The sequence below is a fragment of the uncultured Pseudoflavonifractor sp. genome, assembly GCF_944387275.1.
Taxonomy (GTDB): domain Bacteria; phylum Bacillota; class Clostridia; order Oscillospirales; family Oscillospiraceae; genus Pseudoflavonifractor; species Pseudoflavonifractor intestinihominis.
In genome coordinates this window covers 1-43,355 of sequence record NZ_CALXEG010000026.1, presented here as the reverse complement: position 1 = coordinate 43,355, position 43,355 = coordinate 1, and the positions used below count along the sequence as shown (strand labels likewise).

The 43,355-nt window shown below is 63.4% G+C and carries 42 protein-coding genes; 18 read left to right on the top strand and 24 right to left on the bottom strand.

Going from position 1 to position 43,355, the window contains the following annotated elements:
* Positions 1–70: 70 nt before the first annotated feature.
* Positions 71–487 (bottom strand): PaaI family thioesterase, encoded by a 417-nt coding sequence (locus Q0K23_RS08040; protein WP_294520425.1) that lies wholly within the window; start codon positions 485–487, stop codon positions 71–73.
* A 230-nt stretch (positions 488–717) separates the two neighbouring features.
* Between Q0K23_RS08040 and Q0K23_RS08035 the strand changes: the two genes are divergently transcribed.
* On the top strand, positions 718–1,800 hold the full coding sequence (locus Q0K23_RS08035) for a helix-turn-helix transcriptional regulator (protein ID WP_294520422.1): 1,083 nt from the start codon (positions 718–720) through the stop codon (positions 1,798–1,800).
* Positions 1,801–1,842: 42 nt separating this feature from the next.
* Here Q0K23_RS08035 and Q0K23_RS08030 read toward each other — a convergent pair whose 3' ends face one another.
* From Q0K23_RS08030 to Q0K23_RS07990, 9 genes are all read right to left on the bottom strand, one after another.
* Complete coding sequence (locus tag Q0K23_RS08030; protein WP_294520420.1) at positions 1,843–2,049, bottom strand: hypothetical protein; 207 nt, start codon at positions 2,047–2,049, stop codon at positions 1,843–1,845.
* Between the two features lie 6 nt (positions 2,050–2,055).
* A complete protein-coding gene (locus Q0K23_RS08025; RefSeq protein WP_294520417.1) occupies positions 2,056–3,066 on the bottom strand; it encodes an ABC transporter ATP-binding protein in 1,011 nt (336 codons plus the stop codon).
* The gene (locus Q0K23_RS08020) at positions 3,056–4,051 is read right to left on the bottom strand and encodes an ABC transporter ATP-binding protein (RefSeq protein ID WP_294520413.1); all 996 of its coding nucleotides are present in this window, start codon (positions 4,049–4,051) and stop codon (positions 3,056–3,058) included. The genes Q0K23_RS08025 and Q0K23_RS08020 overlap by 11 nt, the downstream gene beginning before the upstream one ends.
* A gap of 7 nt (positions 4,052–4,058) precedes the next feature.
* Positions 4,059–5,873, bottom strand: a complete 1,815-nt coding sequence (locus Q0K23_RS08015; RefSeq protein WP_294520410.1) for an ABC transporter permease subunit — start codon at positions 5,871–5,873, stop codon at positions 4,059–4,061.
* A 13-nt stretch (positions 5,874–5,886) separates the two neighbouring features.
* Positions 5,887–6,879 carry an ABC transporter permease gene (locus Q0K23_RS08010; RefSeq protein ID WP_294520407.1) on the bottom strand — a complete coding sequence of 331 codons (993 nt, stop codon included), beginning with the start codon at positions 6,877–6,879 and terminating at the stop codon, positions 5,887–5,889.
* A gap of 193 nt (positions 6,880–7,072) precedes the next feature.
* A complete protein-coding gene (locus tag Q0K23_RS08005) occupies positions 7,073–8,974 on the bottom strand; it encodes an ABC transporter substrate-binding protein (RefSeq protein ID WP_294520403.1) in 1,902 nt (633 codons plus the stop codon).
* A gap of 247 nt (positions 8,975–9,221) precedes the next feature.
* Positions 9,222–11,024, bottom strand: a complete 1,803-nt coding sequence (pepF, locus tag Q0K23_RS08000) for an oligoendopeptidase F (RefSeq protein WP_294520400.1) — start codon at positions 11,022–11,024, stop codon at positions 9,222–9,224.
* 264 nt (positions 11,025–11,288) lie between these two features.
* Complete coding sequence (locus Q0K23_RS07995) at positions 11,289–11,885, bottom strand: TetR/AcrR family transcriptional regulator (RefSeq protein WP_294520397.1); 597 nt, start codon at positions 11,883–11,885, stop codon at positions 11,289–11,291.
* 143 nt (positions 11,886–12,028) lie between these two features.
* On the bottom strand, positions 12,029–13,900 hold the full coding sequence (locus Q0K23_RS07990; RefSeq protein ID WP_294520394.1) for an FAD-dependent oxidoreductase: 1,872 nt from the start codon (positions 13,898–13,900) through the stop codon (positions 12,029–12,031).
* 299 nt (positions 13,901–14,199) lie between these two features.
* Here Q0K23_RS07990 and Q0K23_RS07985 point away from each other — a divergent pair, with 299 nt between their 5' ends.
* The 13 genes from Q0K23_RS07985 to Q0K23_RS07925 all read left to right on the top strand — a co-directional run bounded on the left by Q0K23_RS07985 (position 14,200) and on the right by Q0K23_RS07925 (position 26,282).
* The gene (locus tag Q0K23_RS07985; protein WP_294520391.1) at positions 14,200–14,748 is read left to right on the top strand and encodes a DUF1836 domain-containing protein; all 549 of its coding nucleotides are present in this window, start codon (positions 14,200–14,202) and stop codon (positions 14,746–14,748) included.
* 48 nt (positions 14,749–14,796) lie between these two features.
* On the top strand, positions 14,797–15,669 hold the full coding sequence (locus Q0K23_RS07980) for a DegV family protein (protein ID WP_294520389.1): 873 nt from the start codon (positions 14,797–14,799) through the stop codon (positions 15,667–15,669).
* A 135-nt stretch (positions 15,670–15,804) separates the two neighbouring features.
* The gene (gene prmA / locus Q0K23_RS07975; RefSeq protein ID WP_294520384.1) at positions 15,805–16,782 is read left to right on the top strand and encodes a 50S ribosomal protein L11 methyltransferase; all 978 of its coding nucleotides are present in this window, start codon (positions 15,805–15,807) and stop codon (positions 16,780–16,782) included.
* Positions 16,783–16,931: 149 nt separating this feature from the next.
* The gene (bilQ, locus tag Q0K23_RS07970; RefSeq protein WP_294520381.1) at positions 16,932–17,390 is read left to right on the top strand and encodes a bilirubin utilization transcriptional regulator BilQ; all 459 of its coding nucleotides are present in this window, start codon (positions 16,932–16,934) and stop codon (positions 17,388–17,390) included.
* A 46-nt stretch (positions 17,391–17,436) separates the two neighbouring features.
* A complete protein-coding gene (gene bilR, locus Q0K23_RS07965) occupies positions 17,437–18,540 on the top strand; it encodes a bilirubin reductase (RefSeq protein ID WP_294520379.1) in 1,104 nt (367 codons plus the stop codon).
* Between the two features lie 50 nt (positions 18,541–18,590).
* Positions 18,591–18,920, top strand: a complete 330-nt coding sequence (locus Q0K23_RS07960) for a hypothetical protein (RefSeq protein WP_294520376.1) — start codon at positions 18,591–18,593, stop codon at positions 18,918–18,920.
* Positions 18,921–19,027: 107 nt separating this feature from the next.
* Positions 19,028–20,149, top strand: a complete 1,122-nt coding sequence (locus tag Q0K23_RS07955; RefSeq protein WP_294520373.1) for a metallophosphoesterase — start codon at positions 19,028–19,030, stop codon at positions 20,147–20,149.
* A gap of 147 nt (positions 20,150–20,296) precedes the next feature.
* Entirely contained in the window at positions 20,297–20,608 is a 312-nt protein-coding gene (gene rplU / locus Q0K23_RS07950) for a 50S ribosomal protein L21 (protein WP_294520369.1), read from the top strand.
* Positions 20,608–20,940, top strand: a complete 333-nt coding sequence (locus Q0K23_RS07945; protein WP_294520366.1) for a ribosomal-processing cysteine protease Prp — start codon at positions 20,608–20,610, stop codon at positions 20,938–20,940. Before rplU ends, Q0K23_RS07945 begins: the two co-directional genes overlap by 1 nt.
* Before the next feature lie 52 nt (positions 20,941–20,992).
* Positions 20,993–21,277 carry a 50S ribosomal protein L27 gene (gene rpmA / locus Q0K23_RS07940; protein WP_294520363.1) on the top strand — a complete coding sequence of 95 codons (285 nt, stop codon included), beginning with the start codon at positions 20,993–20,995 and terminating at the stop codon, positions 21,275–21,277.
* A gap of 76 nt (positions 21,278–21,353) precedes the next feature.
* Positions 21,354–22,631, top strand: a complete 1,278-nt coding sequence (gene obgE / locus Q0K23_RS07935; RefSeq protein WP_294520361.1) for a GTPase ObgE — start codon at positions 21,354–21,356, stop codon at positions 22,629–22,631.
* 290 nt (positions 22,632–22,921) lie between these two features.
* The gene (locus Q0K23_RS07930; RefSeq protein ID WP_294520358.1) at positions 22,922–23,806 is read left to right on the top strand and encodes a LysR family transcriptional regulator; all 885 of its coding nucleotides are present in this window, start codon (positions 22,922–22,924) and stop codon (positions 23,804–23,806) included.
* A 103-nt stretch (positions 23,807–23,909) separates the two neighbouring features.
* Entirely contained in the window at positions 23,910–26,282 is a 2,373-nt protein-coding gene (locus Q0K23_RS07925) for an FAD-dependent oxidoreductase (protein ID WP_294520355.1), read from the top strand.
* 101 nt (positions 26,283–26,383) lie between these two features.
* Here Q0K23_RS07925 and Q0K23_RS07920 read toward each other — a convergent pair whose 3' ends face one another.
* From Q0K23_RS07920 to rlmD, 12 genes are all read right to left on the bottom strand, one after another.
* Complete coding sequence (locus tag Q0K23_RS07920; RefSeq protein ID WP_294520351.1) at positions 26,384–27,247, bottom strand: DUF3298 and DUF4163 domain-containing protein; 864 nt, start codon at positions 27,245–27,247, stop codon at positions 26,384–26,386.
* The gene (locus tag Q0K23_RS07915; protein ID WP_294520348.1) at positions 27,240–27,743 is read right to left on the bottom strand and encodes a sigma-70 family RNA polymerase sigma factor; all 504 of its coding nucleotides are present in this window, start codon (positions 27,741–27,743) and stop codon (positions 27,240–27,242) included. Before Q0K23_RS07915 ends, Q0K23_RS07920 begins: the two co-directional genes overlap by 8 nt.
* Positions 27,744–27,852: 109 nt before the next feature.
* Positions 27,853–28,332 carry a DUF4358 domain-containing protein gene (locus tag Q0K23_RS07910; protein WP_294520344.1) on the bottom strand — a complete coding sequence of 160 codons (480 nt, stop codon included), beginning with the start codon at positions 28,330–28,332 and terminating at the stop codon, positions 27,853–27,855.
* Between the two features lie 5 nt (positions 28,333–28,337).
* Positions 28,338–29,387, bottom strand: a complete 1,050-nt coding sequence (locus Q0K23_RS07905) for a GDSL-type esterase/lipase family protein (protein WP_294520340.1) — start codon at positions 29,385–29,387, stop codon at positions 28,338–28,340.
* A gap of 44 nt (positions 29,388–29,431) precedes the next feature.
* Positions 29,432–30,130: a YjjG family noncanonical pyrimidine nucleotidase gene (locus tag Q0K23_RS07900; RefSeq protein WP_294520337.1), complete on the bottom strand. Its 699-nt coding sequence runs from the start codon at positions 30,128–30,130 to the stop codon at positions 29,432–29,434.
* A gap of 4 nt (positions 30,131–30,134) precedes the next feature.
* Positions 30,135–30,605 (bottom strand): threonine/serine exporter family protein, encoded by a 471-nt coding sequence (locus Q0K23_RS07895; RefSeq protein ID WP_294520334.1) that lies wholly within the window; start codon positions 30,603–30,605, stop codon positions 30,135–30,137.
* Complete coding sequence (locus tag Q0K23_RS07890; RefSeq protein WP_294520331.1) at positions 30,605–31,378, bottom strand: threonine/serine exporter family protein; 774 nt, start codon at positions 31,376–31,378, stop codon at positions 30,605–30,607. Before Q0K23_RS07890 ends, Q0K23_RS07895 begins: the two co-directional genes overlap by 1 nt.
* Before the next feature lie 108 nt (positions 31,379–31,486).
* The gene (locus Q0K23_RS07885) at positions 31,487–31,768 is read right to left on the bottom strand and encodes a DUF3783 domain-containing protein (RefSeq protein ID WP_294520328.1); all 282 of its coding nucleotides are present in this window, start codon (positions 31,766–31,768) and stop codon (positions 31,487–31,489) included.
* Complete coding sequence (locus Q0K23_RS07880) at positions 31,747–32,835, bottom strand: nuclear transport factor 2 family protein (protein ID WP_294520325.1); 1,089 nt, start codon at positions 32,833–32,835, stop codon at positions 31,747–31,749. The genes Q0K23_RS07885 and Q0K23_RS07880 overlap by 22 nt, the downstream gene beginning before the upstream one ends.
* 41 nt (positions 32,836–32,876) lie before the next feature.
* Positions 32,877–34,193, bottom strand: coding sequence for a S41 family peptidase (locus Q0K23_RS07875; protein WP_294520322.1), 1,317 nt, complete (start codon positions 34,191–34,193; stop codon positions 32,877–32,879).
* Positions 34,194–34,224: 31 nt separating this feature from the next.
* Positions 34,225–35,331 carry a glycosyltransferase family A protein gene (locus Q0K23_RS07870; RefSeq protein ID WP_294520319.1) on the bottom strand — a complete coding sequence of 369 codons (1,107 nt, stop codon included), beginning with the start codon at positions 35,329–35,331 and terminating at the stop codon, positions 34,225–34,227.
* Between the two features lie 91 nt (positions 35,332–35,422).
* A complete protein-coding gene (rlmD, locus tag Q0K23_RS07865) occupies positions 35,423–36,604 on the bottom strand; it encodes a 23S rRNA (uracil(1939)-C(5))-methyltransferase RlmD (RefSeq protein ID WP_294520316.1) in 1,182 nt (393 codons plus the stop codon).
* Between the two features lie 202 nt (positions 36,605–36,806).
* Between rlmD and Q0K23_RS07860 the strand changes: the two genes are divergently transcribed.
* The 4 genes from Q0K23_RS07860 (at position 36,807) to Q0K23_RS07845 (ending at position 41,506) form a co-directional block, all read left to right on the top strand.
* Entirely contained in the window at positions 36,807–37,349 is a 543-nt protein-coding gene (locus tag Q0K23_RS07860) for an RNA polymerase sigma factor (RefSeq protein ID WP_294520312.1), read from the top strand.
* On the top strand, positions 37,336–38,847 hold the full coding sequence (locus Q0K23_RS07855; protein WP_294520308.1) for a hypothetical protein: 1,512 nt from the start codon (positions 37,336–37,338) through the stop codon (positions 38,845–38,847). Before Q0K23_RS07860 ends, Q0K23_RS07855 begins: the two co-directional genes overlap by 14 nt.
* 222 nt (positions 38,848–39,069) lie before the next feature.
* Positions 39,070–39,288: a hypothetical protein gene (locus Q0K23_RS07850; protein ID WP_294520305.1), complete on the top strand. Its 219-nt coding sequence runs from the start codon at positions 39,070–39,072 to the stop codon at positions 39,286–39,288.
* A gap of 286 nt (positions 39,289–39,574) precedes the next feature.
* Positions 39,575–41,506 carry an S-layer homology domain-containing protein gene (locus tag Q0K23_RS07845; protein ID WP_294520301.1) on the top strand — a complete coding sequence of 644 codons (1,932 nt, stop codon included), beginning with the start codon at positions 39,575–39,577 and terminating at the stop codon, positions 41,504–41,506.
* Between the two features lie 56 nt (positions 41,507–41,562).
* Here Q0K23_RS07845 and Q0K23_RS07840 read toward each other — a convergent pair whose 3' ends face one another.
* On the bottom strand, positions 41,563–42,030 hold the full coding sequence (locus tag Q0K23_RS07840) for a GNAT family N-acetyltransferase (RefSeq protein WP_294520298.1): 468 nt from the start codon (positions 42,028–42,030) through the stop codon (positions 41,563–41,565).
* 19 nt (positions 42,031–42,049) lie between these two features.
* Positions 42,050–43,355, bottom strand: a 1,306-nt coding sequence (locus Q0K23_RS07835) for an ABC transporter ATP-binding protein (protein ID WP_294520295.1), incomplete at its 5' end; no start/stop codon positions are given.

Below are 43,355 nucleotides of genomic sequence, written 5' to 3'. Positions count from 1 at the left end.
GACACCTCCATTGCTGGCTGATTTCATTCACGCCAGAGTCTGTAAACCAAAGTGCGAAAAATTCTTGACACTACCCGCCCTTGGGGGGCTTGTCCACCGTGTAGCCGTTGACGGTGAGATGGGCAACCTGGGCGCCCAAGTCGTCGGTGACGTCTACGGCGTACAGGCAGGTGGTGCGGCCCGCCTTCAGGCACTTGGCCTCCGCGATGAGGGTCTTGCCCCGGGAGGGAGAGAGAAAAGTGACGGATACCTGCTGGGTGACCGTGATGCGCTGGCTGTGGCCGTTGGCGGCCACGGCAAAGGTGAAGTCCGCCAGGGTGAAGATGGTGCCCCCCATAGGGACGGAGTTGGCGTTGAGGTGGATGGGGCGGATGGGCATGGAACAGACGGCGTGGCCGGGTTCGGCAAGGTCGATGATCACGCCGGCGGCCTCCGTGGCAAAGCGGTCGCCGGAAAAGCAGGCGCGGATCTGGTCGAGGGTGGGCATGGAGAGCACCCCTTTCTGAAGAATTTTGCACAGGTGTGGTCTGTGCGGTGGATAAATTATAGCAAGTACAGCAGAGAAGCACAACCGGTTTTTGCGGCTCCAGGCCGCCTGTGTCCCACACGTATTTTCCTGACAGGAAATATTTTTCCATCTCAACAAGAAAAATACCGCCTTCAATCCGGAGAAAAAGGGCGGTATACTGAGGGCACAAACAAGAGAGGAGTGAGCACATGAAAGTGTGTCTGGCGGAGAACATCCGCATGCTGAGAAAAGAGCGGGGACTGACCCAGGAGCAGCTGGCCGAGGCCATGGGGATCACGGTGGGGACGGTGTCCAAATGGGAGACGGGCAGCTGTATCCCGGACGTGTCCCTGATGATGGAGCTGGCGGAGTTTTTTGAGACCAGCGTGGATGTGCTTCTGGGGTATGAGCGGCAGAGCACGGCCCTGGAGGACAGGCTGGAGCGGCTGAAGACCCTGCGCAGGGGCAAACATTACGATGAGGCCCTTCGGGAGGGGGAGAAAGCCCTGCAGAAGTACCCCAACAGCTTCCGGGTGGTGTACGAGTGCGCCCAGCTCTGCCAGGTGGCGGGGATAGAGCTGGGGGACGGCCAGATGCTCCGGCGCTGCCGTGAACTCTTCCGGCGGAGCCTGGGCCTGCTGGACCAGAACCGGGACCCGGAAATCGGGGAAATCTCCATCCGTAACGACATTGCGGCAGCCTACCTGAGCCAGGGGGAGCGGGAGAAGGGGATTGCCCTGCTGAAGGAGAACAACACAGCGGGCATCAACAACATGGCGATTGGAAACGAGCTGGCCATGGACGAGGCCACCAGTGAGGAGGCCCTGACCTACCTGTCCAAGGCGCTGATGGACGCCGGCAGCCAGCTGGTCCGATTCGCCATTGGCTACAGCAACGCCTGTCTCCACCTGGGCAGAGCGGGGGATGCCCTTGCCTTCACCCGGCTGCTGCTCCAATTCCAGGAGGGGCTGAAGAAGCCGGGCAAGATCTCCTATCTGGACAAGGTCAGCGTCATGCTCCTGACGCTGTGCGCCTTCTCCAGCCTGGATATGGGGGATGGAGAACAGGCGGAGGAATATCTCCGGCAGGCCAGGGATCAGGCCGCCCGCTTTGACGCAGCGCCCGACTGCACACTGGAGAATGTGCGCTTCATCGTCCCCAGCCAGAGCGCCGCCTATGACGACTTCGGCGCCACAGCGGCGGACGGCGTCCGGCAGCTGCTGGAGGAGAACCGGGAGGAGTACCCGAGTCTGCTGAAGCAGTGGGAAAAGCTGAACCGGGAGGGAGAATGACGCAGAAAGGCCGGGTCCCTGAGCGGGACCCGGCCTTTTGAATCAGAGGAAACGGAAGAAGAACAAGTAGAGCACCAGCAGGAACACGGCGAGCACGCCGATGAGCACCGGGATGAACACAGCCAGCGCGGCCAGGATCATGGCCAGACGGTCTTTTTTCTCCAGGGGCAGCTCTTCCCGCTCCTTATCAAACCGCTCCTCGGCCTCTTTGACGTTCACGACCCGGTTAATTTTTTTCCCAAAGAGCACGGGAACTCATCCTTCCTTTTTGTGCAGGGGGAAGTGGCAGGCCACATAGTGGTCGTTGCCCACGTTGGTCCACTCAGGGACCTCCTCCTTGCACTTCTGCTGGCAGTAGCGGCAGCGGGTGTGGAACTTGCAGCCGGAGGGGGGATTGACGGGGCTGGGGATGTCGCCCTCCAGCAGGATGCGCTCCCGCTTGTCCTCCTCGTCCACCACGGGAATGGCGGAGAGCAGGGCCTCGGTGTAGGGGTGCAGGGTGTTGGCGAACAGCTCCTCCGTGGGGGCCAGCTCCACCATGTTGCCCAGGTACATGACGCCGATGCGGTCGCTGATATACTTCACCACGCTCAGGTCGTGGGTGATGAACAGGTAGGTGAGGTTCTGCTTCTCCTTCAGGTCGGACAGCAGGTTGAGGATCTGGGACTGGATGGACACGTCCAGAGCGGACACGGCCTCGTCGCACACCACAAAGGCGGGGTTGAGGGCCAGGCTGCGGGCGATGCCGATACGCTGCCGCTGGCCGCCGGAGAACTGGTGGGGGTAACGGCCGAACATATAGGTGTCCAGGCCGCAGTTCTCCATGACCTTGAAGATATAGTCCCGCATGGCGGGGTCGCCACGCTTGAAGATACCGTGGGACACCAGGCCCTCACCGATGATCTGGCCCACCGTCATACGGGGGTTCAGGGAGGAGTAGGGGTCCTGGAAGATGAGCTGCAGGTCCTTGCGCAGCACCCGCATCTCCTCCTTGGGCAGCTTCTTCAGGTCAATGTCCTTGCCGTCCTTGTGGTAGATGACGTCGCCGTGGGTCTGGGGATAGAGCTGCAGCAGGGTGCGCCCGAAGGTGGACTTGCCGCAGCCCGACTCGCCCACCAGGCCCAGGGTCTCGCCGGCGTAGATATCCAGCGAGATGCCGTCGTTGGCGCGGACGTAGCGCTGCTTCTCCCGCAGCTTGGTCTTTTTTACCGGGAAATACTGCTTCACGTCCCGGACGGTCAGCAGCACTTTTTTCTCATTCTCCATGTTCTGTCCTCCCCGCCTTCTCCGGGTAGAAACACCGGACTAGATGATTGGGCGCGACCTCCACCAGCTCGGGCTCGGCCTGCCTGCACTTCTCCGTGCAGTACTTGCAGCGGGGGCCGAACTTGCAGCCCTTGGGCAGGTACAGGGGGTTGGGCACCGCGCCGGGGATGGCCTCCAGCCGCTTGCCCTTGGGGGTGTTGAGCCGGGGGATGGAGGTCATCAGACCCTCGGTGTAGGGGTGGGAGTGGACTCCCTTGTGGAAAATGGTGTACGCGTCGGCCTTCTCCACGATCTGGCCGCAGTACATGACGGCCACCTCGTCGGCCATCTCATGGATGACGCCCAGGTCGTGGGTGATGAACAGGATGGAGGAACCCGTCTGCTGCTTGAGCTCGTTCATCAGCTTGAGGATCTGGGCCTGGATGGTCACGTCCAGGGCGGTGGTGGGCTCGTCGGCGATGAGGAGCTTGGGCCGGCAGGCCAGGGCCATGGCGATCATGACGCGCTGGCGCATGCCGCCGGACAGCTGGAAGGGGTACTGCTTGGCCACCCGCTCCGGGTTGGGGATCTTCACGTCGGAGAGCAGGGAGACGGCCTTGGCGTGGGCCTCCTTCTTGTTCATGTGCTGGTGGAGCACCAGGACCTCGCCGATCTGCCGCTCAATGGTGAACACCGGGTTGAGGGAGGTCATGGGCTCCTGGAAGATCACGGAGATCTCGTTGCCCCGGATGTGGTGCAGGTCCTTGTCGGACGCGGCCATGATATCCTGGCCGTCAAAGGTGATGCTGCCGCTCTCGATATAGCCGTTTCCGTCCAGCAGACGGATGATGCTCATGGCGGAAACGCTCTTGCCGGAACCGGACTCACCCACGATGCCCAGGGTCTTGCCGGCCTCCAGGCTGTAGGTCACGTCGTTGACCGCCTTCACGATACCTTTCTTGGTGGTGAAGTAGGTGTGCAGATTTTTTACTTCAAGCAGACTCATATCCGGTTCACCTCTCTTTCGACTTGGGATCGATGGCGTCCCGCAGGCCGTCGCCGATGCAGTTGATGCTGATGGTGCAGATGCCCAGCATCAGGGCCGGGAACACCCAGCGCCACCAGTAGTTCTCGATGACCTGACCGTTCTGGGCGCCGGTGAGCATGTTGCCCCAGGTGGCGTTGGGCTCGTTGACGCCGAAGCCGATGAAGGACAGGGAGGACTCCGTCAGCATACAGGTGGCGAAGTTCAGGGTGGCGTTGACAATGATGACAGTGATGATATTGGGCAGGATGTGCCGGAAGATGATGCCGGACTCCTTGACGCCAAGGGACTTGGCGGCGGTGACGAACTCCTGCTCACGCTCGGCCAGCACGCTGCCGCGGACCAGACGGGCGATACCGGGCCAGGACAGCAGGCCCAGGATACACATGATCAGGATGATGCGCTGGGTCTCGCTGATGCTGTTGCCCAGAATGGACGACAGGATGATACAGAAGGGGAGGAAGGGGATGGAGGAGACGATCTCGGTCAGACGCATGAGCAGGTTGTCCACCTTACCGCCCTTGTAGCCGGACACGCCGCCCACAATGATGCCGATGATGGTGGAGATGATGACGGAGATGGCGCCCACGGTCATGGTCATACGGCCGCCCACCAGAATACGGCGGAACAGGTCACGGCCAAAGGCGTCGGTGCCCATCAGGTAGCCCTTCAGGCCCCAGGACACCACGTTGCCGTCCTCCTGGATGGCGTAGTTGGCGTAGTAGCCGGCGTCCACGGAGACCACGGAGGTGGCGCTGCTGGGCGCGGAGGCCTGGCCGTGGGTGTTGTCGCCCCAGCTGACCACGCTGCCGTCCTTGAGGATGGCGGTGTAGTGATAACGGCCGGCGGAGATGGAGGCCACCTGGCCCTGGATCTCCTCGGGCACGTTGAGGGACTTCTTGATGTTGTTGCCCCAGGTGTACACCCGGCCGTCGGAGGTGACGGCGGCGGCGCTCTCGTCGGTGATGGCCAGGTCGATCACGTTGCCCTGGATCTCCTCGGGGATGTTGGTGTAGGCGGAGGCCTTGGTGGTCAGGGGCACCACCTCGCCGTCCTTGGTCAGCACCATGACGATGTTGGTGCTGGCGGCGAACTTGTCGATGTTGCCCTGGACGCCCTCGGGGTAGGTGATGCGCAGCAGGTACTCGCTGCCCCAGTTGTACATCTTGCCCTCTTCGGTGAGAGCCAGAGAGATCTGGTAGCCGGCCAGGATCTGCTTGATGTTGTTGCCGCCGGTGCGCAGGTCCATGGGGATGTTGCTCAGACCCATGCGGTCGTTGCCCCAGGTGAAGACCTGGCCGTCCTCATTCACGGCCACCACGTGGTCCAGACCGGCGGAGATCTGCACCAGCTTGCCGGTCTCGCTGGAGCTGGGGATGTTCTTCAGCTTGTCGTTGGGGAAGGTGCCCCACTCGTAGACGTTGCCGTCCTTATCCACGCCCACGGAGAAGGAGCTGCCCACGGACATGTCCTGGGCGTTGCCCTGGAGGCCGTTGGGCACGGTGATCATGCCGAAGCCGGGGGCCACGTTGGACTGGGTCACGTCCTGATAGTACAGGTCGATGGGGAAAAAGTAGGGCAGGATCACGCAGCACAGGAAGATAAAGACGAACAGGATTACGCCGGCCATGGCGATCTTATCCCGGACAAAGGAGTGGAGCACCATCTGCATGGGGCTCTGAAGGACCTCGTCCTCCTCCTGAGGGAGACTGCCCACCACCATGCGCTGGGCCGCCATGGAGGCGGTGGAGCGGCGGGTGGATTTTTTCTTTTGATTTCGCATTGTCTTCCCTCCTTTAATTCTCGAGTCGGACACGGGGATCCACGATGGTGTAGGCCACGTCCATGATCACGTTGCCGGCCAGGGACAGCACCACGTAGAACATCTGCATGGTGAGCACCACGGCGAAGTCACGCTGGAGCAGGCCGTCGATGAGCATCTTGCCCAGGCCGGGCCACAGGAACACGGACTCGATGACGATGGAGCCGCCGAACAGGCCGATGACCCACCAGGTGGTGATGGTAACAATGGGGATCAGGGCGTTGCGGAAGGCATGGATATAGATGACGGTCTTTTCCCGCAGGCCCTTGGCGCGGGCAGTCTTGATATAGTCCATACGCAGCACGTCGATCATGGCGGCGCGGACATAGCGGGTGATGCCGCCTACGCCGGACACGGCCATGACCAGCACGGGCAGGACCATGTGCCACGCCATATCCAGGAACGCGCTCAGGCCTGTGGCGTCCAATCCGGCGGATTTAACGCCGCTGATGGGGAATATGGGGAACTTGACGGCCAGCAGGAAGATGGCCAGCAGGGCTACAATGAACTGGGGCAGGCTGTAGCCCACGATGGTGAGCACCTGGACGGCCTTATCGAAGACACCGTTCTTCCGCACTGCGGTCACAATGCCCAGCGGGATGGCGATGATGAACACCACGATCATGGTCAGCACGTTGAGCAGCACCGTGTTGGCCATGGGGGCGCCGATGATGTTGATGACCGCCTGCTTGTACTGGGTGGAGTAGCCGAAGTTGCCGGTCAGCATGTTGCCCATCCAGGCCAGATACTGGATCGGCAGGGGCTTGTCCAGACCCAGATTGGCCACTGTCTTGTCGTACAGGGCCTGGTAGGCGTCCGGCTTCATGGTGGTCTTGCTGTCGCCCAGCATGATGTCCACCGGGTTGCCGGGCATGGACTTATAGATCGCGAACATCAGGATGGAAATGATAAAAAATACAAAAACGATATACACCAATCGTTTCAGTAAATATCTTCCTTTTCCCATTCACCTTTCCTCCGTTTCAAATTTATGGGATCGGGGCTCCCGTTTACCGTGGGATATGGCTTGTCTGTATTGTGTCCATTCCCAGGGAAATGCGGCATGAAAAGGGGTATGCGACATTTCCCCGGGAATGCCCAAATACCGGAAAACCGGCGGAACCCGCGCGAATGTGCGGGGTTCCGCCGGATATTTCGGCTTAGGCCTCTACCCAGGCATCCAGGACAGCGCGGGACCACTCCCAAACGGAGGTGGAGTACCAGTCGTGGAGCTTATTGGAGTAGAAATCGTAATACTCGTCGGAATACAGGGGGATATCAGGCAGCTTGTCGTTCCAAACCGCGATGAAGTTCTGCCAGGCGGACAGCCAGGCCTCGTTATCGTCATAGGGGATGGTCTTCAGAGCCTCAGCGGCGGCAGCCAGCTCTTCGTCGGCGATCCAGTTGCTATTGTAACCGCCCTGCATCCACACGGGATCGGTGGAGTAGTAGTACCAGGGGGAGCTGGCCAGAGCAAAGCCGGTGGCCAGGTTGTACATGTTGTAGATCTCACCGGAGTGGTCGACACCGGCCAGCATGGTGGGGAAGTCGGTGGTGGTAGCCTTCAGCTCCATACCGGCCTCGGTCATGGCCTCGGGCAGCATGGTGGCCAGCAGCTCGGACACGGGGTTGTTGCTGGTGTTGCACCACTGGATGACCAGGGGCTTCAGCTCGCCGTTGACGTCCTTGTAGCGGGTGCCGGTGCCGGAGTAAGCGCTGCCGTCAGCGTTCAGGGTCCAGCCGTCCTCCTCAAGGAGCTTCTTGGCCTCGTCAATGTTCTTCTCATAGGTGTTCAGGTTGGCGTCGATCCAGTCCTGAGACTCCTGGTACTCCCACTGAGCCAGGCCGTAGTAGGAGTGGACCACGGAGGCGTAGCCGCCGCTGTACTGATAGGCGAACTGGTTGCGGTCCAGGCAGTAGGCAATGGCCTTACGGACGTTCTCGGAGTCGGTGGGGAACTGGCTGCAGTCGAACTGCACCTTGCCGTAGCCGTTGCGGAAGAAGGTGTTGTCCTGAGCCTCGCCGGCCTCCACCAGATTCAGACCGGCGTCGATGGTGTCGGCGCCGGAGCACTGGAACAGCAGATCAACGGAGCCGGAAGCCAGCTCGTTCATCATGGTGTCGTTCTTGACGGTCTTGATGATGATCTTCTCGATCATGGGCTTCACGCCGCGGTAGTCACCGGCGTAGTTGGGGTTGACAACCACAACGCCCTGACGGCTGGAGATGTCATAGGAGTCGAACAGGTAGGGGCCGCAGGTGACGGTGGGGTTGTACCGGTAGCCGGTGGTGGGGTCGTTGATGGTCTTCAGGAGCAGATCAGAGGTGAAGTCACCGGTGATCATAGCGCCCTCGGGGGCATCCACCACGTCGCAGCCCGGGGCAATGACATGCATGGGGCGGGGAGCGGCGGAGGCGTAGGTAATGTCGTAGTGGTAGGGCAGCTCGGAGGCGCTGACAGTGACGGAGTAGGTCATGTCGTCCACCAGGTGGACGCCGGCGAAGTTCTTGGTGTTGCCGTCAAAGTAGTCCTGATAGCCCACCAGGGGATAACCGGCCTGGCTGGGATAGCCGTCCACAGCGTTCATCTCGGGGCTGCTCTCCAGCAGCAGCTGGAAGACATAGTCCTTGGCGGTGATGGGAGTGCCGTCGCTCCACACCAGGCCGTCGTTGATGGTGACGGTGTAGGTCTTGGTGCCGTCCTCGTTCTCCACTTCCTCGTGGCTGGCCACCACGGTGGGATCGTAGATCCACTCGCCGTCGATGTCGGAGGTGATGGTGCCGTAGCCGTGGATCAGGTCGTACAGCTTGTAGTTGGTGGCGTTGTTGTTGAAGCTGGTATCGTAGAAGTCGTTCTCCAGGTCGGTGGTGGTGCCGATGATCAGCTGGCCAGTGGGCTCGGTGGGCTTGGTGGCCGTCTCATCGGCAGTCTGGCTCTGAGAGGGCGAAGCGGGGGGATTGCTGGCAGAGGGGTTGGTGGTCACCGTCTGCTGGCCGCAGGCAGCGAGCGAGAGAACCGTGGCGCCTGCCAGCAGGAGGGACAGCAGCTTTTTCTTTTGCATTTTTCCGTCTTCCTTTCCTGTCTGATTAGGAGCTAGCGCTTGTTACGGAGGTCCGCGGCCGGCGGAAGGCTCCGCCGGGCCGCGGGATGCTCCAATAAAAGCTTGTCTATTTTATCAAAAAACCACCGGATAATCAAGAGGAACTGAAATATTTGCGAAAAAAGTATCAAGCGGGGTTAAAAAGCAGCAAGATTTTGATATCTCGAACTTAGAAGAAATATCTCTGTATGGTGGAATAATGTCCGCATTACAGCTGCATAAGCTGCTCCATCTCCCCGATAAGGGTGTCAAAAAGTTTCAAAGCGTCGGCGATGGGAGCGGGGGAGGAGATGTCCACGCCGGCGCCCTTGAGCAGGGACACGGGGTCGGTGGAACAGCCGCCGCTGAGGAAGTGGAGGTAGTCCTCCACCGCCGGGCGGCCCTCCCTGAGGATGCGCTGGGACAGGGCGATGGCGGAGGCGAAGCCGGTGGCGTACTGATAGACGTAGAAGTTGTAGTAGAAGTGGGGGATGCGGGCCCACTCCAGGGCGATCTCGGGGTCGGCCTCGATGTCCTCGCCGTAGTAGAGGCGGTTGAGCTGGGCGTACTTCTCGTTGAGGGCCTCGGCGGTGAGGGGCTGGCCCTTGCCGGTCTGCTCGCTGCACCACAGCTCGAACTCGGCGAACATGGTCTGGCGGTAGAGGGTGCCGCGGAACTGCTCCAGGAAGTGGTTGAGCAGGTAGGCCCGGCGCTTGGGCTCGGTGGTCTTGCTCAGCAGGTGCTGCATCAGCAGGGCCTCGTTGCAGGTGGAGGCCACCTCGGCCACAAAGATCTTGTACCCGGCGTAGGTGACGCTCTGGGTGTGGTTGGACAGATAGGAGTGGAGGGCGTGGCCCATCTCGTGGACCAGGGTGAACACGTCGTCCAGGGTGTCGGTGTAGTTGAGCAGCACGTAGGGGTGCACGCCGTACACGCCCGCGGAGTAGGCGCCGGAGCGCTTGCCCTGGTTCTCGTACACGTCGATCCAGCGGTTGTCAAAGCCCTCGTTGATGACCTTCAGGTAGTCCTCGCCCAGGGGGGCCAGGGCCTCGCGGGCCATGTCCTTGCCCTGCTCGAAGGGGATGCGGGCGTCCTCGTCGGCTACGATGGGGGTGTAGAGGTCGTAGTAGTGAAGCTTGTCCACGCCCAGCAGCTTCTTGCGCAGGCGCACGTAGCGGTGCATGGCCCCCAGGTTGTCGTGGACGGTCTGGATCAGGTTGTGGTAGATCTGGGGGTCCACCTCAGTCTCGGCCAGGGCGGCGTGGAGAGCGGAGGGGTAGCGGCGGGCGTCGGCAAAGAACTGCAGCTGCTTCATCTGGGCGCTCAGGATGGCGGCGCAGGTGTTGCGGAACTGGCCGTACACGCTGTAAAGGGACTGGAAGGCGGACTTGCGCAGGGTCCGGTCGGCGGACTGGAGCAGGGAGACATAGTTGCCGTGGGTGACCGGGTGGGTCTCGCCCTTGCTGTCCACCGCGTCGGGGTAGGTCATGTCGGCGTCGTTGAGCAGGGAGAAGATGTCGTCGGGGGCCTGGCCCATCCGCTCGGCGGAGGCCAGCAGGGCCTCGCACTCGGGGGAGAGGGTGTGGTCCTTCTTGCTGCGGATGCGCTTGAGCATGAGCCGGTAGTGGGCCAGGGCGGGCTCCTGGGCGTAGAAGGACTCCAGGGTGGCGTCGTCAATGGCCAGCAGCTCGGGGGTCTGGAAGGAGAGGGCCTGGCTCAGCTCCACCAGAAGGTTCTGGCACTGGGCGCTCATCTCCTGGTAGACGGCGTTGCGGGTGTCCTCGTCGCTCTTGCGGAAGGCGTAGGAGATGACCCGGTCGCCCTGGAGATCGATCTCGTCCTGGAGCTTGAGGAAGGCCAGAAGGGTGGCGGCGCTCTCCGCCAGACGGCCCTGATATCCGGACAGGCCGCTCACCAGGCCGCGGAGGCTGTCGTAGGCCTCACGCCAGGCCTGGTCGCTGGGGTACAGGTCGGTGATGGCCCAGGTGTTGGCAGGGTCCACCTGACTGCGGGTGGGAAGGGTATGTGCCATAGCTGATGACTCCTTTGCTATTAAAATATAAGGGGATGCGCGCCTGTCTTACGGGCGCAGCATGGAATAGTATACCACACAATGGCTTGTCCTGCCATGGCGTCAAGACATACAAAACAGGAAAAGCGGAAAAAAGCAATATATGTAATAAGGTATAAAAAAGTGGGGAATAAGTCGGGGAAATACCATAAAAAGGAGAAAAAAGAAAAAGAAAGGCGCACACACCGCCATATACGGTGTGCGCGCCTCAGAGACGGGGAGAGATCATTGCGCCCCGTGGGGGCAGTCAGGCGGGGGCAGCAGGCCGGGCAGCTCATCCCGCATGCGCAGCAGGTCGCCGGAGTCCTGCTTGATCCAGCAGGAGATCAGCGCGCCGTGGACCAGGGTGAAGAGCACCAGGCTGCACCGCTCGGCCAGAGCGGGGGAGTACCCGCAGGCCATCAGCTTGTCCCGGTAGAGCTGCTGCCACTCCTCATACACCTGCCTGGCCTGCCGGGCCACCTCCTCGCTGATGTACACCGACTCCAGCCCCATGAAGGTGATGACCAGGGACTCGAAGCGGTGCTCCCTGCTGAACAGGGAGGCCAGCCGCTCCAGCATGGCGCGGAAGACGGTGAGCGCGTCGTCGGAGACCGAAAAGATGTGGGTCTGGATACCGGCGGCCATCTGGTCGTAGGCGAAGCGGATGACCTGGGCGGCCAGTTGTTCCTTGCCGCCGGGGAAATAGTAGTAGAAGGAGCCCTTTGGGATGCCGCACGCGGCCACGATCTCGGCGATACCGGTGCCCGAGTAGCCGTTGTGGGAGAAGAGCTCGGCGGCGGCCCGGAGAATGCGCGTCTTCTTATCTGTACTGCGGTCCAAGGGGCAGACCTCCTCTGTGTGTGGATTCACATTAGGTTAACACGGCGGGGGTCGGGTGTCAATGACAGAGGAAAAGAGAAAAGGCGCCCCGGAGCGGATGGCTCCGGGGCGCCTGGGACTGTGGATGATGCGGGGGAAGGGGCTCAGCCCTCGAACACGGTGTTGCCGGTGACGGCCAGACCGGCGTTGTGGCCGCTGGTCATGGCCCAGCCGAAGAGGGAGCCGGTGGCGTAGATGTCGCCCACCACGCCGCCGACCACCTCACCGGCGGCGTACAGGCCCTGGATGGGCTGCCCGTCGGTGTCCAGCACCTGCATGCTGTTGTTGATACGCAGGCCGCCCAGGGTGGCGTAGTAGCGCAGGTTCATCTCCACGGCGTAGTAGGGGCCGTCGCCCATGGCGGTGGTGACCTTGCGGCCGAAGTCGGCGTCCTCACCGGCGGCCACAAAGCCGTTGTACCGCTCCACCGTGTCGGTCAGGGCGCCGGCGGGGATATTCACGATGGCGGCCAGGTCCTCCAGGGTGTCGGCGTGGGCGAACACGGGGGTGGAGGTGCCGTTGGCCTCCAGCCACTCATCCAGCTGCTCCTGGGTGAAGTTGTGGGAGGCGATGCAGGTCTGGGCGTAGGTCTCAAAGGAGGCCGCGTCCATGATCAGGTAGGAGTGCTGGTTCTGCTCCATGCCGGCCTTGATGTCGTTGGCGCTGCCCTGCTCGTTGACAAAGCGGACGCCCTGGTCGGACACCAGGATGGAGCCGGTCTTGTTGTACATGGCCAGGCAGCCCTGGAAGGTGTGCTGGCCGCGGCCGTCGGGCAGGACGATGCTGTGGGGCTGGATGTTCACCTTGTCCAGGTTGAAGGAGTCGGCGCCGATGGCGGTGGCCATGTTCAGGCCGTCGCCGGTGGCGGATACAGCGCCGGCGTAGGGCAGGCTGGTGACCGACTCGGGCAGCATGTCAGTGTTGGCGCCGTAGCCGCCGGTGGCCAGGATGACGCTGTTGGCGGCGATCTCATAGGGGGTGCCGTCGGCGGCCAGGGCCTTCACGCCGGTGACAGTGCCGTCGGTGACCATCAGCTCCTGGGCGGGGGTCTCCGTCATGATCTCCACGCCCAGGCCGGCCAGCTTCTCCTGGAGGGCGCTGATCACGCCGGCGCCGCCGCCGTCGGGGGAGAAGGTGCGGCCGTAGGAGTGCTCGGCGGAGGGGGAGGGCTCGGTGTTCTTGTAGGGCAGGGCCGCGCCGTCCTCGGCCACCAGCCAGTCAAAGGCCGCGCCCTGGGTGTTGGCGTACAGCCAGAGGGTGCGGGCGTCGCTGAAGAAGTGGCCGTTCTTCATGATGTCCATGAAGTAGGCCTCGGGGCTGTCCTCAATGCCGTAAGACTGCTGCCACTGGCTGCCGGTGGCGTTGGTGCCGCCGCCGGCCATGGCGGACGCGCCGCCCACCATGGCCATCTTCTCCAGCACCACCACGTCGGCGCCGTTCTGGACGGCGGTGAGGGCGGCGGTCAGGCCGGCGCCGCCGGCGCCCACCACCACCACGTCGGTGCTCATGGTCACGGTGTCCTTGGTCTCGCTCTCACCGGTCTGGCCCTGGCCCAGGGAATCGGGGTCGGCGCCGGAGGCGGTGATGGCCTCCCGCACGGCGGTGAGGAAGCCGTCGCTGGTGTAGGTGGCGCCGCTGACGCCGTCGATGTTCACGCTCTGGGCGCTGAGCACCTTGTCCACCAGGGTGGGCAGGGCCGCGCCGCCCACGCTCTCGGTCTCGGACTGCTCCACCACCTCAATGTCGGTGATGGCGGTCTCGTCCACGGTGACGGAGACCTTGATGTCGCCGCCGTAGCCCTTGCCGGTGCCCTCGTAGGTGCCGGGGGTAAACACAGCGGTGACGGAGCCGGTCTCGCTGGGCTCGGGGGAGGCGCTGCCGCTGGGCTGGCCAGAGGCCTCCGGCTGGGCGGTGCAGCCGCTCAGCAGCAGGGCGGCAGTCAGCGCGCCCGCCAATAAGGTGCGAATGTGCTTCATTTCATGTATCCTCCTCTATATTTTTTGTGGCCATAAGTTATATAGACGAACGGTCAACTAGTAATATAGCAGATTGTGATTGATTTGTCAATATCCCGGAAGGGCCGGGAGACAAAAAATGGAGGCGCAGCAAAACAGACATAATTGTGTTATGCGACACAAAAGCGGGATTTTCAGGCCCTGTTGCCCTTTACTTTGACAGAAGGTATGTGATACAATGGCGAAGAATCCACATAACCTTGGTTTTAATATGCTGTCATGTCGTTTTTAAAACGACCAGTTTACAGGGAGGACCGCACATGGAAGAGATAGCAGAACTGAAGCGGCGCCTGGCCGAGGAACGGCCCCAGGAGTGGGACGCCTTCCCGGATATCGGTCTGTACATGGACCAGATCATCTCCTATATGCCCCGTCAGCTCATCCACTTCGGCGACGAGGACAGCCTGACCTCCGCCATGGTGAACAACTATATCAAGGACGGCATGCTGCCCCGGGCGGAGGGCAAGCGGTACAACCGGACCCACCTGGCCTACCTGACCGCCATCTGCGCCCTCAAGCAGGTGCTCTCGGTGCGGGACGCCAGCCGCCTCATCGGCTCTGGGGTGGAGTTCCCCGAGAAGGACACCAGAGACCTGTACGAGTATTTCCGCCGGGAGCTGGACCGGGCCCTCACCGAGACGGCGGAGAGCCTGGACGAGAACCTGACCGAGGACCGGCTGCCCGCCCTTGCCCTGGGCCTGGCCCTGCGGAGCTACGCCGACAAGCTGGCCTGCCAGCGGGTGCTGGACATCATCCAGTCCAAGCACCCCCAGGAGGAGGCCAAGGGCAAGGAAAAGAGCAAAAAGTAAATACAGGGAGAAATATCTGCCCTGTGTTATTACAGGAGGTATCAACCTATGAGCGAATATGTGATCGTCACCGACTCCTCCGCAGACCTGAGCGCCGACCTGGTGCGGGAGCTGGGGGTGGAGGTGCTGCCCCTGTCCTTCACCGTAAAGGGACGGACCTACCACAACTACCCCGACAACCGGGACATGGACCCCAAAGAGTTCTACCGCATGCTGCGGGGGGGAGAGATGGCCACCACCGCCGCGGTGAACATGGCCGACTATACCTCCGCCCTGGAGCCCATTCTGGTCAGCGGGAAGGACGTGCTGGTGCTGGCCTTCTCCTCCGGCCTGTCCGCCACCTACCACTCCTCGGTCACGGCGGTGAACGAGCTGCGGGAGCAGTTCCCCCAGCGGAAGATCTTCACCGTGGACACCCTGTGCGCCTCCATGGGCCAGGGCCTGCTGGTGTATCTGGCCGCCAAGAAGAAGCAGGCCGGCGCCACCATTGAGGAGGTGCGGGACTGGACCGAGGAGAACAAGCTGAACCTGTGCCACTGGTTCACCGTGGACGACCTCCACTTCCTCAAGCGGGGCGGCCGCATCTCCGCCGCCACCGCTGTGCTGGGCTCCATGCTCCAGATCAAGCCCGTGCTCCACGTGGACGACGAGGGCCACCTCATCAACATGGGCAAGGCCAGGGGCAGAGGGGCCTCCCTCACCGCCCTGGTGGACCACATGCAGGAGACCGCCATTGACCCGGTCGATCAGGTGGTGTTCATCAGCCACGGCGACTGCCTGGCCGACGCGGAGAAGGTGGCCGACGACGTGAAGAAGCGCTTTGGCGTGAAAGAGGTCGTCATCAACTACGTGGGTCCGGTCATCGGCGCCCACTCCGGCCCGGGCACTCTGGCCCTCTTCTTCCTGGGCACCAAGCGGTAACGGTCACAATCAGAACACACATGCGCCGGACAGGCCCTGTTTCTCTTGCAATCCCGGGGGATTTCTGAGAAAATGGGCTTGTCCGGCGATGATTTATGCCCGGCGGAGGCCGCCGGGGGAAAAGGAGCGAATACAATGGATGACAGATGGCTGGAGGTGTCCATCGACACCACCGACGCTGGTATGGACGACCTGGCCGCCTACCTGACCGCCTTTGATCTGGGCGGCCTGGTGCTGGAGGACGAGGCCGAGTTCCAGGCCTTCCTGGAGCAGAACAGGCAGTACTGGGACTATGTGGACGAGGACCTGATGGAGCGGATGAAGGGCGTGGCCCGGGTGAAGTTCTACGTCACCGACGATTCCCACGGCCATGAGAAGCTCTCCCGCATCACCGAGGGCCTGGCCGCCCTGCGGGAGCGCTGCGGCGAGGAGCTGGGCACGCTGGCCGTGCGCACCGCCGGACTGCGGGAGGAGGACTGGGCCAACAACTGGAAGCAGTTCTACAAGCCCCTCACCGTGGGAGAGCGGCTGTATATCGTCCCCGAGTGGGAGAAGGGGGAGACGGCCATCCCCGAGGGCCGCACCGCCCTGTACCTGAACCCGGGCCTCATCTTCGGCACCGGCACCCACGCCTCCACCCAGCTGTGCCTGGGGGGCGTGGAGGAGTTCGTGAAGGCGGGGGACCGGGTGCTGGACCTGGGCTGCGGCAGCGGCATATTGTCCATCGCCGCCCTGTGCCTGGGGGCGGAGTACGCCTTCGGCGTGGACATCGACCCCAAGGCGGTGGGCGTGGCCTACGAGAACGCCGCCATGAACGGCATCGGACAGGACATCTACACCGTCCGGGCGGGCAACGTGCTCTCCGACAGGGCCCTGTGCGCCGAGCTGGCGGAGCGGAAGTGGAACCTGGTGCTGGCCAACATCGTGGCCGACGTGATCATCCCCCTGTCCGCCCAGGTGCCCGGCCTGCTGGCCGAGGGCGGCGTGTTCCTCTGCTCGGGCATCATCGACACCCGGGCCGACGAGGTCCAGGCCGCCATCCAGAGCCGGGGCATGAAGATCATCCGCAGATGGGAGAAGAACGGCTGGGTGGCCCTGGCCGCTGCCATGTAAAAAACAGATACCAAGGCGCACGGCGGAAAAAATTCCGCCGTGCGCCTTTTTACGCCATTTTCCAGGGGCAAAATTCCAGATAAAAATTACTTGACAAAGTCATATAACCGGAATATACTTGACCAAGTCAAGTAAAGGAGGACGACCACATGATGCAGTCGCTGGCATTTCACGTATCCGTCCTGCGGAAGGACTTTTCCAACTACTGCGGCGAGAAGCTGGGGGAGATGGGCCTGACCCCCGGCCTGCTCTACTTTGTCACCTACGTGGCCCGGCACCCGGGGTGCAGCCCCAAGGAGCTGGCCCGGGCCCTGAAGATGGACAACGGCCACACCGCCCGGTCCATCACCAAGCTGGCGGAGGGGGGCTTCCTGGTGCAGGAGCCCAACCCCAAGGACAGGCGGGCCCACGTGCTGAAGCTCACCCCCAAGGGGGAGGAGGCGGCCCGGAAGAGCCGGGAGCTGTTCTACCGCTGGGACGAGGAAGTGACGGCTGTGCTCACCCCGGAGCAGCGGGAACAGCTCATGGCCCTGATGGCGGCTCTGTCCGCCAGCCGGGGCGGGAACGCGCTGACCATCCCCGGCGAGGGGAAGGACAGCCAGACCTGACCCACAGGCCGGGACAGCACCCGGCCCATCCATGGAGGAAATGAAAATGTACGAGACTATGTTCCAACCCATCACCATCGGGGGCCTGACGCTCAAGAACCGCATCGTCTTTGCCCCCACCACCCTGGGCCTCTCCGAGGAGGAGTACCGGGAGAAGATCAGGGCCATCGCCGCGGGCGGCTGCGCCATGGTCATCATCGGCGACGTGCCCGTGGGCCGTCACGGCCCCATGTCCCTCTACAGCCGCAAGGGCTTTGCCCACTACCAGGCCCTGTGCCGGCTGGTCCACCAGCAGGGCTGCCTCATCTGCGCCCAGCTCCACCAGTCGGACAGCGATTTCAAGGCCATGATCAAGTATATCCCCGGCATCCTCACCAAGCGCATCTCCATGGAGGACCTGCGCCCCCTGCTCAACCAGCAGGCCTCCAAGCTGGTGACCGAGATGTCCGCCGACAGGGCGGCGGAGATCGCCGCCTCCTTCGGGCCGGCGGCGGTCCGTGCGGCGGAGGCCGGGTTCGACATGGTCCAGGTCCACGGGGACCGGATGTGCGGCAGCTTCTCCTCCGCCCTGATGAACCACCGCACCGACAAGTACGGCGGCAGCCCCCAGAACCGGGCCAGATTCGCCGTGGAGGCGGTGACCGCCGTGCGGAAGGCGGCCCCAGGCATGGCCATTGACTACAAGCTGCCCGTCCGGCAGGAGAACCCCCACTACGGCAACGCCGGCGTGCTGGTAGAGGAGCTGCCCGTCTTTGTCCCCCTGCTGGAGCGGGCGGGGGCGGACAGCTTCCACGTGACCCTGGCCAACCACGCCAAGCTCACCGACACCATCCCGCCCAAGAACCACCCGGAATTCTCCGCCGAGGGCTGCTTCCTGCGGTACTGCGACCAGGTGCGGCAGTACACCGCCCTGCCCCTGTGCGGCGTGGGCGGCCTGACCGACCCGGACTTTGTGGAGGAGCAGCTCGCCTCCGGGCGCATTCAACTGGCTGCCATGAGCCGCCAGCTCATCGCCGACCCCCAGTGGCCCAACAAGGTGGAGGCGGGGCGGCTCAAGGAGCTGCACCGCTGCGTGCGCTGCAACAAGGCCTGCCTGGGCGGCATGCAGCAGCACAAGGGCGTCCACTGCATCTACGACAAGAAAAACTGACCTGACCCGGCACATGGAACCGGGAAAATAACCAAAAGGAGTAATTTTACATGAATAAGAGTACAAAGATCTGGCTCTGGGTGGCGCTGGTCCTCTGCGCCGCCACCACCGTCATGAACGCCTTCTACGGCCGCGCCCTGTCCGTGGTCATCGCCGTGGTGTCCCTGGCGGGACTGTGCATACTGCTCTTCGCCCGGAAGAAGGCGGGCTATGTGCTGATGTGCGTCTGCTACGTCCTGTCCTTCCTGGTGGGCGTGTCCCAGGGCCTGACCGGTGCGGCCAACGTGGCGGCCGCGATTATCATGTCCTTCATCGGCGCCGTGCTGGTGCCCGGCATCACCTGGCTGTTCCTCCGCCGGGACTGGGCCGCCCTCAACTGAATCAAAGGGATCACAGACCACCGCCGGAGGATTTTCCCTCCGGCGGTGGTTTTTTGCCCGGAGCTGTGGTAGAATGAATGGGAATTGCGAGATTGGAGGGTGAGGCAGTGCTCATCAAGGCAAAGGTTGTGGACATGACCCTGCCGGAGTCGGGGCGGATCTTCGCTGTCAGCGACATTCACGGCGCGGGGGACCTGCTGAAGCGGGCCCTGGAGCAGGTGGCCTTCGGGCCGGAGGACACCCTCTTTGTGCTGGGGGACATCGTGGAGAAGCGGGCGGGGGGACTGGCCGCCCTGCGGTACGTCATGGACCTGAAGCGCCGGTACCGGGTGCATGTGATCTGCGGCAACTGCGACGACCTGGTGCCCGGGTTCCTGGACGGCCGGGGCGAGCTGGACCGGGAATTCTACGACCACTATTTCCGCTTCTTCAAGGACCGCAGCGTGCTGGTGGAGATGGGCATGTCCCTGGGTCTGACCCTGGAGGACTGCCTGGACCAGCCCAGACTCCGCGCCGCCATCGCTGAGCCCTTCCGGGCGGAGATGGACTTTATCCGCAGCCTGCCCACCGCCATCCGCACGCCGGAGTTCGTCTTTGTCCACGGCGGCGTGCCCTCCGCCCAGGGCATTGAGGACATGGAGGCCTGGCGGTGCATGAAAAACGACAATTTCCTGGGCCAGGACAACCGGCTGGACCGCTGGTGTGTGGTGGGACACTGGCCCACCACCCTGTACCGGCCCCATATCCCCTGCTTCAACCCCATTGTGGACAGGGAGAAGCGGGCCATCAGCATTGACGGCGGCACCTCCATCAAGGAGGACGGCCAGCTGAACCTGGTGGAGCTGGACCGAAAGGGCCTGGTGTCCTGGGTGGGGCTGGACCGGCTGCCCACCGCCGTGGCCCTGGACGCCCAGGCGGAGAGCGCCTGCTCGGTGAATATCCGCTGGGGCCGGGACAACCTGATCACCGTGCTGGAGCGGGGGGACGAGTTCTGCCGCTGCCGCCACCTGACCACCGGACGGGAGATTGACATCCTCACCGACTACATCTGGGAGAAGGACGGCCTCACCCGCTGCGAGGACTCCACCGACTACCGCCTGCCCGTCACGCCGGGGGACGTGGTGTCGGTGGTGCGGCGCACCTCCCGGGGGGCCCTGGTGAAGAAAAACGGCGTCACCGGCTGGTACACCGGCCGCCTGACCGAACCGGCCGGCGGCCTTTCCTCCTGATTTGTACAAAAAATCAGGAAAATGGGGAGAAAATCCCTTGACTTTGGCCCGTTGGGCTGATATACTATCTTAGCCGCTTTGAACAGGTCTCAAGTGAGCGTCCGCTCCGCCTGCAACAGCGAGCCCGTAATGAAGGAGTGAAACAGAATGCACGCTATTATCGAGACCGGCGGCAAGCAGTTCAAGGTGAGCGAGGGCGACACCCTCTTCATCGAGAAGCTGCCTGTGGAGTCCGGCGAGACCGTCACCTTTGACAAGGTCCTGGCCGTCATCGACGGCGACAAGATCACCGTGGGTACCCCCGTGGTGGAGGGCGCCAAGGTGGACGCCAGCGTCGTGAAGAACGGCAAGGGCAAGAAGGTCATCGTCTTCAAGTACAACCCCAAGAAGGGTTACAGCCGCAAGCAGGGTCACCGTCAGCCCTACACCAAGGTGACCATCGGCAAGATCTCCGTGTAATGATTACCGCATCATTCCGGATGAAGGGCGACCGCATCGAGGGCTTTACCGTAAAGGGCCACAGCGGCTTCGCCGACGAGGGGCATGATATCGTCTGCGCCGCCGTCACCAGCGCCATCCGCCTCACTGAGTGCGCCGTCAACGACGTGCTCGGGCTGGAGGCCAGCGTGAAGGTGAGAGAGCAGGACGCGGCCATCACCCTTCGGCTCCCCGGCGGACTGGGCGAGGAGAATGAGAGCACCTGTCAGACCCTTCTGACCGCCCTCATGGTCTACCTGGCCGAGCTCCACGGCGAGTATCCCGAAAACATTATGGTGATGGAGGAGGAGTAAGTCCTCTCCGTCCCAGGATTAATCTGCACACTGTATTGGAGGTGTACGACACATGCTGAAGATTGGCATTCAGTTCTTCGCCCACAAGAAGGGCGTCGGCTCCACCCGTAACGGCCGTGACTCCGAGTCCAAGCGCCTGGGCGTGAAGCGGGCCGACGGTCAGTTCGTTCTGGCCGGCAACATCCTGGTCCGTCAGCGCGGCACCCACATCCACCCCGGCGTCAACGTGGGCAAGGGCAGCGACGACACCCTGTTCGCCCTCAAGAGCGGCACCGTGAAGTTCGAGCGGCTGGGCAAGGACCGCAAGCAGGTCTCCATCGTGGAGATCGCCCAGTAACCGTTCCATATGGGTATACTAAGAGCCTCGGACGGGACCCCGTTCGGGGCTCTTTCTTTCTGAAAGGAGGTACCATATGCCGAATTTTATTGATACCGCCCGCATTACCGTCCGCTCGGGCAACGGCGGCAACGGCGCGGTGGCCTTCCACCGGGAGAAGTACGTGGCCGCAGGCGGACCCGACGGCGGCGACGGCGGCCGTGGCGGCGACGTGATCCTCAGAACCGACCGCCACCTGTCCACCCTGATGGACTTCCGCTACAAGCGCAAATACGTGGCCGAGAACGGCCAGGACGGCCAGGGCAAGCGGTGCACCGGCAAGGACGGCGCCGACCTGGTCATCAAGGTGCCGGTGGGCACTGTGGTAAAGGATGCAGAGACCGGAGAGATCATCTGCGACATGTCCGGAGACCAGCCCTTTGTGCTGGCCCGGGGCGGCAAGGGCGGCTGGGGCAACCAGCACTTCGCCACCCCCACCCGGCAGGTGCCCCGGTTCGCCAAGGCCGGCCTGCCCGGCGTCACCCGGGACGTGGTGCTGGAGCTGAAGCTGCTGGCCGACGTGGGCCTGGTGGGCTTCCCCAACGTGGGCAAATCCACCCTGCTCAGCGTGGTGAGCAAGGCCAACCCCAAGATCGCCAACTACCACTTCACTACCCTCTACCCCAACCTGGGCGTGGTGTACGTGGAGGAGGGCACCTCCTTCGTCATGGCCGACATCCCCGGCATCATCGAGGGCGCCAGCGAGGGCGCCGGCCTGGGCCACGACTTCCTGCGCCACATCGACCGCTGCCGCCTGCTCATCCACGTGGTGGACGTGTCCGGCTGCGAGGGCCGGGACCCGGTGGAGGACTTTGAGACCATCAACAGGGAGCTGGCCGAGTACAGCCCCCAGCTGGCCAGCCGGCCCATGATCGTGGCCGCCAACAAGATCGACATCGCCTCCGACCGCACCCTGGCGGACAAGCTGAAGGCCCACGTGGAGGCCAAGGGCCTGGACTTCTACGAGATCTCCGCCGCCGCCCAGAAGGGCGTCCGGGATCTGGTGTACGCCGCCGCCCGGGCGCTGGCCGACCTGCCCCCCATCACGGTGTACGAGCCCACCTATGTGGAGCGGCCGCCCCAGGTGGACATGTCCCAGCCCCTCACCATCACCCACGAGGACGATGTGTGGCTGGTGGAGGGCCCCTGGCTGGAGCGGCTCATGGCCAACGTCAACTTTGGGGACTACGAGTCCCGCAACTGGTTTGACAGGATGCTCCGGGAGTCCGGCCTGTTCCAGCGGCTGGAGGAGATGGGCATCGAGGACGGGGACACCGTGTCCATGTACGACCTGGAATTTGAATACCAGCGGTAAGGGCTGCGGCTCTGCCGCCCACCGGGGCGGGCTGTCCAGAGGGACGGCCCGCCTTTTGCACCCGCCGGAGGTATGCGCCCGGCATATTGCGCCCCGTCCGGCGGGACGGTACAATGGATGACAGCGGAGCGAAAAACGAAAAGCGGATAGGGCGGAGGCGCGCAGGGCTTTATACCCCGCGCGTCTCTGTTTTTCCACAAAAAAGAAATGAAAAGTGGAAAAAGGGATTGCAGCGGCGGGGGAGAGCTCATATAATTTTTTCCAGGGAAAAAGGAAAGAGAGGGTACGGCATGGAGATACGGCAGCTGAAATATTTTCTCTCGGCGGCAAAGCACCTGAGCTTCACCACCGCGGCGCAGGAGTGCTATATCGTGCAGTCGGCCATGAGCCAGCAGATCGCGGCCCTGGAAAAGGAGCTGGGCGTGACGCTGTTCGAGCGGGGCGGCAGAACCATGGCCCTGACGGCTGAGGGACGGGCCTTCCGGCAGGAGGCGGAGAAGATCCTCCGCCAGGTCACCGAGTCCACGGTGCTGGTGCAGACCATCTCCTCCGGCTACGGCCGCACCCTCCGGCTGGGATGCCACGGCAACCTGCTCCACCGGGAGCTGGTGTCCGGCCTGGCCAGGCTCCACCGGGAGAAGCCGGACCTGCGGGTGCTGGTGTTCCAGGACATGGCCGTGCGCCTGCTGGAGTCGCTGCGGGACAAGGAGCTGGACTGCGTCATCTCCACCTGGTCCCCTGAGCTGAAGCTGTCCCGCTGGCTGGAGTGGCAGGTGCTCCGGGAGGAGAGCGCCCGGCTCATGGTGCCGGCCGGGCACCCGCTGGCCGAAAAGGAATACGTGACCGTGGAGGAGATCGCCAGAGAACCCATGATCCTCCTCAACGGCAGGGACAAGCGGGAGCACCTGATCCGCTGGGCGGACAGCGGCAACCCGGTCCGGGTGTACTGCTACGCCGAGGACCCGGGCAGCGTGGAGGTCATGGTGGCCGCCGGCTTCGGCGTGTCCCTGTGCATGGAGAGCGCCTGCCGCCCCAGGGAGGGAGTGGCCTATGTGGACGTCCAGAGCACCCACCGGGAGAAGATTGCGCTGATCTGGAACCGGGGAGAAAAGGAGCAGGCAGTGGGGGAATTGCTGTCAGTTTTACAGATAGATCCATCAGAAATGATAATTTGAGTTTTGATAACAATCTCTGTATACTGAGTATGGTAAATTTTTAACACAATCGGCCGGGTGCACACGGCCGCTGTGGAAAGTACCAGCTCAGGAGGAGAGAACGATGAAAAAACACAGTATCCTTGCGTGCGTGCTGGCGGGCGCGCTGCTGCTGGGTGGCTGTACGGCTCAGCCCAGCACCACGACCCCCAGCGAGAGTCAGACCGCCGGGATCTACACCCCCGGCACCTATGAGGCCACTGCCAAGGGCTACGGCGGCGACGTGACCGTCACCATGACCTTTGACGCCAACAGCATCACCAACGTGGAGATCGTGGGTGACAGCGAGACCGCCGGCGTGGGCTCCAACGCGGTGGAGCAGATGCCCCAGCAGATCCTGGACGCCCAGAGCTCCGAGGTGGACGGCGTGTCCGGCGCCACCTTCACCAGCACTGCGGTGCGCACCGCCGCCGCCAACTGCATCGCCCAGGCCAAGGGCGAGGACAGCACCGCCGACGTGACCGCCAAGATGGCCCCCGGCACCTACGTGGGCCAGGGCACCGGCTTCCGGGTCAGCGAGCCCATCACCGTCAGCGTCACCGTCAGCGAGGATAAGATCGAGGACATCCAGGTGGACCAGGTCAACACCTCTGAGAAGCCCGCCATCCTCCAGTCCGTGGTGGATCTGATGCTGCCCCGTATGCTGGAGTACCAGTCTGTGGCCGTGGACGCCATCACCGGTGCCACCGCCAGCAGCAACGGCGTGAAGCAGGCCGTCACCGACGCCCTGACCCAGGCCCTGGAGGCCGGCGGCTCCGATGCCTCCGCCATCAGCGCCTTCCAGACCGTGCCCCCCAAGAGCGACGAGACCGTCACCCTGGACACCGACGTGCTGGTGGTGGGCATGGGCGGCTCCGGCGTGGCCGCCGCCCTGAGCGCCGCTGAGAACGGCGCCTCTGTCCTGGCCATCGACAAGGCCGGCAAGTACGGCGGCACCTCCGCCCTCACCAGCGGCCCCATGGCCATCAACGTGCCCAGCCAGGTGGCCTCCGAGATCGAGGACTGGCCCAACCCCGTGACCGGCCAGACCGAGACCAAGCCCGCCGGTCAGGACCTGATCGACGCCGAGGCCCTGTACCAGGACTGGCTCAACTACACCACCGTGGACGGCGTCCAGACCGCCAAGCCCGAGATGATCCGCATCATGATCGACGAGAGCGGCGAGAGCGTGGACTGGCTGAGCAAGTACGGCTTCTCCTTTGACCCCGCCATCGGCTTCGCCGGCAACACCTGGGCGGCCTTCACCCCCTACACCGGCGCCAAGTCCCTGACCGAGAGCTTCTACGCCTCCGCCATGAAGGACTTCACCGAGGACATGGGCGGCACCTACATGCTGGAGACCGAGGCCTATGACCTGATCTACGATGAGGACACCAACCAGGTCACCGGCGTGCTGGCCCGCAGCACCGCCGACGGCACCGAGTATGTCATCAACGCCAAGGCGGTCATCCTGGCCACCGGCGGCTTTGCCGGCAGCGCCGAGATGGAGGAGAAGTACCTCACCAACGACTACTACCCCCTGAAGGGCGCCTGGAAGCAGTTCGGCATGCACCAGAACGACGGCAAGATGATCCAGGCCGCCATTGACGACGGCGCCGGCACCTACAACATCAGCGTGCCCCCCATGGTCCATGTGGGCGGCGTGGACGGCTTCCTGTCCGGCTACGAGGCCGTGCCCATCGAGGGTGAGATCAGCAGCTCCACCGGCCGTCCCGCCGTGTGGTCCGTGGCCGACATCCCCCTGAACATGGCCATTTCCTCCAACACCCTGGCCGTGGGCGCCGACGGCAAGCGCTTCACCAGCGAGACCGCCCTGTCCATGTTCAACCCCTGGATCTCCGGCCCCCACTTCTACAGCATCTGGGGCGACGAGCAGATCCAGAACCTGATCGCCAACGGCTTTGACGAGGTGCCCTACGGCCCCTCCACCAACTACCTGGGCTACGGCAGCAGCATCCCCGCGGGTGTGCCCCTGCCCGAGACCGAGGAGATCCTCCAGGCCGCCATTGACGCCGGCTATGTGTACAAGGCCGACACCATCGCCGAGCTGGCCGAGAAGATGGGCTTTGATCCCGACGTGCTGGAGGCCACTGTGGAGCAGTACAACAGCTACTGCGCCAGCGGCGTGGACGAGGAGTTCGGCAAGGACGCCCAGTATCTGGACGCCGTGGAGGGCGGCCCCTACTACGGTATCGTGGGCTCCTCCTACTGCTACTCCACCTGCGGCGGCCTGGATATCAACACCAACTTCCAGGTCCTGAAGACCGACGGCGAGACCCCCATCGGCGGCCTGTACGCCGTGGGCACCGACTCCATGGGCGTCCTCTTCACCGAGGCCAAGGCCTATGTGACCTACGGCGGCGCGGCCCAGGGCTGGGCCTTCACCTCCGGCCGTCTGGCCGGCGCCGTGGTGGCCGAGGCTGTGGCCGCGGAGTAAACCGCAAATACGCGCAAATAGGTGCAAAAAGTCCGGACCTTTCACAGGTCCGGACTTTTTTATGCGTTTTTTCATGTCCGGGGCTTCGTCTCCTGATGCGGTCATTCCTGGGGCACCGGGATCTCGAACTCCTGCTGGCCCATGGAGCCGGGGGCGATCTCGTACTTGGCAAAGACCACCACCGGGTTGCCGGCCTCATTGATGTAGAAGGGCTGGTCGTCGGCAATGGACTGGAAGCCCTCAATGCCGTTGGTGCCGTCAAAGTACACGTTGTCCGGGTCCTGGCTCCGGCGGGCGATCTCCTCCGCGATGACCTGGTTGGCGATCTCCCTGTAGTCCGGGCCCAGCAGGTCCTGGAGGGTCAGGTCCTCGCCGGTGGCCAGGTCGATGTTGTAGCAGAAGAACTCGGTGTAGGCGCTGGCCTTGGTCTCGGTCTTGAGGATGACAAAGGACAGGTATTGGCTGTTCCGGCACTTGACCTCGTAGTCCACGTCAATAACCACCGGCATAAAGTCCGCCGGGTCGCCGCCGGTGGCCACAAAGGCCTCCTTGTCCTCCGCCGCCCGGGCCTGGGCCTCCTCCAGGACGGCGTCCATGCGGTCCTGGATCTCCATGTTGACCCGCTCTTCCAGGTCGGCGTTGCCCGTGTCCTCCACGGCGGGCAGGCGCACGTCGATGAGCCGCTCCTCGTCGGCGATGGAGTACTCGGTGACGGTCACCACCCGGGCCAGGTCCCCCAGCACGGGCACCTGATATACCGCGCTGGCAAAGGCGGGGCTGGCGTTGACCAGCAGCACAAAGCTGGCGCAGCAGGCGGCCAGGGAGGCCAGGGTTCTGCCCTGCCAGCGGCGGCGGCGGCGCCGCCGATCTCCCTCCCGCAGGGCGGAGGCCACCACAAAATCCAGCTCCGGGGGAATCTCCACCGACTGATAGCGGTCCTTTGCCGCCTGGAATTTCTCATTCATCGCGCAAATCCTCCCCTGTCATGTCCCGCAGCTTCCTGAGCGCCTTGTACAGCCGGGATTTTACCGTGTTCAGGTTGGCGCCGGTGGCTCGGGCAATCTCCTCCAGCTTCATGTCCTCGAAGAACCGCAGCTTGATGACCGCCTGCTCTTTCGGGTCCAGCCGGTCGATGGCGTCGTACAGGTCCAGCCGCTCCTCCGGGGCCCGCCCGGCGGGGGCGCTCTGCTGCTCCACCTCGTCCAGAGGCAGGAGACGGCTGGACCGGCGGAAGTGGTTCATGCTCTCGTTGAGCAGAATCCGGTAGAACCAGGTCCTGAGGTAGGCCGGCTCCCGCAGGGTGTCCGCCTTGGCCAGGGCCTTGACGATGCTCTCCTGGACCACATCCAGCGCCGCGTCCCGATTTTTGACATAGCTGAAAGCCAGGCGGTAAAAATCCTCCTGGTGCGAGACGATATAGTCGGCGAGCAGTCGGCGGATGTCCGGGTCCCGTGACTTCAAGGCGGAAAAATCGCTCCTTTGCGCACAGCCCCCGCATCCCGTCTCTCTGTTCATTAGACGGGATGCGGGGATGAAAAGTTTTCGGAAAATATAGTTTTAAGGAAAAGACTTACTTCAGACCCTCCACAGCGGTCTTGACGGCGTCGGCGTCGTTGGCCACGGCCAGCAGCACGCTGGTGCCACGCTGCTCCAGCACGGCGTTCTCCAGCTTGGGCACCTCGGCGGGGGCGTAGTCCTTATAGGTGGCGGCCATGTCCTCCAGGTAGGTCTTGAACATGTCCACGGCGGCCTGGGCGGAGGCCTCGTCCTTCCACACCGTCACCGACACCTGCTCGGCAAAGCCGGAGGCGGAGTAGGCCTTGGAGGCGGTGAGGGTGGAGTCGTCCAGCCCGTAGCCGGAGAAGTCATAGAGCATGGCGGCGTCCAGCTCGGTCAGCTCCACGGAGAAGGCGCCGGAATCCAGCACCGCCTGGGTGGCGGTCTCCGGGTCAAAGGCAGTGGTTCCGCTCTCGGCGGGAGAGGAACAGGCGCCCAGCAGCAGGCAAACCGCTGCCGCCAGGATCATCAGCTTGCTGAGAGAATGTTTCATCGCAATTAGGCTCCTTCCTCGGCGACTGCCGTCTGACCCGCCCAGTAGAGCTCAGGGTCCACGGTGTGGATTTTCAGGTAGTCGTACCATTTTATGTAGTAGTCCTTGGTAAAGTGGACGCCGTCGGTGGTGCCCTCTCTGGGGAGAATACCGCTCTCGTCCACCAGGGCGGCGTTGACGTCCACCAGCACCGCGTGCTTTTCCGTGGCGATATTCTCGATAATGCCATTATACACCGCGATCTGCTCGTTTGTCACGTAGTAGGGCTGGTTATTGGCCTTACATTTTTCCGGATTCACCGACACCAGGTTCTGCAGGTAGATGACCGCGTTGGGCTGGATGGCCCGGACCTGGTCCACCATGTCGGCGTAGGCCTTGGCAAAGCCGTTGTCGTTGAAGTAGCCCAGTTCGTTGACGCCCAGCATGATGTATACCTTGCCGTACTGCTTCAGGGCCAGGGCCTCCAGCATGGTGTACTTCTGGCCGTCAATGCGGATGCACTCCTTGGTGCCGATCTCGAAGACGGTGACGCCGGTGTGCTGGATGAAGTCGGCGCCGGGGATGCCGCCGTACAGCCGCAGGCCGTCAGTGCGGGAGTCCCCCAGGAACACCGCGTCGTCAAACCAGCTGTCGTCCACCGGGTCGGTCTCGGGGGCGGGCTTGGTGAAGTCGTAGGACCCGGACAGGGCGGAGCCTTCGGAGGGGGCGGCGGGAATGGTGGGGGGCACGATGGCGATGTCGCTCTCCTCCGGCGTGGGCTGGGAGGTGGAGACGGAGGGGGCCGTCTCAGATGGGACGGGAATGGTCTCGGAGGGGGTGGGCTGGATCTTCTGGGTGGGGGCGGGGGAGACGGTGTCCGAGGGAGCGGGGGTCTGAGACTGCGGGGGCACGCCCCCCTGGGCCTCGGGCTTTGGGCCCAGGAAGACCACAAGGAGGACAAGGGCCACGAAAACCGCAGCCACCGTGAGCAGGATCACGGGGGCCGAGGGGCCGCTCCGGCGGCGGGGACGGCGGGGGGTAGGGGAGGGGGCGGGTGTACGGTACTGGGAAGACATATGAAGAGCTCCTCTGTTTTCTTTCTCTGTTATGGAGGGGGCGGTCAGGCGCCGCCCAGGATCAGGCCGGAGACCTGGTCAAAGGTGCGGGCCTCAAAGGTGGGGACGATGTCCGGCCTGCCGGGCAGGCCGCGGGGGTTGTACCAGATGGAGTCCAGACCGGCGTTGACGGCCCCCAGGATGTCGGCGGTCAGGCTGTCCCCCACCACCACGATCCGGGCGGAGGCGGGCAGGGACATGGCGGACAGCACCGCGTCGAAGAACTGGCGCTGGGGCTTCTGATACCCCACCTCCTCCGAGATGAAGAGCCAGGGAATCAGCTCCTTCAGGGGGGAGCGGTCGAACCGGCCCCGCTGGGCGGAGGCCACGCCGTTGGTGACGATGGCCAGGGTGCAGCTGGGGGCCAGGCGGCGGCACAGGTCCTCCGCGCCGGGCAGCAGACACCCCGCCTCGGCCAGCCGGGAGAGGTAAAAGGTGTTCATCTCCGCCGGGTCGTGATGTCCCCCCAGGGCCCGCTGAAGGGCGGCGAACCGCTCCACCACCAGCCACTCCCGCTTCACCTCGCCCCGGTCGAACCGGGCCCACAGGTCCCGGTTCACGGCCAGATAGCAGCTCCGGGACTGGTCGTCCACCGGGTAGCCGTACTCCGCCAGGGTCAGGTCCAGGGCCTGGGCCTCGGCGGCGTCAAAGTCAAAGAGGGTGTTGTCCGCGTCGAAGAGCACCGCGTCGTATGTCTGTCTCATGCCCTTACGCCTCCTTCCGCTTCTTGTGGCGGCGATAGAAATAGCTGTGGATGAGCCGTACCAGGGAGGACACCAGCAGCACGCCCACCGCCAGGGACCCGGCCAGGCCCAGGGTGTGGAACAGCACGTCCAGGAACAGGTCGGTCTCGCCGTTGATGGCGTGCTCCATGGCGTAGTAGATGCCGCCGCCGGGCACCAGGGGGAAGAAGGCCACCAGCAGGTAGGCGGTCACCGGGCACTTGCGGATGCGGGCCATGACCTCCGAGTAGGCGGAGATGAACACCGCCGCGGCAAAGGACTGGAGCAGGTCGCTGTGGAACATGGGGGCGGTGACCAGGTAGACCAGCCAGCCCAGGCCGCCGCCCACGGCGCAGATCAGGATGCCCAGGCCGTGGATATTGAACAGGACGGAGAAGCCGATGCAGGCCACAAAGGCGCACAGGCAGGGCAGCAGATAGGTCTGAAACAGTTCCATCACACCGCACCTCCCCACAGCAGCCGGGCCAGCCACAGGGACACGCCGGTGCCCAGGGCGATGGCCATGCCGATGAGCAGGGCCTCGGCGGTCTTGGAGATACCGGCCACCATATCCCCGGCCATAATGTCCCGCATGGCGTTGGTGAACAGCACGCCGGGCACCAGGATCATCAGCGCGCCGATGGTGATGAAGTCCACGTTCTGACCAAAGCCCACCACCCGCAGGCCCAGGGCCAGCAGGCCGGAGACAGTGCCCCCGGCCACGGTCTTGAAGAACAAGTTGGTGCCCAGGTGGGACAGGAAGGTGAGGCACAGCCCGATGGCCAGTCCGCACAGCCCGCCGCACAGGGCGTCCCGCCAGGTGCCGCCGAAAAAGGGCACAAAGGCCGCCGCGCCCACAAAGTAGGCCACCAGCTGGACAGGGAAGGAGTAGGACTGCCGGGAGGAGAGCAGGTCGGCCATCCGCTTCTCGGCCTGGTCTATGGGCGGCGTCTCGGCGCACAGGTGGCGGCACAGGTCGTTGCACCGCTCCAGCTGGTAGATGTCGGTGCCGTGGCTGGGCATGCGCCGCACCCGGGTGAGCACCTGGCCCTCGGGGGTCACCAGGCTGGCGATGATGCAGTTGGGGATGGCGAACACCTCGCCGGTGGTGAGGCCGTAGGCCTGGAGCAGGCGCTGGATGGACTCCTCCACCCGGTAGATCTCCGCGCCGCTCTCCAGCAGGCGGTAGCCCATTTCCATGGACAGATTCAAAAGACGATCGTAATCCAAAGAGAGTCCCTCATTCATATTCAAATGCTTGCGGACGCTCCGGAAAGGAGATACAGACATTGGACGGGAAACCGGGGAAAAAAGTTGTCCGGAGCGGCGAAAAAATTTTTACTGGGCGGTGTGGGCGGGGGCGGAGCCGCCGTGCATGGCCTGGTGCTCCCGGGAGAGCTCCTGGCACAGCTGGGCAAAGGTCCAGCCCACGTTGGTGGGGGTGAGCATGGCCTTGTGGGCGATGGTGGGCACGCCCGCCCGCTTCAGAGCGGAGAGCAGGGCGTCCAGCCGCTGGCGGGTGAAGCCGGAGAGCACCAGGGCGGGCTCCGCCGGGGCGTCGGGCACGGCCGCGCCCTCCTCCCGGGGGGCAAAGCCCTTCAGACCAAAGAGATGGCCCACCGTCTCCCCCACCTGCTCCGGGGACACGGGGTGGACCCGGACACCCCGGACGGCAAAGGCCTTCCGGGCGGCGGCGAAGAGGACGGGGTCGGGGCAGTACCAGAGGACAGATTCCTGATTGGGCATGAGAAAACCTCCTGAATATCCGGATTCCGGACGAAAATGTGAAAAATAAGGGGAAAAACCGGCGTCAGCGCCGGTTGCGGCGGTCGTTCTGTTTTAGACTGTAGAAGCGGCGCTTGGCCTGGTACATCAGCCGGCCGGCCTCGTCCAGCTGCTCCTTGGGGCAGCAGTTTTGCCCCCGCCAGCACAGACCCACCGAGCAGCTGATGCCCTGCTCCGCCATGCCGGCCTGGACCGCCTCCACGGCGGAGCAGCTCGTCGCCGGCGCTGTGGCCCAGATGGTCGTTGGCCTCCTTCAGGCCGTTCAGGTCAAAGCAGGCCACCCCCAGGCGGGAAAAGGCCGCCCGGCTGTCCGCCACCTGGCTGAACTTGTTCCGGTTGTACACCCCGGTGAGGGCGTCCTCAAAGCTCATCCGCCGGAGGGCGGCCGTCTGAGCTGCAATCTGCTTTTTCTGGGCCTCGATCTGCTCCTGGAGGTACTGGTAGGACTGCCGGGCCATCTTGACCGGGAAGCCCACGTCGTCCTCCACCATCTCCTCGTAGGGGTTGGAGATGTGGATGTGGCAGCAGCGCAGCCCCCGGTCCGTCCGGCGGAACACAGTGGTGATGCGCTGGTGCACCCGCAGGCTGATGCCGGTGGAGGGGTCGGTGGCGATCCACATCCGGCCGGCGCACAGCCAGGCGTCCGCCCCCAGGGGCAGGGTGCTGTAGGTCTCACCGGAGACGTTGCACCTGGGCACCTGGCCGGCAAACCGGCGGAAGATCTCCGCCACGGTGTCCAGCCCCGCCGCGTACTCGTTTTCCGCCGTGCCCAGCCACACAATGTCCCGGTCCATCAGCGCGATGATGGCCTCCACATCGTTTTTGCAGTAGTGCTTGTGCACCATCAGGCTGGTGAGGGCCTCCGCCTCCTGCCCGCCGGATGGGGCAACGGGTCGTGTCAACGCCATCGCGCTCCTCTCAAATCGTTATGGGAAAGAAAATATTATGCCTCTCCCCGGATCAGCTCATAGGCCCGGTCCATGGCGTTCTCCGAGGGACAGAGCACATCGGGCGTGATGGGCTCCCCGGCCTTCTCCTGGTCAATGCGGCACCACTTTTTGTAGGAGACATTGAAGCGCAGTCTGGAGTTGGGCAGCAGGAACCGGAGAAGGTCGCCGTAGCTGTCGGGCAGATTGCCGCAGGGTTCCCCCACCAGGGTGCCCAGGTCATTGTCCGCCACCAGCATGGCAAAGTCCATGCCCGAGCTGAACGTATTCAGGTCGGTCAGCACATAGAGAGAGCCGTCAAAGGTGGGCTCCGCCCGGTCGTTGACATACACCTGGTCCCTGTACCACTTCAGATACCAGCCGTACCGCACCGCGCAGTCCCAGGCGCGGTACTGGTCCACGTCCAGATAGCGGAGAAATTCGTTGGCCACCAGGGAATTGCCGCCGGTGTTGCCCCGCAGGTCCACAATCACGTTCTCAATGCCGAAGGAGTCCACCCGCCGGAAGAAGGTGGCCACCGTGGAGCAATACTCCTCATCGTAGACGCAGGAGGTCAGGGTAAAGACGGCCACGTTGTTCCGGGCATCCATGATGTAGTCGGGCTTCGGGTAGCCGCCCGAGCCCTCCAGCGGGGCAAAGTCGAAATGGATGGTCTGCACCCCGGTTTCGGTCTGGAAGGTCATGTCCACCCCGTTGGAGGTGTCCACGCCGCAGGTGCGCAGCACAGGCTCATAGTTGATGCCGTAGGTCCAGAAATTGTGCTCAACGTATTCATCCAGCTCAAAGGAGGAGATGGCCTTGTAGGCCGCCAGGACCTCCTCACTGGGCACGCCGTTGATGGTCAGAGGGAGGCCTAACTGGGCAATGGTGACGCCGGTGTCAATATAGTAATAGGGCGCATCAGGGTCGGGCCGCCAGGACACGGTGGTGTGCGCGTCCCGCAGGGAGGCGGCCACCCCGGCCGCCAGACGGTAAAACTCCAGCACGGAGATCTCATCCCCGATGGAGGAGCGGGCCTGCTGATAGGCCTCCTCTGCCACTGCGTCTTTTCCCGAGCCGTCCAGCCAGGCCGGATGGCGCTCCCGCAGGCAGGTCATCAGGTAGTCCAGGTCCTCCCGGGCCTGATCTCCGGTCAGAACGTCCTCCAGAGTAAGGGAGGGCTCGTCGGACTGCACCGTCCCCCGGTATGGGTCGATATACAGCGGGGAACAGACCCACAGCAGGGCCGCTGCCGCCAGAACAAGGACCAGCACAACAAAAACGGCGATGATAACGCGCCGTTTTCCCTTTTTTCGTGCAGATTCACGTGCCATCATGAGACCCCCTATGTTTGTTGTGCGTTATTTAAATATTCCTGTATATGTTTTTGGCAAGTGAAATGATTGAGGATTTTAAATCTTCTTTTTTGTCTGCGGCCTTTTTTGCGGCCTCCAGATAGGCGTCAGGGTTAGCCTGGCGCAGCAGATTTACAGCATCCCATTTTTCGTTCGAGCGGTTTAAGTAATGCTCTCTTGCAGCCCGATAGCTCGGCAGTTCCATCGCCTCGGCAATCAGAGATTTAAGCTGCTCGTCCGGCAGATGCCCTATGCCTTGGCAAATATAGCAAAATGTCCAGCCTGCCAGTTCAGAAAAAAGAATATTCTCTAATGTTGAGCGCGGATATTCCGGATGTTTTTCAATAAAGCTCAGTTGGTAATGTTTTATTATGTTAATATCTTGCAGCGTGCGGAGCGAAAAGCGGTTTGTTCCGCCGCTTCCCTGACGATATACATACAGTGTATCAGGAATAAAGGAAAAACTTCTGCATGTTTCTAACAGATACATGTTCATAACCTGATCATCGCCCCAAAAAAGGCGTTCTGCTTGATTAGCAGGGGGAAGGTTGTTCAAAAGACAATGATGATAAACCTTGTTAAAGACGATAACTTTTAAATTGGCTTCATCCAAAAAACTGCACAAAAGTTTTGGATATTCCTGCTTCATAAAGGCATCTCGGTCTAAATGAATGTCTGCCCGAACAGTCCTTTGAGCTTTCCGCAGATGATTGTACTTCTTAGAGTATCCAAACTGCATTGCATCGCAGGGATGAGACTGGAGCTTTTTATAGATAATTGAAAAAGCCCGACTGGAGGCATAGTAATCGTCTGCATCACAGAACATTACATAGGTTCCCTGAGCGCGCTGGGCACCATAGAGCCTGGTCTGATAGGAACCGCCGTTTGTTTTTTTCAAATAACGAATCCGACGGTCTCGGGCAGCATACCGAGCGCATATGTCTGCTGTGCCATCAGTAGAGCCATCATCCACAAGCAAAAGCTCGTAGTCCTGAAAAGTTTGCGATAAGATAGAGAGAATGGTTTGGTCTAGATAGGCCTGAGCGTTATACATCGGAACAATGACGGACAGCCATGGTGTGGAGATACCTGTATCGGAGCATATTAGCTTATTCATATACCTGCCTCCTATATTTAATGCGAAATATAATTCCAGTTTCTGCACATATATAGTTAAAATATTATATAGCCGGGTTCTGAATATAACTCTACCTACTTCTGAACGTCAAAAGCGACACTGTCTCGATGTGCTCTGTGTGGGGGAACATGTCCACCCCCTGGATGGACTCCACCTTCCAGCCCCGCCGGACCAGATAGTCCAGGTCCCGGCGCTGGGTCTCCGGGTTGCAGGAGATGTACACCGCCCGAGGGGGGGACACCCGGCACAGGGCGTCCAGAAACACGGGGGTGCTGCCCGCCCGGGGCGGGTCCAGGAACACCACGTCCAGCCTCTCCCCGCGGGCGGCCATGCCGTCCAGGAAGGCGGCGGCATCCCCACAGCGGAAACGGGCGTTGGGGATGTGGTTGGCCCTGGCATTGTCCACGGCGCAGGCGGCGGCGCTCCGGTTGAGCTCCACGCCCACCACGCTGCCCGCGTGGGCGGCGGCGGACAGACCGATGGTGCCCACGCCGCAGTAGGCGTCCAGTACCCGCTCCTTCCCCGTGAGCTTGGCGGCGGAGATGGCGGCGGAGTAGAGAACCTCGGTCTGCACCGGGTTGATCTGATAGAAGCTGGAGGGGGAGATGCGGAACTTCACGCCGCAGAGCACGTCTTCAATGTACCCACGGCCGTAGAGGATCTTCTCCCGGTCCCCCAGCACGGCGCTGCCCGGCCTGGGGTTGACGTTCTGGGCCAGGGTGGCCACGGCGGGGCACAGCTCCTTCACCCGGGCGGCAAAGGCCCTGGCCCCCGGCAGCACCGGCGACGCGGTCACCAGCACGGCCAGCACCTCTCCGGTGGTCAGGCTGTGGCGGCAGAGCACATGGCGGATCAGGCCGGTGCGGCGGTTCTCGTCAAAGGGCTGGTACCGGAACTCCCGGGCGGCCTGCCGCACGGCGGCCACCGCCTGGTCCAGCTCCTCCCGGTGGAGGAGGCACTGCTCCACCGGCACCACACGGTGGGTGCCCTGGGCGTAGATGCCGCTGACCAGGGCCTTGCCCGGCCCCCAGGCAAAGGAGGAGATGACCTTGTTGCGGTAGTGCCAGGGGCGCTCCATGCCCAGAATGGGGGCCACCGGGCCAAATTCTCCCAGCAGCTCCTCCAGCCGCGCCTGCTTCCGCCTCAACTGCTCATCGTAGGGCAGGGAGAGCATGGGGCAGCCGCCGCAGCCCCGCTTCTCCAGGGAACAGTGCCCCGCCCCTCCGTTGATCCCTTCCATCTGTGCGCCCATGTCCACACTCCTGCCAAACAGCCCGGAAAACATCCGCCTCCCGGGCAAAATTCAAAGCTGATACGTCTCAAAGTATAGCAGATATCCAACCCCAATGCCACAATAGTTTCCCCGAATTTTTCCCCTTTTTGCCGTGGGTTTTTACGAAAAGCCGTGTATGATAAGATAGAAGAAAAGACCGCCGGAGAGGGGAGGGAAGGCCGTGGGGGAGAAGGAGCTCATCCAGCGCATCCGGGACCGGGAGGAGCAGGGGGCGGAGGACCTGCTGCGCCACTACGGACCCCTGATGCGGTACATCATCGAGCCCATTCTGGCCAGCCCTCAGGACCGGGAGGAGTGCCTGTCCGAGGCGGCCATGCGGGTGTGGGACGGCATCGGTGGGTACGACCCGGACCGGGGCAGCTGGACCGCCTGGCTCACCGCCGTCACCCGCAACACCGCCCTCAACCGCCTGCGGAAGAGCTGCCGGGGGACGGAGGCCCTCTCCGAGCACACGCCCGCGCCGGAGCCGCCCCCGGAGGAGGCCCTGCTGGAGCGGGAGCGGCGGGAGGAACTGCGGCAGGCCATCGCCCGGCTGCCCGAGAAGGACCTGCGGCTCTTTTACCGGAAGTACTACTATATGCAGTCCACGGAGCAGATCGCCGCCGAGCTGGGCCTGACGCCCAGGGCGGTGGAGGGGCGGCTGTACCGCATCAGGGAGCGGCTGAGAAAGCAGCTGGGAGGTGACGGCCATGGACGGACCTGAGCGGCGGAAGAAGTTTGATGAGCTCCTCCGGGACAGCCTGCCCGAGCTGCCCCCCGAGGACGTGGTCAGGCAGGTCTCCCCCTGGCGGCGGAGCATGTACCTGGCGCTGGCCGGTCTGGCCCTGGAGAACATCACCATCAACGCCAGCGGCCTGAACTATATCCTGCCCGCTGTGGGCGCCTTTCTGCTGGTGCTGGGCCTGCGGCCCATGCGCCGGGAGAACCGGCAGCTGGCCGCCTGCTGGTGGACGGTTGTGGTCCGGGGGCTGCTGGTGCTGGTCCTGATCATTCAGGGCGCCACCATCCTCCGCTGGCCCGACGGCGTGGACAAAGGCGTCACGGTGCTGAGCTACGGCCTGCAGATGCTCCAGATCTTCTGGCTGTGGCGGGGCCTGCGGGCGGTGCGGCAGCGGGCCGGGCTGGAGCCCGGCGCGCGAGCGGGCGGCGCTCTGCTGGTGTGGAACATCCTCGTTATTCTGCTGGGCCTTGTGGGCTGGCAGGGGGGACTCATCCTGGGCCTGGTGCTGGTGGCCGCCTACGGCATGATTCTCCACAGCCTGTTCCGCCTGTCCAGGGAGATGGAGGAGGCGGGGTATGCGCTCCGTCCGGCGGCGGTCCGGCTGTCCGACCGGGCGCTGGCTGTGATCACAGGGGCGGTTGTGGCCGCCGGTCTGGCGGCGGGCTGGCTGTGGGGCGGGCAGCTGCCCATGGACTGGACGCCCCTGGCGGAGACAGCCGCGGCAGAGGCGGAGGACATCCGGCAGGAACTGGCCGGCCTGGGCTTTCCGGAGACCGTGCTGGCCGACCTGAGCGAAGAGGACCTGGAGGAGTGCCGGGGCGCGCTGGCGGTGGTGTGGGACCAGGACGACTACCCCGTCAACCAGGGGCGGGAGATTGTCACCCAGGAGGGGGACACCACCGTTTACAGTACGGTCTACGACGTAAAGGAGCTGCGGATCACCGGCGTGGCGGTAAAGCTGCCCGGCGAGCGGGAGCGGTGGAAGGTGTTCCACCACTTCTGGTGGGTGGCCGACCCGGGCTGGTGGGGCACCGAGGCCATACAGCTCTGGCCCGCCTGGAATCTTGAGATGGGCTGGAGCCGGGACGGGGCGGTCACCGGACGGCTCCTGTGCGAGCGGGACGGCCGGACCTGGACCGCGCCCTATGCCTTCCTGGGGCCTGTGACCTACACCTCCAATGACTTTTTCTCCGGCACACAGGACCAGACGGACATCTTCGCCTCCTTCTCCCTGCCCAGGGACGGGGAGAACGCCCGGGGCTATGTGACCTACGTGACGGCGGAGAATCTGGACGGGTGCCTCCTGAACTCCTGGATGAACTATGTCCACCAGACCTCCTGGCGGCAGTACCCGGTGCTCACCGCCCTGGAGATACACCTGAAAAGCGGCTGGCGCGTAAACGGGGCCTTCCGCACTGTCCAGTTTCAGATTCTGTTCTCGCCCAGCGACGGACAGACCGGATTTCTGGGGAAAGAATAGCCGACAGAAGGAAAAAACGCCGCCGGTCCGGCATTTGCCGGACCGGCGGCGTTCTGCGCAGCGGCTCCGTCCATATTGGGGATGCCCGTCCTGATCATTTTGGGGCGGGGGAGAGGTTGCATCTTTTTTGAAAGGTAAAAAAGAGAAAAAAGGCGTATCCTGTCTCTCACAAGCTGGGGGATTGCCCGGCGGCAGCGGACAGATGCGGGGAGGGGGATGCGCATGTACAGTCGGACCACATTTCTGGCGGCCTCCGGGCTGGGGGTGGGGCTCACGGTGGGCGCCCGGCCGGACAGCCGGGGGCTGGAGCGGATGGGGATCTGCTCTGGGTACATACAGCGGAACGCGAACCTGGGGACCCTGCGGAAGTTCCCCGGCGCCCTTCGGCAGACCCGCCGCCAGGTTATCCCGGCGGCCCATAGCGACCGGACGGCGGCCTGACGGGACAAGACGGCAGGGCGGTATATTACCGGCCAAAAGGCCGGCGGATATACCGCCTTTTCCTGCCGGCATGGAATCCGCCTTTCAGAAAAAAGAAGAGAGAAATTACAAGGGACGAACTTCCAGAAATATAATTGACAGGAAAAAATGGAGGGTGATATAATAAGCAAAAGCTTCGAAACGCTAAGAAAATCCGGCATTTATGTGCCGCTCATGGGACCTGCTGCGGCGGTACAATCCAAACATCTGATAATGCCGCGTATTGCGGCGAAATGGGAGAGATTGTGTGAGTGAAAGAAGAACAAAACGAGGAATTCTGGCCCTCCTGCTGTGTCTGTGCCTGAGCATGGGGCTGCTGCCCGTGGGAGCGCTGGCCGCTTCCACCGCCACGGTGAAGATCGATCTGACGGTGGACTACTCCGCCGCCTACCAGGAGCTGGAGATGCTCAACGAGGTGCGGCGGGAAAACGGCCTGGGCGACCTGGTCATGGACAAGAACATGATGGAGATGGCCCTGCTCCGGGCCGCGGAGAGCGCGGTCTACCTGAGCCATACCCGACCCAACGGCCAGCGCTTTGATACCGCCCGGCCGGCGGGCAGCCCCTATGAGGGGAGCGGCATGGGTGAGAACCTGCTCTTTGGCGGCGGAAGCATAGGCCCCTCCAAGGCCACCGAGGAGTGGTACAACTCCGAGGGCCACAGGGCCAACATGCTGGGCGACTATCAGTCCGTGGGCATCGCCTGTGTCCGGGACGTGCGGGGCAACACCTACTGGGTGCAGAACTTCACCACCGCCGCCGCCACGCCGGAGTCCACCCCGTCCTCCGGTACGGAGCGCTACTTCTTCTCCGTGGAAGTGGCGGAGGCCTACATGAACGTCCAGGTGATCCAGACCCCCCAGTCCATGGAGACCGGGGAAAAGGCCCTGGTGTACGTCACCAACGGCGAAGCCCCCGTGGTGCCCACCATCATTGAGACCAGCGACGAGTCCGTGGTCTCCCTGAGCATGGAGAACGGCGGCGTGTGCATCTCCGCTGTGGGGGCGGGCACCGCCGCCCTGACCCTGGGCTTCGGCGGACACAGCACCACCGTGACTGTGACCGTGAAGCAGGCCGTCCTGCTGGAGGGGATCAGCCTGGTGAAGCCTGCGGACGGCTTCAACGTGAAGGTGGGGGACACCATCTACACCATGGTCAGCTTCCAGCCCAACGGCGCGCCTGAGTGCGCCATCGAGTGGCAGGTGGACGACCCCTCCATCGCCTCCGTGAAGGCCACCGCCGCCGACAAGACCGCCGTCTCCATCACCGGCCTGAAGGCGGGCACCACCACTCTGAAGGCTACCACCGCCCAGCCCGTCAACGGCCAGTACCTTACCACCTCGGTGACCCTGACGGTGTATGCCAGGGGGAGCGGCGCCGCGGCCACCGGCGTCTCCGTCACCGCCAAGGAGCTGGATATGGTGCCCGGCCAGCAGCTGCGGGTGCGCAGCTATGTGCTGCCCAGCACCGCCGACCAGCAGGTGGTGTGGTCCAGCCGCGACCCGGAGGTGGCCACCGTGGACCAGAACGGCGTCATCACCGCCATTGCCAACGGCGGCGCCGTCATCACCGTCTCCACCCCAGACGGGGCCTTCACCAACCGGATCAATGTGCGGGTGGTGGACAGCTACACCGGCAAGCCCATCTTCTTCACCGACGTGAAGGAGGGGGACTACTGCTATGACGCGGTGACCTGGGCCTACTGCCAGAACATGGCGGAGAGCGAGGACACCACCTTCTTCGGCGCGGCCACGCCCTGTACCCGGCTGGAGCTGGTGCTCTACCTGTGGCAGCTGATGGGCGGCCCGGAGCCGGAGGACATCTACGGCCCCTACTTCACCGACCTGCCCGCCCACCTGGACCGGCGCACCGAGCTGTGGGCCATCCAGTGGGCGGTGGAGAACGGCATCACCACCGGCACCTCCGCCACCACCTTCAGCCCCGACATGACGGTGACCCGCTCTCAGGCGGTGACCTTCCTCTACCGTCTGGCGGGCTCTCCCAGCGTGGGCGGCAGCGCCGGGTTCACCGACGTGCCCGCCGGAGACTGGTTTGCCGACGCCGCCGTGTGGGCGGTCAAGACCGGCCTGACCAACGGCACCGGGAACAACACCTTCACCCCCAACCGGGAGTGCTCCCGGGGCGAGATCCTCACCTTCCTGTACCGCAAGTTCGGCTGAACAGCCTGAAACAGAACACGTCCCCCGGGAGACAGCGCTCCCGGGGGACGTGTTTTTTACAGCGGGGGACGCAGGGCCATGACGTACACCTGGCAGGGGTTGTGCGCGTCCCACAGGGTGGGGAACACCTCAAACTCCTGAAAGCCCAGGCTGAGATAGAACTTGTTGGTGCGGTCGTAGATCTCATACCGGCCCATCTGCACGGTCTTGACCTGGAGGAAGGCGTAGCCGTGGTCCTCCGCATATTCCCTGGCCCGGTCAAAGAGGGCCCGGCCCAGGCCCCGCCGGTGGAAGGCGGGCATGATCCCCATCACCGCCAGCTCCGCAGTGGCCTTTCCCGTCTCCTTCAGGCAGAGGAAGCCCACCGGCTCCCCGTCCGCATAGCAGGCGAAAAAGGGCTGGTCCACGCTCTCCCGGATGTACTCCTCCCGGGACTCCTCAATGCCGAACCACTTCGGCAGGGATTCCAGTACCCTGCGGGCGATGCGCGCTTTCTCCTGCTTGTCCTGAACCAGTGCTACCATCTGCCCACCTCCTGAGGTTTTACTCATTATAATACTGGGCCTGGGCGTGCCACAAGGCGGAATAGGTGCCGCCCTCCTGGGCAACCAGGGCGTCGTGGGTGCCCTGCTGGACGATCTGCCCGCCCTCAAACACGGCGATCTCGTCGCAGAACTTGCAGGAGGACAGCCGGTGGCTGATGTAGACGGCGGTCCTGTCCTCCACAATGTCGTTGAGTCTGGAATAAATCTCTGCCTCGGCGATGGGGTCCAGAGCGGCGGTGGGCTCGTCCAGAATGAGGAAGGGGGCGTCCTTGTACAGCGCCCGGGCGATGGCGATCTTCTGGGCCTCGCCGCCGGAGATGTCCACGCCGTCCTCGTTCAGGTCCTTGTAGAGCCAGGTGTCCAGCCCCTTGGGCATGGCGGAGAGCCGCTCGCCGAACCCGGCGTCCTTCAGGCACTTCTCCGCCCGGGTCCGGTCATATTCCGCCGCGCCTGCCACGTTCTCGCCCAAAGGCAGGGCCAGCAGCTTGAAGTCCTGAAAGACCACGGAGAAGATGCGCATATAGTCGTCGTACCGGTACTTGCGGATGTCAATGCCGTTGAGCAGGATCTCCCCCTCGGTGGGGTCGTATAGGCGGCAGAGCAGCTTGATGAAGGTGGTCTTGCCGCTGCCGTTCCGGCCCACCACAGCCAGACGGCTGCCCACCCGGAACTTAATGTTGACGTGGCGCAGGGCCCACTGGTCGGTGTCCGGGTAGCGGAAGGACACGTCCCGGAACTCCACCTCGTATTTCCGGTCGGAGCGCTTCTCGGTGGTCAGGCTGCCCTGGTACATCCGGTTGGGAAGGTCCAGATACTCAAAATTGAGCTGCAGGAATTCTCCGTTGGCCCGGATTTGGCCCATGGTCTGCAGCAGGACGGACAGGCCCTGGAACAGCTGGGTGATGGCCCCCACATACTGGGTGATGTAGCCCACGCCGAAGGCCCCCGCCCAAGCCTTCAGGCACACAAAGGCGTACACCAGAGCGGTGAGCACCACGGTCACGCACTGGGACAGGGCGTTGAGCAGCCCCATGGGGCCCCGGGCGATGCGGCTGATGCGGGAGTCGGGGGCCAAGTTGTCGTTCTGGTCCAGATAGGGCTCGCAGATGTTCTCGTGCTGCTTGTAGATGCGCACGTCCGCAGCCCGGTTCCTGTCCATACCCACCATAGGGTAAAAGCTCAGAATGCGGTTGGCCAGGCGGACCGTTGCGGCGTAGTCGGTCCAGTAGCGGTTGGCCCGGTTGGCGCACAGGGGAGAGACCACGGCGGCCAGCAGCATCAGGCCCAGGATGGCAACAGCAGAG

Bases quoted from the DNA above. Each gene is read 5' to 3' on its own strand.
- Q0K23_RS08015 (WP_294520410.1), bottom strand. From the start codon at position 5,873: ATGCGAAATCAAAAGAAAAAATCCACCCGCCGCTCCACCGCCTCCATG.
- Q0K23_RS07990 (WP_294520394.1), bottom strand. From the start codon at position 13,900: ATGAAGCACATTCGCACCTTATTGGCGGGCGCGCTGACTGCCGCCCTG.
- Q0K23_RS07855 (WP_294520308.1), top strand. From the start codon at position 37,336: ATGGACGGACCTGAGCGGCGGAAGAAGTTTGATGAGCTCCTCCGGGAC.
- rlmD (WP_294520316.1), bottom strand. From the start codon at position 36,604: ATGGGCGCACAGATGGAAGGGATCAACGGAGGGGCGGGGCACTGTTCC.
- Q0K23_RS07875 (WP_294520322.1), bottom strand. From the start codon at position 34,193: ATGGCACGTGAATCTGCACGAAAAAAGGGAAAACGGCGCGTTATCATC.
- Q0K23_RS08005 (WP_294520403.1), bottom strand. From the start codon at position 8,974: ATGCAAAAGAAAAAGCTGCTGTCCCTCCTGCTGGCAGGCGCCACGGTT.
- Q0K23_RS07910 (WP_294520344.1), bottom strand. From the start codon at position 28,332: ATGAAACATTCTCTCAGCAAGCTGATGATCCTGGCGGCAGCGGTTTGC.
- prmA (WP_294520384.1), top strand. From the start codon at position 15,805: ATGGATGACAGATGGCTGGAGGTGTCCATCGACACCACCGACGCTGGT.
- Q0K23_RS07960 (WP_294520376.1), top strand. From the start codon at position 18,591: ATGAATAAGAGTACAAAGATCTGGCTCTGGGTGGCGCTGGTCCTCTGC.
- Q0K23_RS07900 (WP_294520337.1), bottom strand. From the start codon at position 30,130: ATGAGACAGACATACGACGCGGTGCTCTTCGACGCGGACAACACCCTC.
- Q0K23_RS07930 (WP_294520358.1), top strand. From the start codon at position 22,922: ATGGAGATACGGCAGCTGAAATATTTTCTCTCGGCGGCAAAGCACCTG.
- rplU (WP_294520369.1), top strand. From the start codon at position 20,297: ATGCACGCTATTATCGAGACCGGCGGCAAGCAGTTCAAGGTGAGCGAG.
- Q0K23_RS08035 (WP_294520422.1), top strand. From the start codon at position 718: ATGAAAGTGTGTCTGGCGGAGAACATCCGCATGCTGAGAAAAGAGCGG.
- Q0K23_RS07840 (WP_294520298.1), bottom strand. From the start codon at position 42,030: ATGGTAGCACTGGTTCAGGACAAGCAGGAGAAAGCGCGCATCGCCCGC.
- pepF (WP_294520400.1), bottom strand. From the start codon at position 11,024: ATGGCACATACCCTTCCCACCCGCAGTCAGGTGGACCCTGCCAACACC.
- bilR (WP_294520379.1), top strand. From the start codon at position 17,437: ATGTACGAGACTATGTTCCAACCCATCACCATCGGGGGCCTGACGCTC.
- Q0K23_RS07870 (WP_294520319.1), bottom strand. From the start codon at position 35,331: ATGAATAAGCTAATATGCTCCGATACAGGTATCTCCACACCATGGCTG.
- Q0K23_RS07850 (WP_294520305.1), top strand. From the start codon at position 39,070: ATGTACAGTCGGACCACATTTCTGGCGGCCTCCGGGCTGGGGGTGGGG.
- Q0K23_RS07920 (WP_294520351.1), bottom strand. From the start codon at position 27,247: ATGAATGAGAAATTCCAGGCGGCAAAGGACCGCTATCAGTCGGTGGAG.
- Q0K23_RS07945 (WP_294520366.1), top strand. From the start codon at position 20,608: ATGATTACCGCATCATTCCGGATGAAGGGCGACCGCATCGAGGGCTTT.
- Q0K23_RS07985 (WP_294520391.1), top strand. From the start codon at position 14,200: ATGGAAGAGATAGCAGAACTGAAGCGGCGCCTGGCCGAGGAACGGCCC.
- Q0K23_RS08020 (WP_294520413.1), bottom strand. From the start codon at position 4,051: ATGAGTCTGCTTGAAGTAAAAAATCTGCACACCTACTTCACCACCAAG.
- Q0K23_RS07895 (WP_294520334.1), bottom strand. From the start codon at position 30,605: ATGGAACTGTTTCAGACCTATCTGCTGCCCTGCCTGTGCGCCTTTGTG.
- Q0K23_RS07905 (WP_294520340.1), bottom strand. From the start codon at position 29,387: ATGTCTTCCCAGTACCGTACACCCGCCCCCTCCCCTACCCCCCGCCGT.
- rpmA (WP_294520363.1), top strand. From the start codon at position 20,993: ATGCTGAAGATTGGCATTCAGTTCTTCGCCCACAAGAAGGGCGTCGGC.
- bilQ (WP_294520381.1), top strand. From the start codon at position 16,932: ATGATGCAGTCGCTGGCATTTCACGTATCCGTCCTGCGGAAGGACTTT.
- obgE (WP_294520361.1), top strand. From the start codon at position 21,354: ATGCCGAATTTTATTGATACCGCCCGCATTACCGTCCGCTCGGGCAAC.
- Q0K23_RS07925 (WP_294520355.1), top strand. From the start codon at position 23,910: ATGAAAAAACACAGTATCCTTGCGTGCGTGCTGGCGGGCGCGCTGCTG.
- Q0K23_RS07980 (WP_294520389.1), top strand. From the start codon at position 14,797: ATGAGCGAATATGTGATCGTCACCGACTCCTCCGCAGACCTGAGCGCC.
- Q0K23_RS08040 (WP_294520425.1), bottom strand. From the start codon at position 487: ATGCCCACCCTCGACCAGATCCGCGCCTGCTTTTCCGGCGACCGCTTT.
- Q0K23_RS08025 (WP_294520417.1), bottom strand. From the start codon at position 3,066: ATGGAGAATGAGAAAAAAGTGCTGCTGACCGTCCGGGACGTGAAGCAG.
- Q0K23_RS08010 (WP_294520407.1), bottom strand. From the start codon at position 6,879: ATGGGAAAAGGAAGATATTTACTGAAACGATTGGTGTATATCGTTTTT.